Annotated in this window: 58 protein-coding genes and 3 pseudogenes (1 of these 61 only partly in view); 36 read left to right on the forward strand and 25 right to left on the reverse strand. The window is 67.7% G+C overall.

What is annotated here, in order from left to right; translation table 11 throughout:
• Positions 1-378: 378 nt before the first annotated feature.
• The gene (locus tag EJK15_RS31190; RefSeq protein WP_171074634.1) at positions 379-2,280 is read right to left on the reverse strand and encodes a LamG-like jellyroll fold domain-containing protein; all 1,902 of its coding nucleotides are present in this window, start codon (positions 2,278-2,280) and stop codon (positions 379-381) included.
• A gap of 351 nt (positions 2,281-2,631) precedes the next feature.
• On the opposite strand from EJK15_RS31190, the gene EJK15_RS31195 reads away from it, so the two are divergent.
• Positions 2,632-3,153: a hypothetical protein gene (locus EJK15_RS31195; RefSeq protein ID WP_138714068.1), complete on the forward strand. Its 522-nt coding sequence runs from the start codon at positions 2,632-2,634 to the stop codon at positions 3,151-3,153.
• Positions 3,154-3,585: 432 nt separating this feature from the next.
• Here EJK15_RS31195 and EJK15_RS31200 read toward each other — a convergent pair whose 3' ends face one another.
• Complete coding sequence (locus tag EJK15_RS31200) at positions 3,586-4,029, reverse strand: hypothetical protein (protein WP_138714069.1); 444 nt, start codon at positions 4,027-4,029, stop codon at positions 3,586-3,588.
• Positions 4,030-4,412: 383 nt separating this feature from the next.
• Positions 4,413-5,567, reverse strand: coding sequence for a hypothetical protein (locus tag EJK15_RS31210; RefSeq protein ID WP_138714070.1), 1,155 nt, complete (start codon positions 5,565-5,567; stop codon positions 4,413-4,415).
• A 385-nt stretch (positions 5,568-5,952) separates the two neighbouring features.
• On the opposite strand from EJK15_RS31210, the gene EJK15_RS31215 reads away from it, so the two are divergent.
• The 5 genes from EJK15_RS31215 (at position 5,953) to EJK15_RS77740 (ending at position 9,080) form a co-directional block, all read left to right on the forward strand.
• Positions 5,953-6,294 (forward strand): PadR family transcriptional regulator, encoded by a 342-nt coding sequence (locus tag EJK15_RS31215; protein ID WP_240777335.1) that lies wholly within the window; start codon positions 5,953-5,955, stop codon positions 6,292-6,294.
• The gene (locus tag EJK15_RS31220; RefSeq protein ID WP_138714071.1) at positions 6,291-7,289 is read left to right on the forward strand and encodes a hypothetical protein; all 999 of its coding nucleotides are present in this window, start codon (positions 6,291-6,293) and stop codon (positions 7,287-7,289) included. Before EJK15_RS31215 ends, EJK15_RS31220 begins: the two co-directional genes overlap by 4 nt.
• 156 nt (positions 7,290-7,445) lie before the next feature.
• A complete protein-coding gene (locus EJK15_RS31225; RefSeq protein ID WP_206061194.1) occupies positions 7,446-7,799 on the forward strand; it encodes a hypothetical protein in 354 nt (117 codons plus the stop codon).
• The gene (locus tag EJK15_RS31230; RefSeq protein WP_138714072.1) at positions 7,789-8,190 is read left to right on the forward strand and encodes a DUF6262 family protein; all 402 of its coding nucleotides are present in this window, start codon (positions 7,789-7,791) and stop codon (positions 8,188-8,190) included. The genes EJK15_RS31225 and EJK15_RS31230 overlap by 11 nt, the downstream gene beginning before the upstream one ends.
• Positions 8,191-8,618: 428 nt before the next feature.
• Positions 8,619-9,080, forward strand: coding sequence for a histidine phosphatase family protein (locus EJK15_RS77740; RefSeq protein WP_420847109.1), 462 nt, complete (start codon positions 8,619-8,621; stop codon positions 9,078-9,080).
• 194 nt (positions 9,081-9,274) lie between these two features.
• Here EJK15_RS77740 and EJK15_RS31240 read toward each other — a convergent pair whose 3' ends face one another.
• Positions 9,275-11,689 carry a site-specific integrase gene (locus tag EJK15_RS31240; RefSeq protein WP_138714073.1) on the reverse strand — a complete coding sequence of 805 codons (2,415 nt, stop codon included), beginning with the start codon at positions 11,687-11,689 and terminating at the stop codon, positions 9,275-9,277.
• On the reverse strand, positions 11,686-12,939 hold the full coding sequence (locus tag EJK15_RS31245) for a tyrosine-type recombinase/integrase (RefSeq protein WP_138714074.1): 1,254 nt from the start codon (positions 12,937-12,939) through the stop codon (positions 11,686-11,688). Before EJK15_RS31245 ends, EJK15_RS31240 begins: the two co-directional genes overlap by 4 nt.
• A gap of 461 nt (positions 12,940-13,400) precedes the next feature.
• Between EJK15_RS31245 and EJK15_RS31250 the strand changes: the two genes are divergently transcribed.
• The gene (locus EJK15_RS31250) at positions 13,401-14,294 is read left to right on the forward strand and encodes an IS982 family transposase (protein ID WP_138714075.1); all 894 of its coding nucleotides are present in this window, start codon (positions 13,401-13,403) and stop codon (positions 14,292-14,294) included.
• An 11-nt stretch (positions 14,295-14,305) separates the two neighbouring features.
• Here EJK15_RS31250 and EJK15_RS31255 read toward each other — a convergent pair whose 3' ends face one another.
• From EJK15_RS31255 to EJK15_RS31285, 8 genes are all read right to left on the reverse strand, one after another.
• Complete coding sequence (locus tag EJK15_RS31255) at positions 14,306-15,289, reverse strand: ornithine cyclodeaminase family protein (RefSeq protein WP_138714076.1); 984 nt, start codon at positions 15,287-15,289, stop codon at positions 14,306-14,308.
• A 264-nt stretch (positions 15,290-15,553) separates the two neighbouring features.
• Positions 15,554-15,808, reverse strand: a complete 255-nt coding sequence (locus EJK15_RS31260) for an RNA-binding protein (protein ID WP_138714077.1) — start codon at positions 15,806-15,808, stop codon at positions 15,554-15,556.
• The gene (locus EJK15_RS31265) at positions 15,706-16,182 is read right to left on the reverse strand and encodes a TetR/AcrR family transcriptional regulator (RefSeq protein ID WP_138714078.1); all 477 of its coding nucleotides are present in this window, start codon (positions 16,180-16,182) and stop codon (positions 15,706-15,708) included. The genes EJK15_RS31260 and EJK15_RS31265 overlap by 103 nt, the downstream gene beginning before the upstream one ends.
• A 33-nt stretch (positions 16,183-16,215) precedes the next feature.
• Positions 16,216-16,449 carry a hypothetical protein gene (locus EJK15_RS31270; protein ID WP_206061195.1) on the reverse strand — a complete coding sequence of 78 codons (234 nt, stop codon included), beginning with the start codon at positions 16,447-16,449 and terminating at the stop codon, positions 16,216-16,218.
• Between the two features lie 62 nt (positions 16,450-16,511).
• Positions 16,512-17,465: a hypothetical protein gene (locus tag EJK15_RS31275; RefSeq protein WP_138714079.1), complete on the reverse strand. Its 954-nt coding sequence runs from the start codon at positions 17,463-17,465 to the stop codon at positions 16,512-16,514.
• Entirely contained in the window at positions 17,455-17,628 is a 174-nt protein-coding gene (locus EJK15_RS74935) for an RNA polymerase sigma factor (protein WP_240777337.1), read from the reverse strand. Before EJK15_RS74935 ends, EJK15_RS31275 begins: the two co-directional genes overlap by 11 nt.
• Complete coding sequence (locus tag EJK15_RS31280) at positions 17,586-17,996, reverse strand: RNA polymerase sigma factor (protein ID WP_240777338.1); 411 nt, start codon at positions 17,994-17,996, stop codon at positions 17,586-17,588. The genes EJK15_RS74935 and EJK15_RS31280 overlap by 43 nt, the downstream gene beginning before the upstream one ends.
• A 234-nt stretch (positions 17,997-18,230) precedes the next feature.
• Complete coding sequence (locus EJK15_RS31285) at positions 18,231-19,205, reverse strand: LysR family transcriptional regulator (protein ID WP_138714080.1); 975 nt, start codon at positions 19,203-19,205, stop codon at positions 18,231-18,233.
• A 110-nt stretch (positions 19,206-19,315) separates the two neighbouring features.
• On the opposite strand from EJK15_RS31285, the gene EJK15_RS31290 reads away from it, so the two are divergent.
• The 6 genes from EJK15_RS31290 (at position 19,316) to EJK15_RS31315 (ending at position 23,489) form a co-directional block, all read left to right on the forward strand.
• Positions 19,316-19,936 (forward strand): LysE family translocator, encoded by a 621-nt coding sequence (locus EJK15_RS31290; protein WP_138714081.1) that lies wholly within the window; start codon positions 19,316-19,318, stop codon positions 19,934-19,936.
• Positions 19,937-20,128: 192 nt separating this feature from the next.
• On the forward strand, positions 20,129-20,917 hold the full coding sequence (locus tag EJK15_RS31295; protein ID WP_138714082.1) for an alpha/beta fold hydrolase: 789 nt from the start codon (positions 20,129-20,131) through the stop codon (positions 20,915-20,917).
• A 298-nt stretch (positions 20,918-21,215) separates the two neighbouring features.
• Positions 21,216-21,407 carry a hypothetical protein gene (locus tag EJK15_RS31300; protein ID WP_138714083.1) on the forward strand — a complete coding sequence of 64 codons (192 nt, stop codon included), beginning with the start codon at positions 21,216-21,218 and terminating at the stop codon, positions 21,405-21,407.
• Between the two features lie 348 nt (positions 21,408-21,755).
• On the forward strand, positions 21,756-22,199 hold the full coding sequence (locus EJK15_RS31305; RefSeq protein WP_138714084.1) for a hypothetical protein: 444 nt from the start codon (positions 21,756-21,758) through the stop codon (positions 22,197-22,199).
• Positions 22,196-22,501: a winged helix-turn-helix domain-containing protein gene (locus EJK15_RS31310; protein WP_138714085.1), complete on the forward strand. Its 306-nt coding sequence runs from the start codon at positions 22,196-22,198 to the stop codon at positions 22,499-22,501. The genes EJK15_RS31305 and EJK15_RS31310 overlap by 4 nt, the downstream gene beginning before the upstream one ends.
• 43 nt (positions 22,502-22,544) lie before the next feature.
• Entirely contained in the window at positions 22,545-23,489 is a 945-nt protein-coding gene (locus tag EJK15_RS31315; protein WP_138714086.1) for a serine hydrolase, read from the forward strand.
• Between the two features lie 255 nt (positions 23,490-23,744).
• Here EJK15_RS31315 and EJK15_RS31320 read toward each other — a convergent pair whose 3' ends face one another.
• On the reverse strand, positions 23,745-25,673 hold the full coding sequence (locus EJK15_RS31320) for a primary-amine oxidase (RefSeq protein ID WP_138714087.1): 1,929 nt from the start codon (positions 25,671-25,673) through the stop codon (positions 23,745-23,747).
• A 134-nt stretch (positions 25,674-25,807) separates the two neighbouring features.
• Positions 25,808-26,824 (reverse strand): helix-turn-helix transcriptional regulator, encoded by a 1,017-nt coding sequence (locus tag EJK15_RS31325; RefSeq protein WP_138714088.1) that lies wholly within the window; start codon positions 26,822-26,824, stop codon positions 25,808-25,810.
• Positions 26,825-27,053: 229 nt separating this feature from the next.
• Between EJK15_RS31325 and EJK15_RS31330 the strand changes: the two genes are divergently transcribed.
• The 7 genes from EJK15_RS31330 (at position 27,054) to EJK15_RS31360 (ending at position 33,403) form a co-directional block, all read left to right on the forward strand.
• Positions 27,054-28,166: a class II histone deacetylase gene (locus EJK15_RS31330; protein WP_138714089.1), complete on the forward strand. Its 1,113-nt coding sequence runs from the start codon at positions 27,054-27,056 to the stop codon at positions 28,164-28,166.
• 29 nt (positions 28,167-28,195) lie between these two features.
• Positions 28,196-29,197, forward strand: coding sequence for a sugar ABC transporter substrate-binding protein (locus EJK15_RS31335; protein ID WP_171074635.1), 1,002 nt, complete (start codon positions 28,196-28,198; stop codon positions 29,195-29,197).
• A complete protein-coding gene (locus EJK15_RS31340; protein WP_171074636.1) occupies positions 29,188-30,243 on the forward strand; it encodes an ABC transporter permease in 1,056 nt (351 codons plus the stop codon). The genes EJK15_RS31335 and EJK15_RS31340 overlap by 10 nt, the downstream gene beginning before the upstream one ends.
• Entirely contained in the window at positions 30,240-31,031 is a 792-nt protein-coding gene (locus EJK15_RS31345; protein ID WP_138714092.1) for an ATP-binding cassette domain-containing protein, read from the forward strand. Before EJK15_RS31340 ends, EJK15_RS31345 begins: the two co-directional genes overlap by 4 nt.
• A complete protein-coding gene (locus tag EJK15_RS31350) occupies positions 31,028-31,441 on the forward strand; it encodes a hypothetical protein (protein ID WP_138714093.1) in 414 nt (137 codons plus the stop codon). Before EJK15_RS31345 ends, EJK15_RS31350 begins: the two co-directional genes overlap by 4 nt.
• 117 nt (positions 31,442-31,558) lie before the next feature.
• Positions 31,559-31,792, forward strand: coding sequence for a hypothetical protein (locus EJK15_RS31355; protein WP_138714094.1), 234 nt, complete (start codon positions 31,559-31,561; stop codon positions 31,790-31,792).
• A gap of 390 nt (positions 31,793-32,182) precedes the next feature.
• Positions 32,183-33,403 carry a pentapeptide repeat-containing protein gene (locus EJK15_RS31360; RefSeq protein ID WP_138714095.1) on the forward strand — a complete coding sequence of 407 codons (1,221 nt, stop codon included), beginning with the start codon at positions 32,183-32,185 and terminating at the stop codon, positions 33,401-33,403.
• 116 nt (positions 33,404-33,519) lie between these two features.
• Here EJK15_RS31360 and EJK15_RS31365 read toward each other — a convergent pair whose 3' ends face one another.
• On the reverse strand, positions 33,520-33,747 hold the full coding sequence (locus EJK15_RS31365) for a three-helix bundle dimerization domain-containing protein (protein WP_138714096.1): 228 nt from the start codon (positions 33,745-33,747) through the stop codon (positions 33,520-33,522).
• A 203-nt stretch (positions 33,748-33,950) separates the two neighbouring features.
• On the opposite strand from EJK15_RS31365, the gene EJK15_RS73030 reads away from it, so the two are divergent.
• The 3 genes from EJK15_RS73030 to EJK15_RS31380 all read left to right on the forward strand — a co-directional run bounded on the left by EJK15_RS73030 (position 33,951) and on the right by EJK15_RS31380 (position 35,481).
• A complete protein-coding gene (locus tag EJK15_RS73030; RefSeq protein ID WP_206061196.1) occupies positions 33,951-34,109 on the forward strand; it encodes a hypothetical protein in 159 nt (52 codons plus the stop codon).
• A 301-nt stretch (positions 34,110-34,410) separates the two neighbouring features.
• Complete coding sequence (locus tag EJK15_RS31375; RefSeq protein ID WP_138714097.1) at positions 34,411-35,214, forward strand: hypothetical protein; 804 nt, start codon at positions 34,411-34,413, stop codon at positions 35,212-35,214.
• The gene (locus tag EJK15_RS31380) at positions 35,215-35,481 is read left to right on the forward strand and encodes a hypothetical protein (protein ID WP_138714098.1); all 267 of its coding nucleotides are present in this window, start codon (positions 35,215-35,217) and stop codon (positions 35,479-35,481) included. It begins immediately after the preceding gene.
• A gap of 282 nt (positions 35,482-35,763) precedes the next feature.
• On the opposite strand, the gene EJK15_RS31385 is transcribed toward EJK15_RS31380, so the two are convergent.
• Positions 35,764-36,345, reverse strand: coding sequence for a TetR/AcrR family transcriptional regulator (locus tag EJK15_RS31385; protein ID WP_138714099.1), 582 nt, complete (start codon positions 36,343-36,345; stop codon positions 35,764-35,766).
• Positions 36,346-36,595: 250 nt separating this feature from the next.
• On the opposite strand from EJK15_RS31385, the gene EJK15_RS31390 reads away from it, so the two are divergent.
• Positions 36,596-37,636, forward strand: coding sequence for an MFS transporter (locus EJK15_RS31390; RefSeq protein WP_276615444.1), 1,041 nt, complete (start codon positions 36,596-36,598; stop codon positions 37,634-37,636).
• A 109-nt stretch (positions 37,637-37,745) separates the two neighbouring features.
• Here EJK15_RS31390 and EJK15_RS31395 read toward each other — a convergent pair.
• Positions 37,746-38,039: pseudogene (locus tag EJK15_RS31395) on the reverse strand (helix-turn-helix domain-containing protein); the annotation flags it as partial.
• 96 nt (positions 38,040-38,135) lie between these two features.
• On the opposite strand from EJK15_RS31395, the gene EJK15_RS74940 reads away from it, so the two are divergent.
• The 3 genes from EJK15_RS74940 (at position 38,136) to EJK15_RS31405 (ending at position 40,908) form a co-directional block, all read left to right on the forward strand.
• Complete coding sequence (locus tag EJK15_RS74940; protein ID WP_240777339.1) at positions 38,136-38,489, forward strand: FAD-binding protein; 354 nt, start codon at positions 38,136-38,138, stop codon at positions 38,487-38,489.
• A complete protein-coding gene (locus tag EJK15_RS31400) occupies positions 38,486-39,145 on the forward strand; it encodes an FAD-dependent oxidoreductase (RefSeq protein ID WP_240777340.1) in 660 nt (219 codons plus the stop codon). Before EJK15_RS74940 ends, EJK15_RS31400 begins: the two co-directional genes overlap by 4 nt.
• Positions 39,146-39,303: 158 nt before the next feature.
• The gene (locus tag EJK15_RS31405) at positions 39,304-40,908 is read left to right on the forward strand and encodes an MFS transporter (RefSeq protein WP_138714100.1); all 1,605 of its coding nucleotides are present in this window, start codon (positions 39,304-39,306) and stop codon (positions 40,906-40,908) included.
• A gap of 295 nt (positions 40,909-41,203) precedes the next feature.
• Here EJK15_RS31405 and EJK15_RS31410 read toward each other — a convergent pair whose 3' ends face one another.
• Entirely contained in the window at positions 41,204-41,683 is a 480-nt protein-coding gene (locus tag EJK15_RS31410) for a hypothetical protein (RefSeq protein WP_138714101.1), read from the reverse strand.
• A 216-nt stretch (positions 41,684-41,899) separates the two neighbouring features.
• Between EJK15_RS31410 and EJK15_RS77745 the strand changes: the two are divergent.
• Together EJK15_RS77745 and EJK15_RS74945 are read left to right on the forward strand one after the other, a co-directional pair.
• A pseudogene (locus tag EJK15_RS77745) lies at positions 41,900-42,046 on the forward strand (pentapeptide repeat-containing protein); the annotation flags it as partial.
• A gap of 25 nt (positions 42,047-42,071) precedes the next feature.
• Positions 42,072-42,239, forward strand: a complete 168-nt coding sequence (locus EJK15_RS74945) for a hypothetical protein (protein WP_240777341.1) — start codon at positions 42,072-42,074, stop codon at positions 42,237-42,239.
• A 4-nt stretch (positions 42,240-42,243) separates the two neighbouring features.
• On the opposite strand, the gene EJK15_RS31420 is transcribed toward EJK15_RS74945, so the two are convergent.
• Positions 42,244-42,723 (reverse strand): peptidase inhibitor family I36 protein, encoded by a 480-nt coding sequence (locus tag EJK15_RS31420; protein ID WP_138714102.1) that lies wholly within the window; start codon positions 42,721-42,723, stop codon positions 42,244-42,246.
• A gap of 129 nt (positions 42,724-42,852) precedes the next feature.
• Between EJK15_RS31420 and EJK15_RS31425 the strand changes: the two genes are divergently transcribed.
• The 3 genes from EJK15_RS31425 to EJK15_RS31435 all read left to right on the forward strand — a co-directional run bounded on the left by EJK15_RS31425 (position 42,853) and on the right by EJK15_RS31435 (position 46,343).
• The gene (locus EJK15_RS31425) at positions 42,853-43,989 is read left to right on the forward strand and encodes a sensor histidine kinase (RefSeq protein WP_171074637.1); all 1,137 of its coding nucleotides are present in this window, start codon (positions 42,853-42,855) and stop codon (positions 43,987-43,989) included.
• The gene (locus EJK15_RS31430; RefSeq protein ID WP_138714104.1) at positions 43,986-44,657 is read left to right on the forward strand and encodes a response regulator; all 672 of its coding nucleotides are present in this window, start codon (positions 43,986-43,988) and stop codon (positions 44,655-44,657) included. The genes EJK15_RS31425 and EJK15_RS31430 overlap by 4 nt, the downstream gene beginning before the upstream one ends.
• 189 nt (positions 44,658-44,846) lie before the next feature.
• On the forward strand, positions 44,847-46,343 hold the full coding sequence (locus EJK15_RS31435) for a hypothetical protein (protein ID WP_138714105.1): 1,497 nt from the start codon (positions 44,847-44,849) through the stop codon (positions 46,341-46,343).
• Between the two features lie 44 nt (positions 46,344-46,387).
• Here the strand turns inward: EJK15_RS31435 and EJK15_RS31440 are convergent, their stop codons facing one another.
• The 4 genes from EJK15_RS31440 to EJK15_RS31455 are packed head-to-tail and all read right to left on the reverse strand — an operon-like array spanning position 46,388 to position 50,815.
• Positions 46,388-47,008, reverse strand: coding sequence for a response regulator (locus EJK15_RS31440; RefSeq protein WP_138714106.1), 621 nt, complete (start codon positions 47,006-47,008; stop codon positions 46,388-46,390).
• Positions 47,005-48,213 carry a sensor histidine kinase gene (locus EJK15_RS31445; RefSeq protein WP_138714107.1) on the reverse strand — a complete coding sequence of 403 codons (1,209 nt, stop codon included), beginning with the start codon at positions 48,211-48,213 and terminating at the stop codon, positions 47,005-47,007. The genes EJK15_RS31440 and EJK15_RS31445 overlap by 4 nt, the downstream gene beginning before the upstream one ends.
• A gap of 35 nt (positions 48,214-48,248) precedes the next feature.
• Positions 48,249-50,063, reverse strand: a complete 1,815-nt coding sequence (locus EJK15_RS31450; protein WP_138714108.1) for a hypothetical protein — start codon at positions 50,061-50,063, stop codon at positions 48,249-48,251.
• Positions 50,048-50,815, reverse strand: a complete 768-nt coding sequence (locus EJK15_RS31455) for an ABC transporter ATP-binding protein (RefSeq protein ID WP_138714109.1) — start codon at positions 50,813-50,815, stop codon at positions 50,048-50,050. Before EJK15_RS31455 ends, EJK15_RS31450 begins: the two co-directional genes overlap by 16 nt.
• 315 nt (positions 50,816-51,130) lie before the next feature.
• Here EJK15_RS31455 and EJK15_RS31460 point away from each other — a divergent pair, with 315 nt between their 5' ends.
• Positions 51,131-51,556 carry a DUF4158 domain-containing protein gene (locus tag EJK15_RS31460; protein ID WP_138714110.1) on the forward strand — a complete coding sequence of 142 codons (426 nt, stop codon included), beginning with the start codon at positions 51,131-51,133 and terminating at the stop codon, positions 51,554-51,556.
• On the opposite strand, the pseudogene EJK15_RS31470 reads toward EJK15_RS31460, so the two are convergent.
• Positions 51,540-52,042: pseudogene (locus tag EJK15_RS31470) on the reverse strand (transposase); the annotation flags it as partial. The gene EJK15_RS31460 and the pseudogene EJK15_RS31470 overlap by 17 nt on opposite strands.
• A 672-nt stretch (positions 52,043-52,714) precedes the next feature.
• Here EJK15_RS31470 and EJK15_RS31475 point away from each other — a divergent pair.
• The 3 genes from EJK15_RS31475 to EJK15_RS31485 all read left to right on the forward strand — a co-directional run.
• Positions 52,715-53,194, forward strand: a complete 480-nt coding sequence (locus EJK15_RS31475) for a hypothetical protein (RefSeq protein WP_138714113.1) — start codon at positions 52,715-52,717, stop codon at positions 53,192-53,194.
• Positions 53,195-53,249: 55 nt separating this feature from the next.
• Positions 53,250-54,251: a hypothetical protein gene (locus EJK15_RS31480; RefSeq protein ID WP_138714114.1), complete on the forward strand. Its 1,002-nt coding sequence runs from the start codon at positions 53,250-53,252 to the stop codon at positions 54,249-54,251.
• Positions 54,252-54,645: 394 nt separating this feature from the next.
• Positions 54,646-55,005: the 5' portion of a hypothetical protein gene (locus EJK15_RS31485; RefSeq protein WP_138714115.1), read on the forward strand. It continues 141 nt past the right edge of the window; only the first 360 of its 501 coding nucleotides appear in the window; the start codon lies at positions 54,646-54,648; its stop codon lies off the right edge, out of view.

Raw genomic sequence — 55,005 nt, forward strand, 5'->3', positions numbered from 1 at the left:
GCTCGTGGAACCGGCACCATCGGCGTGACCGCCGACGCGGGTGCCTGCCCGAAACCGCAGATGAAGATCAATAAATCACTCAGCCATCACGCTCGGCGAAGCCACCAGAACGCGTGAACTATCGAGGCAGAGAGTGGTCGTCACCTGGGGCATAGCGACTCCATGGGCTCCCCACTTCGGAAGCGACGCGGGTCAAGACGCGTCACAAGATCACCGGGATCGGGGCCTGCGTGGGCATGCGCCTGGTCAAGAGCGGAGGCCGGCCGACGGCGATCTCACGAGGTCGCAGGCCGGTCCAGGGAGCAGGCCGGTCCAGGGAACAGGCGGGCCGGGACTCACCCGAGTCCCGGCCACTGTCGATCGGCCTGTCCAAATCTGTCAGCCGATTGGGGTGTTCATGATGGTCTTGATCTGCGCGGGGGACAGGGCGGCGTCGTAGGAGCGCACCTCGTCGATCACCGTCCCCTGCAGGTCGTAGTCCATGGTGCCGATCTTGAGGTTGCCGGTATCGGCGAACTGGACCGTGTAGAACCCCTCCGCGACGAGCTCGCCGTTGACGAACAGACGCACCGTACCGTCGTCGTACGAGGCCGCGAGGTGACTCCACTCGCCGAGGGGGAGCGGTTTCTCCGCAATGGCGTACGTGGTCCACACCAGACGCCTGTCCAGCATCGCCGCCGGCGTCGGATAGCTGGAATTCAGCGACGTGAGGATGCCCAGCGTCTTCTCGCCACCGTTGAGCTGCCAGCTCAGCACGGGCAGACGGAGCCCGGCCACCGTCGGCTTCACCCACGCTGAGATCGTCCCCGCACCGGTGGCGGGGTGGGGCCAGACGTGGACGTGCGCACCCTGACCGCGGAAGGCCAGCGCCTTGCCGTGCTTCCCCTCGGCCCAGGTGATGTCGGGTCCCCATATCGAACCGTGCCGTTCCTTGCCCGAGGTGTCGGCGACCTCCTTGCCCGTGCCTTCGTTCATGGCGTACGCCCCGGCGATCGTGGTCTGCAGGTCTGGCGGCGCGGAGATGTCGGACTTGGTCACCGGCGAGGGCTCGCTGGGCTGGCCGGCGGTGTCGACGACCAGCGTCCGGTAGTAGAAGGTCCCGGCCGCAGGCACGGAATCGTAGACCTGGGATACCCAGCGGTCGAACCTGGCCACCAGCGTCTCCGCGCTCGGGGTGAAGTCCGGTCGCGTGGAGCGGTGCACCTGGAGGTCGCTGATGCCGTGTTCGTCGTAGCCACCTCCCAGCCGCAGCTCGGCCCAGCCCTTTCGCGGGTAGACCGTCACTTTGGGGGCCGTCGGCGGGCAATCGGGATCTTCGGCCTTGGCGGAGACGAGGTCGCTCGGCGGCCCGTACTGCGGGAGGGCGTCCACCGCCACCACCCGGTAGTAGTAGGTCCACCCGCGTTCGACGCAGGCGTCGGTGTAGGAGAGCCCGGTCACCTTGGCCACCTTCGTGCGGTCCGACGGCTCGAAGTCCGGCGAGGTGTCGCGGTGGATCTCGTAACCGGTCACGCCCTTGTCGTCCGTGGCCGCGCCCCAGGACAGCTGGGCCACGCCGGTGCTGACGTCGGCGGTGAGGTCCGCAGGGGCCGACGGGCGCGCGTCCTGCGCGATCGCCGTGACCATGTCCCGCGCGATCTCCTCGTTCGTCAGCGCCCGCGCGTACAGCCGCACTTCGTCCACGATGCCGGCGAAACAGGAGGTCAGATCGCCCTGCCCGCCGATCACCAGCAGGCCCGAGCCGCTGTCGATATTTCCCGACACCGGTGCGGAGAACTCCTCGTTGCCGTTGACGACCAGGCGCGTCCGCGCGCCGTCGGAGACCACCGCCAGATGGAACCATTCGCCGGCCGGGAGCGGGCCGTGATACGTCCCCTGGAACTCGCCGCCGATGCGGAAGCCCGAGTTGGTCATGCTGATGCCGGCGGAGAAGTCCGTCTGATCGATCATCTTGGCGGCGATCAGGCAGTCGGGCCGATCGTCGGCCGATTGCACCCAGGCTTCCAGCGTCATCGCCGACGACGGGCTCAGCTCGGGAGCGTCCGGGATGACCAGGACCCGGTCCAGGTCCTGGGCGTTGTCGAAGCGGAGCGCCTTTCCGATCTTTCCGTTGACCCGCAGCGGGTCCTTCACGTTGCCGTCGTGACCGTTGCCGGACATGTCGAGTACGGCGCCGCCCTGCTCCTCTTCCATCCCGTAGGCGGCCACCAGATTGTCGTCGGCCGCGTGAGCCGTGGCTGGGGAGACCGTCAGCACACCGGCTGTCACGATCAAACCCACGAGAACACGGGACAAACCCCGCGTGATGTTGTTCACACCGATCATCCTGCCTGAGCGCCCGCACAAACCGCCGTACATGGCCGCGCACGTGTTCATATAAGGCCTTTGACCTCGGATCCTGCTGGCCGCCACTCTTGAACTCTCGTGCCGACAGTAATTGATTCAGCTGTCAGGGGATAAGTTGTTTTACCGCCAAATAGCGCTGCATCTCTGCCACGGGTACGGCCACTGGCGACCAATTCCGGCCAAGATCGAATCCTCAAGGCCTTGAGCGGGGCGGACGCTGTCGGCGGCAAGTACATAGAGTAGTTGTTGGATACGCATAGTGATCGGGTGGAAAGGAGGCATCGGATGAAGCTCGACCCCACAGCGACGGCGACCCCTCTGGAGAACCTGGATGCGTGGACTTGGGGGTGGGACGCGGTGGTCGCGCTCGGCACTCTGAGCCTCGCCGGATTCACCGTCAGACTGGCTGCACGTACGCGCGAACTTGCGCAACAGAGCGCGGCGGACCTGCGGGCCCAGTGGCGTCCAGTGCTGCTGCCCGCCGTGCCCAGCACCACGACGCCGGACCCGCCTCTCAGCTACGACGGGCCGACCATCATCGTCCGCATCCGCAATGCTGGACGCGGACCCGCCATCCACGTGCGTGCGCAACTTGATGCGCCCCATGCGGAAGGCGCCCCTCGCCGCAACCCTGATCAAGGGCCGCTCGGCGCCCTGGCTGTCGGAGACGAACAGACGCTGAAGTTCCGCCAGATTGGGGGTTTGGCCCAGCGGCGCAGCTTCTGCTCGACTACCGGGACCTCGCCGGGCGCCATTACGCGACCGCCATTACGCTCACGAGCGACGCGGACAAGGACTCGATCCTGAGAATCCGTGATACCGAACGGTTTTACGACGTCCGCAGCTGGGAGGATCACGCCGTGACTGCTCTCGGCGACGCGATCTACCCACCGGGCGAGCTGCGCGACGTGTCTCCGCGGCTGCATTGAGCGAGTCTTCGACTCATCGATGTTGCTTCGTAATCTCGGAAGTGGAATGCGGCCCTTCCGAGGGCGTGAACAGCACAATCTCAGAAGTCCGTCCTGCAGGCCACTTCCGAGATTGGTGCATCTCGGAAGCCGAGGTCGTGTTCGGCTATCTCGGTGCTGCGCTCGTTCCCAGGTGAGAGTCCCCAAGATCAACCTATGGCCGGTATTGGTCGCCAGTGCTGGACCCGGGATGGGAAAGGCTCGCCGCGGCGACCGGCCACGCACGGATTCGGGTCCCGGGTTCCACAAATCCGACCGCGGATGAGGAAGATCACGAAAGGCAGGTCGTCAAGCCGGTTCCGCGGCCATCACGCCGCTCGGGCGGCCTCGCGGTCGGCGGCTGGAGCTGGCGGAGCTCCTGGGAGGGGATGCGCGCGACCCGGTCCAGCGCCCGGCGTGCGGAGGCGAGGATGTTGCCGGTGTGGGCGGTCGCCCGATCATTGATCTGCTGCGCGCTCCACGGTTGGACGTCCTTGTCGAGCACGGCTTGGGCGCGGTCGGCCGCGATGTGGTCGCGGGCCATCTTCCAGAGCTGCAGCTTGGCGTCGGCGGCGGCGGGATCGCCGGCGACTTCGAGGCGGGCGGCATGCAGACCGGTGAGGATCTCGCCCATGGACAGCTTGTGGGTGAAGCGGTGGCCGAGCTCGATCTCCGCCTGGTGGTAGTCGGCGGCCAGCTGCGGACGCAGGGCCGCGGCCAGCAGCAGGTCGTCCATGGACCCGAGGACGCACAGTGAGCACGAGAGCCTTTTCCGGACTAAGAGCTTGATCCTCCTCTGGAGGTTCGCCGAATCGGTGCAAGCTCGTAGGGTCAAGCCATGAGTGATCATGTTCGGCTAGCCAATGTGCGCGGCCGACGCCGATCAGGTGCTGGCCATCTACCAGGCCGGGCTGGACACCGGCCAGGCCAGCTTCGAGACACCGCCCCGAGCTGGAAGGGTTTCACCGCCGGCGCGACGCCTGTCCGCATTGCTGTCAGCTATGCCCGGGTGAAGATGTTGTCCCTATGCTGGTGCGCAACGCTCACGCAGATCACCGGCGATCGGTCCCGGACGATCCGCAAGTGCATCGGATGCCATACCGGCAAGGCCGGAACTGATCATCCAGTTCGCCATATGGCGGCACGCTGAGCGGGGAAATCTCGGCAGGTTTCCTTGCCACCGTCTGGGCTGTAAATGTTGCCCACCGCGTAGACCTCTTGAGAAGCGGGACGCTGAACGAGAGCAGTCACTTCTGCCTTGCAGCCGTCCGGGACGGGTAGCTGTTCGCGTGTCCAGCGGCCCTCCGACAGATGCAACAGTTCCGTTCTGGACATAAAGCACCAAGGGCATCTGAGCTGATGGTGGCCTGTTACCCACATGCCGCCGGCACCATCAGGTTCGGCATGTTCGAGATCAGGTTCGGCACCTTCGAGGGAAAGATCATTCTTCGGGCCCCAGTGACAGCTCCATGAGTCCCCATCCCAATGCAGGGCCAGCGAACGTATCGGTCCGTTCCCCTCATGCTCTTCGTTCGACATGCCCACCTCACCGACCGCCCATACGTCATCGGCATCCAGGGCTACCACATCCCGGATGTGCTCAAGGGTGTAGGTGATTTCGTAACCCGGAAATTCGCGGGGAGATGGCAGGCCGGGTGCGGGCAAGCCAATTTCCCGCCAGCCGGAACTCTCCCGGCGCAGCACTTTGGCCCACGACACAACAGCCCACGGTTCAGCCTCATCGTCGCTGAATACCGCCGTGCCATCAGTGGGAAAGTCCGGGTCGGGGGTCGTCAAGGTGTGCAACTGCCATGACGATCCATCCCAGCGCAGTACGCGCCCGAACAGCCTGACCCAGGACCCGTCGGCGGACACCGGATCGCCCCACGAGTCGTTGACATGGGTGGAGTGGGTGCCCGACAGGATGTCACTGCGCCAACGACCCGCGTTGAAGGTGTGGACGACTGTTCCAAGGGTGACCGTCAATGGGCTGTCCCGAGGGTACTCCACGACGTTGAAGACGTGTACCTGCTGCGCCGACGTTACAACCATCGCGATGTCGACCGGGGACTCACCGTAGAACTGTTCGGTCGACATGATGGGAGATGGGGGGACGTCGAACGTCTGCCAAGCCTCACCGTTCCAGCGGCGTAGACGGTCCACCGCGACACCATCGGATGAAAACTTGTCGTAGAGGGCCCAAAGCGTCCCGTCAGCGGCGACCGACACCTGTTTCGGGCTGCTGTAGGTGTCATCGTTGTCAACAGCGAGCATCTTCCAACTCGACCTCTTCATGGGAGCACGGAAGTGGTTAACGCGGCGCGGCGGCTGACGGCACAATGCGGGCTTAGCCGGGATGCGCTTAAGCGCTGAGACGTTGACCGCGCGCGGCGACAGCGTCGCGGCCGCTGTCGGTGAGGACGGGGCGGACACGTGGCTCGGGGCAGGTTGGCCACTCCTGCCAGATGGGAGTCCGCCGCCGGACAAGACCGAACATCCGCACAACCCGACCGTCAGCACGCCCACCGCCAGCCGTGACCCCGACAGGGGCTTTCTACCGTAAAACCGGGCGATCTTGTGATCTCTCAAATTTTTCGACATCGTTGCCACTATACATTGAGAGACATGATATATCAGACTTGTGAACATTACGGAACCCATGTTCTTGGCCCTAACCGCACTGGTGGACGAGCCACGTCACGGCTACGGAGTCGCCCAGGAGGTCAATAACCTGTCACAGGGACGCATCCAACTCAAGATCGGGACCTTGTACGGCGTGCTCGATCGACTCTCAGCCGAGGGGCTGATCGCGCTCGACCGCGAGGAGGTGCAGCAAGGGCGGCTGCGGCGTTACTACCGGCTGACCGACAAGGGCGCCCACACGCTCCAGGAAGAGACCGCCAGGCTGGCCGCCAATGTCAGCGCCGCTACAGCCCGCCTGCGCGCCAGGCGCTCTGGTGGAGCCGCCCCAACGAGCGCGTTCGCCGGAGGTGCCGCGTGAACCTGCTCGAACAGCGTTATCGCAACGTTCTGCGCCTATTGCCCGCCTCCTACCGCGCCGGACGCGAAGAGGAGATGGTGGCCGCGTTCATGGAGATGTCCGGCGACGCGCCCAGCGTGGGCTCGCGCCCAGGCTGGGGCGAGATCGCCAGCGTCCTAGCACTGTCGGTACGAGTGCGATTCGGCGCTGAGGGCGCCTCACCCCGCGCCTTCGCATGGGGCGAGACGGTCCGGCTCGTCGCGCTGCTGGGGTTGGCCTATCAGATGATGAACGCAGCCATCAACATGGTGATGCTGATCCGCGCACTCGCGTCGGCCGATGACCGGTACCCGGTCGGGCCCGGGCTCAGCATCGGCGAAACGGGGGCCGCCGCCTGCTCCGCCGTGGCCTTCATGGCGATCATGCGAGGCAGCCCACGCCTGGCGAAAACCGCGGCGCTGCTCAGCACGACACCCACACTGGTCTATTTCGCGATTCCGCTGCATATGCCCGGCCCCGCCGGGATGATGCGTCCGCTGGAGGAGGTGGCCAACGCGTTAATCTCGATAGTGCCGGTGATCGCGCTCCTGCTGGGCTTTCATCGCGACGTTGCACCACTGCGCCGATCATGGCGGCTCACTCTGTCGCCGCTCGCCGCGGCTCTGATGGTGCTGGGCTGGGTCGCGGTGGGGTGGTATTGGCTGCGGCTCGGCGAATCGAAATGGCTGTATCTATGGCTGGACGAGCTAGGGATGTTGATCGTCGCGCTGGTCGTGGGCGCGGCGGTTGCGATTGCCCGCAGGCGTGAGCCATCCTGGCCGCTCGCCTTGTCGGCCATCGCTCTGCTCCTGCTACTGGCCCGGCTGCCGATGATGATCGACCTTTTCGGGCGGCCCGGCTACGAGATCGTGAATACGGTGCTGTCCGGACAGGCCGCGTTGCTTGCCGTGCTGATCGGCACGCTGGGCACGATGGGGCTGCGCTCGCTACCCGATGCGCGCGCCACCCTGACCTGAAGCTCCACTGCGAAATCCGGTGAGATCCTCACCGGATACCGATCGGGTTCAGAGGACGGTCTGTGGGCCTATGCCCCTGATGTCATAGTGTGATCGAGTGAATCTGTAGCGTTATGCCTAGCTGGTGGCCGTGGACGTGTTGAGTTGGCCGGGTGAGTGAACGCAGGCCTGCACGCGGTCGCTGGCGGCTGGTGCGGCCGTCACATCGCCCGGCCCTGTCCCAAGACCGCAGCCGACGGCTGCTATGTCTGCGAAGACTTCCAAAGTGCTCCGCAGTTTCTGCCGATCCACCACGACACCCTCGCCCGGACCCGCGAATTGCAGGCCACCGCCGAGGCGGCGGGCCGAGCCCGCACCGCCGAGCTCAACGCCCGGATCGCCGTTGGCGTTGAGCACCTCATCGCCCGTCTCTCCGCCGACGAAAACGACGAACTACGGCCAAAAGCCGCACCGGACACCGCCCATCTCGATCACAAGGAACCGACAGAGGACATCTCCGATGCGGGCTGACAACTCTCCACACCTGAAAGAGGCCGCCCAACGCCGTCGGCTTGACTGCATCGCCCGTGTCGAAGCCGTCCTGAACGAACTGGAGAGCCAGGGCGGGCCTGTCTCCGTCGCCGCCGTCGCCGCCCAAGCTGGCGTATCCCGAACTTTCCTCTACGACGACACCCAGGCCCAGTTGCTGCAGCGGCTACGCAGCATCGCCACGGCGCAACCTGACTCGGGCCGCCTGGCCCTTCCTCAGTCACAACGGATCAGCACTCGTTCCCACGAAGCCATCGTGAGAACGCTCCGCGAGGCCAACCGCAAGCTCCGTCGGGACAACGACCAGCTCCGCAACGATCTCGCGGTTGCGCTCGGGCAGTTGCGCGATCTCCGTCGCGGGCTGCCTTCCTGACGTCGCGGGCTGCCTTCCTGACACTGTCAGCGACACAAGTCAGCAGGCCAAGCCCCTGATCGTCTCGACAAAGTCCAGATAACCGCTTCTGAGTCGCTCGGGAAGTCGACAGGCATGCACGCAACGTATGACTCATCAGACACAGCGTCATCTGAGCAACACAACCGTTACCAAGTGCTACCTATCGTGACAGTAGGTAGATCAATGTCGCGCTATGAAACCGAACGGAATCCGGCGCGGGCCGCATTCACAAGCAAGAGAAAGCTCGGCTCGCTGACCAGCGGGAACGCCGTTGGCGCCGGATTCCGTTCCGAATCTCGCTGACCCCCGAGTCCGAGAACGTCATAGCCGGTGCCGCTGGCGCGCTTCCCCTCGCGAGTCTGACTACAAAGGGACGTCTGCAGGCTGGTAAAGCGGCGAAGCGCCTGATCAACGAGGGAATAACGCGGATATATGCCAGCACCGCAGTTCGGGCTCGGCAAACCGCTGAGATCCTGGCGCGAACGCTCAGGGTCGATGTCGTGCAAATGCAAGATCTTGTCGAGGTTGGCGTTGGCAGTTCGGAAGGCGCCATTGATCCCGCGACTCGAGCACGCACGGCGGCCGTTCTCCGCTCGTGGATCGTGGACGGGGACCTCAGGGAAGCGGTGGCCGACGGAGAGGACGGGCATGCGGTCACCACGCGGATCGTGGCTGCGCTCACCTCGATCGCTGCTGAGCATCCAGGCGAGACGGTCGCCGTTATAGGACATGTGGCGAGCCTCACCACCGGCCTCAGCGCTCTGTGTGGGTTGGGTCAACGGGTGTGGGGCGCACCGCTTCCTCATGCGGTCCCGTTCGTCGTCGAGTACAACGGACGCTCGTGGCAGTGCTCGTCGTGGCCGTTCTGAACAACAGGTAAGGCGCGGGCGGGCAATTCCAGCGGCGATCATGATGCGGCCGTCTTCAGGACGCGGGGCAGGTGCGCGAAGGTGTTCGGTCTCGACCTCGCGGCCGCGAACGCGTCTGGCGGTGAGTTCCACCAGGCCAGCAGCACTTTTCCGAACTACGGAGATCAACTCGCGGGCTGCGCCGCTTTTGCAGGTCATCGGCGCTCTCCGGAAATGATCGGCATACCTAGAGACACGGGCGCGGACGGCTGCCTGCGGGCGAGCCGGTCGAGGGCGGCGAGCTTGCGGCCGGCGGCGTCGAGACTGATCTGTAGTCCTTGGACTTCGCCGAGCCAGCCGTTGATGCGGGCTTCCTCGATGCGGTCGCGCAGGTTCCGGGCGATCTGTTCGAGGCGTCGGCGTTGTGCTGGCTCAACGCGCAGCATGGGGCAGCGAACGCAGGCGTGTTCGTGGGCGCAGGGTGTGCCGTAGGGGCGGCCGCAGGTTCCGAGCTCGACCTTGCGCAGCTCGAAGTGCTGCTGGAACTCCTGCCACTCGTCTTCCGTGGGCTCGCGGTATTCCACGGCCGGGCGGACGGAACGGCGGGTGTCGAGGAAAGCGCGATAGCTGTTGATCAATTCGCCTTGGAAGACCGCGAGATACGCCTGCGTGGTGTTGATGTTGTGGTGGCCGAGGATCTTTGCGGCAATGTGGACCGGGAGTCCTCCAGTGACGGCGTCGGTAACGAACATCCGGCGGAAGTCATGCGGCGTGTAGCGCAGCGGCTGGCCAGCGCGGTCGGTGAGTCCCGCCCGCTGGATGGTGTCGTTGAGCAGGGTGTAGAGCACTTTGGTGCTGATGATTTCCCGGCGCCAGCCCACTTTGCGCTGGAACAGGTGAGGTAGCTGCGGGCCGGTGACCCGCTCGTGCGGGTCGTAGCGCGCGGCGAGCGGGACGCGGCCGGACTCGTCTCTGATCCGGCTGATCACCGAGGCGAGCACGCTGGCCAGTTCCGGGACGACGAGCAGGAGGCGTTCCTCGTTGCTCTTCGACGGCACGATTTGGAGCAGCGGGATGACTTCGCCGGTGTCGGGCAGCCGGTAGGAAATCAGCGCCAGGTGCGTCAGCTCCAGCAGTTCCTCGATCCGGACCCCGGTGTGCCGCAGGGTCTCGATGATCGCCCAAGCCCAGAAGGCGTTCTCTTCCTGGCGGAGGAGTTCGACACGCTCGCCGGTCGCGAGGTTCTCGACGAGCACCGCGTCGGGGCCGTGCTGGCTTTCGCTGCGAGTGTCCCACCGGTAGCGGCTCCGCCGGTAGGTGATCCCGTTGTGCACGAAGTCCTCGCCGACGGCGGTCTGCCGGGCGGTGGCGAGGAGGTCGGCTTGGTCGTCGCGGTGGCGTTCTGCGGCGTCGATGAGGGTGGGCAGGTGTGGCAGGCGTTCGCGGATGCGCTGGTGCATCTCGGCGGTCCGCTTGTGGTTGCGCTTGGAGACGCCTTCCAGTTCGCTGCGGCGAATCGGGCAGCGCACCGCCCATTGAGCCCAGGAGGGATCTTCGTGGGCCCACTCCTGCAGATCAAGGTAGAACGAGCGGACGCGGCTGAGGATCTCAAGTCGGCCCCTGCGCGGCTGGCTCTGCCCGCCCCTGCGGGTGGTGAACGCGATCCGGCTCTTCCACGCGTCGGCGACCTCGTCCGGCAGGTCGATGCTGTCGATGCCGGGGTGGTGGCGTTCGATGTCGGCCCAGAACGTCTCTACGAGGGTGCAGACGAGCTGGCGGAAGGAGCTGAAGTCCATGCTGGGGCGGCGCTCGTTGAGGTAGCGGATGAGCAGGTCTCGGACCGGCCGGGACCGGATGCGCCGCTGCGCGACCAGGTCCTCGGTGCTGAGCTGGCCGAGCCGGAGGGTCGCGCGCAGGCTCTGTGTGGCGTCGCTGACGCCGATGTCGCGCAGGACGTCCCACGCGCCGTGCAGTCCGGTCTGATGCCGGCCGTAGGCGCTGAGGTTCCATGAGCGGAAGGCGAGCAGATCAGCGGTGTCGAGCTGGTCAAGGTCCTTGCCGGTGTGCAGCACGACCTTCGACAGGACGGTGAGCACCTGGGCGACCTGGCGGCCGACCATCCCGCGGTTGCGAGCGGCAGCTTCGGCCTTGGCGAACGTGACGGCGGAGAACTCGCTGCGCACGTCAGCGAATAGGCGAACCGCGCCGTAGGCGACGAGGAAGTCGTAGCTCGGCGCGATGACGCGGCAGAGCAGGAGCCCGGCGACACCGAGCACGACCTCGCCACGAAGGGACTTCGGTGACCGCCCGAGGGCTGCGGCCTCCGCGGCGACCCAGCTCAGCACGCCGGGTTCCAGCTCGCAGGCATCCCAGCGCGCCTGCCAGCCATCGCCGGGCTGGCTCTGCAGCCAGCACAAGAGGCGTTCGGCGGCGGCGAGGCGGCTGCGCCGCTCGGCATCGGGCAGCCTGGACCAGAGGCGCAACTCGGACATCCGGCGAAGAACGACATCGCTGGGCTGGGCGTCGAGTGGGCCGGGGCGCCGCGAGGTCTGAGCCGGGCTCTGCGGGGCGACGAAACTCGGGAACGTGGTGATGGGAGTCGGGTTGGCGGCGCTGGTATTGGTGGTCATCGCGGTTGGTCTCCGAAAAGCACGGCCAGGTCTGCGGCGTTGTAGGCGCGGCCAGGCGGCGGGGCGGGGGCAGGTTGCTCGTTGAGAGCGGGCCGCAAGAGGTGCTCGTGGACGCGGCGGATGACTTCCTCGGGGTCCTCTTCGAGGTAGAGCTGTGTGGTCGAAAGGTGCGCGTGGCCGAGGATGATCTGGATGTCGCGCAGGGTCAGGTTCTTGTCGCGCAGCATCCGCAGGGCCGCCGTATGGCGCAGGTCGTGCATGGTCCAGTTCGTGCCGAGCAGGTCGTTGACCCGGCGCAGGACCGCGCGGAGCGCGTCGTAGTTCAGCGGCTGGCGGACGAGCTCACCGTCGGCGCGACGACGGTGGCGCAGGGTCCACCAGAGCGGGTCATCTGCGCGCAGCGTGTCGATGGTGTCGAGGTAGAGCCGGAGCCAGACGAACGACTCGGCGCTGGCGGGCAGCCACTGCTCGGCGCCGGAACCCTTGCGGTAGACGCGGACGAGCTGGTCGCCCCAGTCCACGTCGCCGTTGCGAAGACCGAGGATTTCGCCAGCACGAGCCGCGTTGCTGATCACCATCGCGACCAGCGCCCGGTCGCGGTCCGAGCCCAACGCCCCGAAGAAGTTCTTCCACTGCTGGTCGGACATTGCCCGCGGCCGGCGCTTGGGCACGGGCGGGTTGTAGCGCAGCCGCCCTTCGGGCCGAAACGGTTGCAGCGGATTGTGGTGCGCGTTTGGCCGTTGCCCGCTGCGGCGTTGCAAAGGTACCGGGTTGACCAGCGGCCCAGCGCCCCGCTCGATCCAGAACTCGTAGAAGGCACGCAGGACGGCGTTGCTATGCCGGATCGTCCGCGGCTGATACCGGTCGCCCGGGTGCAGCTTGCGCGTGATCGGGTTGATCGTCCCCGCTGTGGCGGCCGACGTCGTCCGCGCTGTCCGGCGCTGCTTGGTCGCCCGTTGCAGCCAGAGCACCAGGTCGCGAACCTCGGCCGAGGTCGCTCGGTCCCACTCGACGTCGACGGCACGCAGCCAGCGCCACCAGCGGAGTAAGTCGTAGGCGTAGCTGCGTACGCTGCCGGGCCGGCGTCCCTGCGCGACGAAGTCCCGGAGGTAGCGCCGGATCGGCTCGATCGGCTGGCCGTCGTCGTCGAGAACTTCGTACGGCACGACACCGCCGGTCGCGACGACGCGGCCCCAGCTCGGGAGCTCGATGATGCCGACGTCTCGGTCCGGCTCGTCCGGTAGCGCCACGCGAATCCCTCCTCTTGGGTCGCGTGACTTCCTATCGGCGCCTTCCCTATGGCTGTCCTCGACACGCGGAGGGGCAGCTCCGTAGTCCGGTCAACATGTCGGGACATGCCCCAGGAGTAGGCGGCGTGCGGGCGCAGTTTGGATCGCTTGATCTGGTCCCAGACCTGCTTGATCGTCCAGTCCCTCAGTAGGAGATATCGGGTGATCGTCCGGTTGCCGCTGGAGCGGCGGGCGTTGACCGCCAGGATGGGTTGCTGGCGAAGAGCAATATTCAGTCGGACCGAATGCCCCGAACGTTCGTGACCCACAGTGACACCAGGCGGGGTTTCGGTCAGACAGGAGCGCCCCCGCCTGGACACCTGGTCTATGACGGGAGCGCGGATTCAGGGTTGGTCGCCTAGACGAGTAAGTCCTAAGTCGTTGGGGGTGCGGGAACTGCAGCGGGTGTTGAGGATCGATGTGTGACGAACGACCTCAACACCCTTCTCACCGCACTCTATGTGGAGATCGATGACTGGCTCGGCACAACGATCCGGATCGGCCGTCCACCGAAATTGACCGACGCCGAACTGCTGACCCTGGCGGTGGCCCAGGCCCTGCTCGGGGTGCGCTCGGAGGCCCGCTGGCTGCGGTTTGTCCCCCGCCACCTGCCCGGCGCCTTCCCCTACCTGCCCGGCCAATCCGGTTACAACAAACGCCTACGCGCGGCACTACCTCTACTCAAACGTGCGATCCGGGCCCTGGCCCAAGACAGCGATCTGTGGGCTGATCCGCTCTGGGTCATCGACTCCACCCCGGTCGAATGCGGCCGGTCCCGTCCCACTACCCAACGCTCAAATCTGGCGGGCTGGGCCGGCTACGGCTACTGCCGCTCCCACTCGCGCTACTTCTGGGGCCTGCGCCTGCACCTGATCTGCACCCCAGCAGGACTGCCCATCACCTGGGCCCTGACTACCCCGAAGATCGACGAGCGGCAGGTGCTGATGGCCATCCTCGATCACGATCCCGACTTGATCACCGAGCGCCAACACCTGCTGATCATCGCCGACAAGGGATATATCTCCGCCGAACTGGACGCCTACCTGGCTCAACGAGGCGTCCGGCTGCTGCGCCCGTCCTACCGCAACTGCACACCTCGCCCGGGTGAGGAGCTCCTCAAACCGATCCGCCAGCTCATCGAATCGGTCAACGACACCCTCAAAGGCCAACTCGACCTCGAACTGCACGGAGGCCGCAGCCCACGCGGAGTCGGCGCCCGCATCGCCCAGCGCATCCTCGCGATGACCGCCGCGATCTGGCACAACCGCGCCACCGGCCAACCCATCACCCGATCACTGATCGCCTACGACCACTAACTCGACAGGACCTACCTTTGACTTTTCCCGGGCGACACTGACCTAGATGGGGAGCCGAGGAGGTCGACCTCAAGACCGAGACCGCGACGCTCGGCTTCTTGATAGGCGAGCCAGGCCAGGGCAAGGTCCTGCCACGGCAGCCCTACGGGGGCGTAGACGGTGCGCTGGCTGGAGTCGGTGCGGCCGGGGTGCTCGCCGCGCAGGATCTCGCCGAGGGTGGCGTGAGCCGCCTCCGGTGGCAGTCCGGTCGCGGCGAGCACGCCCATCGCGGCGGCGAGCGGCCGGTCGTCAACGGCGAGCAGAGCGGCCTCCAGCACGTCACCAGCGAGTTCCCGCTTACCTGGCTCATCGACGCCCAGGCTAGTGAGGTGCTGTCCGGGCCGGGTGTCGGCGAGGTGGAGCAGCGGGGCGCGCGACCACGTGGCCAGCAAGACGATGTCGGCGTGCGCGGCGACCTCGGCGGCCGAGCCGACGCTGTGGCCCCGGTGGCGGGTGGCGAAAGAAGCTGCGTGGGCCGGGTCGAGGTCGTGCACGACCAGCCCGTCCACGCGACGAAGCCGTCGCAGGCCGAGGACCATCAGCTCGGCCTGGGCGCCCGCGCCGATGACGCCGAGGACGGTCTTCTCCCCGGGATCGGGGGCCAGGACGTAGGTGCCGAGCGCCGCGGCCAGGCCGGTGCGCCAAGCGGTGATGGTCGCCGAATCGAGCAGCGCGAGCAGCTCGCCGTCCTGGCCGCTGTGCAGGCAGATGACCCCGCGCAGAGCGGGCCGGGCTCCGGGGAACTTGGCGTTGACCTTCACCGTGTAGGCGTCAATTTTGGGCAGCAGCCCCGGGATCAGCGCGGTGGCGGTGCCCGGGAACGGCAGGTCGGTGCGGATGCGCTGCCCCGGGACGGCCACAGCGTCGCTCTGGGTGAAACCGTCGCGCAAAGCCTCGATGCAGGCGTCCGGGTCGAGTAAGGCGATCAAGTCATGGTGGGCGAGGATCCGGGTCATGCGGATGATGCTTTCAGCTCAATGCGGATCAGCCCAATCCGAGTCTCATCGTTGATCTCTACGCAAAGCGCGGAGAAGGGTGTTGAGATCGTTCGTCACACATCGATCCTCAACACTCTTCGTCGTCCCCGCACCCCCAACGACTTAGGACTTACTCGTCTAGCCGGTCACGGCGGCGGTGATGGTTCCCGTGGCGGTTCGGGGTGTCATTAAGCGTCAATCGTCTCGGCTACGGCGCCATGCAACTCCCCGGGCCAGGGCGCTTCAGCGGGTGCTGTCTGTCGGGCTGAGGGCCTGGAGGACGTGGTCGGCGACGGTCCGGGCGTCGCGGTCCCGGTCGGCGCTGATGGCGGCCCGCTGGGCACCCGGGGTCAGCACGATGAGCCGGAGGACGCCGCCCATGACGGCGTCGACGATCAGATCGGGTGAGGTGTCCTCTGGGAGGTCACCGTTGTCGAGTGCGGCCTGGATGATCGACCGGCCGGTGCTGAAGCGGGCCCGGACGATGTTCTGCACCATTTCATCGAAGTGCGGGGGTACCGCGCCGCCTCGATCAGGATGCGGGGAAGGACCATGGCCTTGGGGCCGACGAACATGTCGACGACCTGTCCGGCGATGTTGATCAGGCATTCGCGCAGGCCGGCGGGCACCCCATCGGGTTCCGGCGGTTCGGCGAGGTGTTCGAAGGCGGCCAGGAGCAGCGCCTCCTTGGTGGGCCACCGACGGTAGAGGGCGGCCTTGCCGACCGGTGCGCGGCCGGCGACGGCGTCGAGGGCGAATCCGGCCCAGCCGACCTCTCCGTACACTGTGAGGGCGGCGGAGAGTACCCGCTGTTCGATGTCGGGGTCTGCCGGGCGCCCTCGGCCGGTCGTTCCCGTCGCCTCCGCTCGCATGGACCCGAGTCTGTCATGGAGCCATGGCCGGGCTCACGGGCCGGGGAGCAGCACGGGCTTGATCGCGGAGCCAGCGATGGTGGCGGCTTCGGCCTGGTTGATCTCGCTGAGGGGGAAGGTGGTGATGAGCTTGTCGAAGGGGAACCGGCCTTGTTTCCACAGGCTCGATCGGTTGCGGGATGAGCAGCTGGGGTACGGCGCCGCCTTCGAGGATGCCCATGATGTGCCCGCCGCCAGCCCCGGCCAGCGCCTGGCGGCGATGATCACTAAGAAGACGATGCGCCGCCGCCCCCTCTTCCGGCCCTCGCACGCGCGGATTTGTGAGCGACTCAGTTCCGATGCGTGGGCAGTTCTGGGCGGTCGTTGGTCCAGCCGATCGCCTGGAACGAGGTGGAGAGACGCAGCTCCGCCTGCCGCCCGTTCGCGAGCTTGGTGGTGTTCGTCCTCACCTCGGCAAGAAGCAGGCCGGTGCTGGGATCGACCACGAGCTGAACCTGGGTGAACAGGCCCGGCTCTATTTCCTCCTGATAGGTGAGCGCCTGCCCGCGCCGGCCCAGCGGATCTGTCATCTCCCCCTCGGCCCGTATGCCGGGCAGAGACGCAAGGATCCGGTACGCGGATGCCCGAACCTCGGGCGAGGCCGGCAGGCCACTGATGATGCCCACACAGTCTCGCAGAAGGATGTGCGCCCTCGCCTCCTCCACGTCCATCCCGGATCCGGCCAGCTCCAGCTGGCCGATGCGCTCTTCTAGGTATCGCTGGAGCTTGTCGGGCTCGCTCGGGATCGCGTGCACCTCCTTCCAGGTCATCGAGTCCCCCGCCATGTCACCGGCCGAGCCCTTCCACTTGCCGTGAAGCCGTTCGGCGGTTCGCTCACCTGCCGCCGCCTCCACCGGCCTGGAGGGGACGGAGAACAGGTTCTCCGTCTTCATGTTCTTGGGGTATCGCCAGCTGGTGGGCGCCCCCGCGGCCCGCCAGGCCGCCTCGTCTTGCGGGGTCGCGGGCTTGACGCCGAGATCCTGCCGGATGCGCCAGTACTGCAGATCCGGCCGCTTCGCCAGCCACGTCTCAAGGGACCGGCTGCCCTCGAGCACATAGCTGCGGGTGGGGTCGGTCAACATCCACTGGTTGACGGTCGCGGTGCGCCAGTAGTCGCCGCTCGCAGGGGCCCTCTCCATGGCGACGGCAGCAGCGAGCAGGATTTGCCGGGCGGTCGGTTCGGCCGTCGCGGACACCGACGTGCTGGGCTGAGGCGCGACAGAGATCGTGCTGTTAGACAGCATCGCAGGGCCGATAGCCGCTACCGAAGCGCTTGCGGGCCCGGTGCAGGCGGATCCGGGCGGCGTTGCGGGAACAGCCCAGCACTGTGGCGATCTCGCCGGGGTCGAGCCCCTCCCAAAGGGTCAGTGCCAGCAGTTCTCGATCGCTGTCGGCGAGCATGTCCATGGCTTCGCCCACGCCGTCCTGCTCACTGTGGTGGGAGGGGCGGCATAAAGGTGTTCGATCTCGTCGGTGAGTTCGGTGAGTTCGGTGAGTTCGGTGAGTTCGGTGAGTTCGGTGTGCCGGGTGAGCCTGCGCCGCTCGCTACGGCGGTGGTTGGCCAGGACCCGACGGGCCACGCCGTACAGCCAGAGCTTGCCGGCCTCGGCGTCAGGGAGCTCGGTTATCCGCCGCCAGGCGATCACATAGGTCTCGGCCACAACATCGGCGGCGTCCTCAGGAGAGGAACACCGCCGCATGGCATATCCGAGGATCTGCTCATAGGTTCGCCGGTACACCGCCTCAAATCGGGACCGATCGTCTTGTTCACTCACGCGTCATCCTCGTCAGGCCTTTCGAACGCTGCGGGCTTTCACTTCCTACGTGTCCGCGGCCGACGGCAGAATTTCAGGCCAGGCAGGAAAGCATCCGCCGCCAGTGTGCCGAGGCTCGATCTTGGCCTCGCCACGCCCATCCCCGGCCAGCGGACGGAGGAACCGCAGCCCGCAGCCGGCCGCTCCGGACCAGGCGGTGTCGATTCAGAACCAGGGGTCAGAACCAGGGGCTTTTCAGGCTCCGTGCGGTGAGTTCGATGAGCGTTGTTCTTCTTGCAGGGGAGCCTCCCAGGTGGCGGTGATGTCGCGGGCGACATCACGTAGGAGGTCGATGAGCATGTCTGCGAGTGGTGTGAGGCTGGCGTCGGTTTTGGTCACGGCGTAGAGCTGGCGGTAGGGCCTGGGGTGGGCCAGTTCGCGATGGGTGGTGCCAGGCGCATGGGTCAGGGCCAGACGCGAGACCAGGGCCACTGCGATGCCTGTGCCGACGAGGGCCTGGGCGACGTCGTAGGACTCGGTCTCGAACCGCACGGTGGGAGTGAAGCCGGCCTCGCGGGCAGCGTCGTGGAACTGTTCGCGGGCGGCATGGCCGGCCAGGATGGAAACCCACGATTCGTCGCGCAGTTGTTCCAGGTGAAGTTCGGTGTCCGCGGGCTGCCCGGTGGCCAGTGGATGGTCATCGGGGAGAACCACGACCATCGGGTCCAACAGGAGCGAGTGGGCCCGTACGTGTGGGGGCGGCGCGAGCGGCGTGCCCCAGGACGCGACGATGGCCACGTCCTGGCGCCCCGCGCTGATCTCGTCCGCTCCTCGTCCGGACACCACGTCTACGACCGAGACGTCGGCGTCCGGATGGCGGTGCCGCAGAGTCGTCAGGGCCGGTGGCAGCAGGTGCAGGGCAGCCGCCTGGAACGTCCCGATCCGCAGACGGAGCGAGAGGTGACCGAGCAGTGCGGCCAGTTCCGCCTCGGCCCTGTCCGATGCCTCCTCCACAGTTCGACCATGGGAGGCCAGCAGCGCACCGGCCGCGGTGAGCGTTGCTCCGCGAGGACCACGGATGACCAGCGGCACCTGCCAGTCGCGCTCGGCCTTGACCACCTGCTGGGTGACCGCCGCGGGCGTGAGTTGGAGTGCGTGAGCCGCCGCCGCCAAGGAGCCGTGCCGCTCGATCAACGCGAGAAGCCGCAGCTGTCCCGGATCCACCAGCATTCACTAATCCTAACGCTGCACCCTCCTAATTTAACTTCTCTTAGGGGCGCGAGACAGGAAGCCTGGTGGTACACACATCGGCCGCAATCCCCGGAAGGGGTTCTTTCCCCATGCCCACGCATGTGCCCGTTTTCATCGCCACCACCTTGCTGCTGGCCATGCTGCCAGGCGCGAGTCAAGCCCTGATGATCCGGCAGGTTCTGGAAGGCGGACGTACGCTCCGAGGCACGCTCGCGGGCAACGCCACCGGCTTCCTGCTGTGGTCCACGGCCGCCGCGGCCGGGCTGTCCGCCGTCCTGCTGGCCAGCCCCACCGCGTACGCGGTGCTCCGGATCGCAGGCGGCATCGTGCTGATGATCCTCGGGGTGAACACGCTACGGACCGCGCTCACCACCGTCTCCACCCGCCCGCCCCACGAGGGCGGGCGCCGCACCGGCTTCGCGGGCGGATATCTCACCGGCCTGATCACCAACCTCGGCAACCCCAAGGCGGGCGTGTTCGCCGTCTCGGTGCTGCCCCAGTTCGTGACCGCGAAAGGCCCGGTGTTCCTGTCAACCGTCGCCCTGGGAGCCCTGTGGGCGCTCGTCAGCGCCTCCTGGTACATGTTGCTCACCTGGGCCGTCAGCCGAGGGCGCGCCCTGGTATCGCAGCCGACCGTCCTGCGGGGACTCAGCGTGGCCACCGGCGTCGTCCTGCTGGGGCTGGGCGCCGCGGTGGCAGCAGGTTTCTGAGGGCCGGGCCGGTACTTCTTCCAGCGCCCGACCGTTCGAGGCATCTGCCGCCCTTTGTACTGGCAGCCATGAGGTTGCCCTGTATGACCGGTGGCGACGAAGCACACCGAAACGATCGCCCCGGCTTCGCCGTCCGCTCAGGCCCGGGGCCACGCGGGTACTCTGCCCGACGGCACGGGAGCGAGGAAGCCGATGACGTACGCCATGACACCGGACGGAACCCGCATCGCCTACCAGCTCCAAGGCCAGGGGGCGCCGCTGGTCCTGCTGGCGGGCCAGGCCAACAACCACCACTGGTGGGATGCGGTTCGTGCCGACTTCCATCCCGCTCGCAGCACCCTCACGCTCGACTACCGCGGCACCGGCGACAGCGACAAGCCCGACACCCCCTACAGCACCGAACTGTTCGCCCAGGACGTCATCGCCGTCCTCGACGAACTCGGCATCGACCGGGCCGACGTCTACGGCACGTCCATGGGCGGACGAGTGGCCCAGCAGATCGCGGCCCGCCACCCCCACCGGGTAGGCGCCCTGGTTCTCGGCTGCACCTCACCCGGCGGCCCGCACAGCGTCGAACGCGGCAACGACGTCCGCCAAGCCCTGACGCAACCTCAGCCTGGAGCCGCGCGACAGGCCCTGCTGGAGCTGATGTACACCCCTCGATGGCTCGCCTCCCATCCCGGCCCGCACCACACCCTCGGCGACCCTCGCATGCCTGCCCACGCCCGGCGCCACCACCTCGCGGCCAGCAACCAGCACAACGCCTGGGACCTCCTGCCGGACATCAGCGCCCCCACCCTGGTCGTCCACGGAAGCGACGACCTGCTCAACCCCACCGCCAACGCACCCCTGCTCGCCGACCGCATCCCCGACGCCCGACTGCACCTAGTCCCCAATGGCCGGCACGCCTACTTCAAGGAGTGCCGCACCCACGCCAGCCCCCTCGTCCTGGACTTCCTCACCACCGCGCACAGGCCGTAAGAACAGCGCAGCCAATACTCGGACACCCTGCTATCTACCGCGCGCCTGCCCGCGCTGCCTGGCCCAGCCCGGCTCGCCCTGCCGATCCCGCGGGGGTATCACTCTTCAGGTGACAAGCTCTCCGCGACGGCCGCCTCTACATTGACGACCAGGTCATCTTGTTGGCACCCCAGGTTGGAGTGCGACTATAGCCGCCTATCTCAAGCACCGGTCGTCGAGATGGCCACACACCGCCAACCCGCACGTATTCATCAATCACGCGATCGCCACGGGCGTTGCCCAGACGACCTACAAATGGGTGAACAAGGTCCTCGGCTTCCGCGCACAAGAACTGCGGGAAGATCGCATCCTTGACGAGGCTCGCGGCAGCGTAGGTGATCTCCGCCGTGTCTGCGACATGTTTGGCCTCATCGTCAACGGAGCGCTTCGCTACATCAAGACGCTCGGTCATCCCGACCTGCAGGAGCAAACCCAGGACACCAGTTCCTGAGGGCTCACCGGAACGGCGGCGGAGATCTCCGCCGCGAAAGGGGGATCCCGTAGGCCGCGCTTGACTGTGCGGTGCCGGAGATTCAAGCATGTCGGGGGCGAAGACCTGCTGGCGGCGTCGCCGAATCGCTCTCGGGCTGGGGCTCCCAGCCGGCAGATGTCACCCGTTCGACCAATCGCTGAAGGTCAGGCCCCCGGCCTAGCCGGCCTTCCGGCGACACCTCACTTTCCGCGCTGGCCAGCCCGCTCACTGATCATCCGGCCCATCTGGGGTGATCCATTCATCTCTGGATACTTGAACGGAAGTTGAGTACTCTCTTAAGAGTCAAGAATGTGAGCTGGAGGAAACATGCCGGAACATGACGACTTGTCAGCGGAAGCCGCCCTTCGCGAAGTGGACCGCGCGCAGGGCGCAGTGCGGAAGTCCAGCCGACGGGTCGCGCGCTTCTACCTGGGGATGTGGCTCGGAGTCACCGGCTACTGGCTGGTCACGCTGCTCGGCCCCGCAACGGTCAAGAATTACGCCACTCTGGCAATCGGCGCCCTTACCGTGGCCGGGTTCATTCACATCTCCCGCCAGCGCGTCTACGACCGGCGGCACTACCGGCTCTCGTTCTCCGTCACCGCGGCGTTCGTTGGGACGACCGTGATCGGGGCGCTCTACAACATGTTCCTGCACCCGCAGGAGCCAGGCCCTCTGTGGGCGGTGGCCGGTGTACTGATCGCCCTGATCGCGAGCGCCCCCCTGCTGTATGGCGCGGTGCGCATGTTCCGCTCCACGGATGACCGGTGAGCCATCCCCGGCACGCGCTCGACGAGATCATCCACGCCCCGGTGCGGCTGTCCATCATGGCCATGCTCGCGGCGGCGGAAACGGCTGAGTTCGGCTTCCTGAGAGACACGATCGAGGTCAGCGACTCGCTGCTGTCCAAGCACATCCAAACGCTGGAGAAGGCGGGCTACGTACGGGTGACGAAAGGCTTCGTCGGCAAACGCCCTCGAACCTGGCTGGCGCTGACCGACGAAGGGCGCGACGCCTTCCAGAGCTACACGTCCATACTCCGGCAGATCACCGAGGGCACCCCTCGCGGCTGAACGCGGTAACTGACCGATCATCTCGAAAGGTTGGACTGGATATATGCGAACCATCGTCGCCATGCTCCTGGCTCCCCTGCTGGCAGCCCCGATGCCCGCCGCCCCCGATGACCTCACGGACGCCGAGGCCGTACTCGCCTACATCCGCGCTCATCCCGACGACGTCGCGCTGGTGACGCAGGGCATCAGCCACCATGCCGACCGCCTCGCCCCCGTGGCGTCGGCCATCAAGATCATCCACCTCGCCGCCTACACCGACGCCGTCCGCCAGGGAAAGACCAAGCCGGACGAACACGTCTCCGTGGCCCTGTGGAACTCCTACCACCTGCCCGGCACCGATGGCGGCGCCCACGAAGCGGCGCTGCAACGACTCAAGCCCGGTACGAGCGTCACGCTCGACCAGCTCGTCTCCGCCATGATCGAAGAGAGTGACAACGCCGCCGCCGACCTGCTGCGCGACCGCCTCGGCCCCGGCGCGCTGCGCAAGATCGCGCAAACTCGCGTCAGCACCATCAACGGCGAGGTGCTCCGTGCTTTCGGTGGCTGCACGCTCCCCGCCGACGTCTGCATGAAGAACTACGTCAAGGCCGGAAAACCGGTGCGGCTCACGCTTCCCGGCTTTGCCCAGCAGGCTGCCTGGAGCGAAACCGTGACCCGCATCGAACCTGGCGTTCTGCGCAGAGTGCTCGCCGGACTCAGGACGGACAAGACGGCGAGCCGGCATCTGGAATGGCCGATGCGCCAGCCCGGCGCCGATCCCGACACGCTCCTCATCGGCACCAAGGGCGGCTCGCTGCCCGGCGCCATCAGCGAGGCCATGTACATCGTCCGGCCAGGTCAGAAGCCGCGCGAGACCGTCCTCGCACTGCGGCGACTACCTGAGACGACCTGGCTCTCCGGGATGGGTAGCTATGCTCACCAGCAGTTCCTTGTACGAATGGCGACGGATTCCGCCTTCTTCGCGAAAGTCCGCACAGCATTGAAGTGAACCCAAGTCCCCGAAGCGTTCTCTGTTGGTCTTTACCCTTCGGTTCGCGCTCAACGGCCCTTCAGAATTCACGAACTCACGGAGGATCAACAGCGGGCACGCCTCGATCGCGTACCGGGCGCAATCGGAGGGATGGAGCGCGGGCTCGGCGGAGTAGCCGCGGGTGAAGTCCGCGGGCCGCAGCAGTAGCGTGTACTTGCCGCCGGCTCTTCTCGACAGCGGCTGGCCGCAGCCGCCGCAGCCTCTGCCGGCAACTCATGCATCGCAGCATCCGTGCGAGCCGCCGGCATTCGCGGGAACGTCCAGCGTGGGATTGCGGTCAAAGAAGCCGACAGGCTTCAGCTTGAAGCCGGTGTAGTCGACGGGCATGATCGGCCAGTCCTCGAGACGGGGCGCGTGGGTGAGGCCGAACGTGTGCCAGACGACGAGCGAGCGGCCGTCGAGACTACGGCCGGCGGCAGCGTAGACGGGCAGGCCCGCGCCTCCGGGATGCTGGTTGACGAAGTCGCCGGCAGGGTAGCGCTCAGCGGGGTCGTACGCGGTGACCCACAGGTGCTTGGTCGCGAAGGCCGCGCGGGCAGCGATGGACGAGCCAGGGTCGGCCAGCAGCGTCGGCTTGCCCTCGGGGTGCAGGGTGTAGCCCACCGGCGTACCCAGGGAGTTGAGCGACTCGGGGTTCGAGACGTGCCAGACACGGTCGACGCTCATGTCAGCGGTGCGCTGGGCCTCGGATTCGGCCGTCAGTGGTGTGCGCTTATACGTGAACGCGTTTCCGCGTGGGTTGTCCGCGCCCACCGGTATCCGTACGACATCGACCTCCTCGACCCGGTTCGTCACCCCGTCGAGGGCCATGTCCAGGCGAGCACAGAACAGGTGCTGGTGATAGGGCGCGCCGAGCCCGGGAGCTATCTCGGTGGCATAGGGATAGTCGCCGCCCGGGTGGGCGGAGGTGAAGACGACGCCAGTGGCCTTGGCCTCGAATTCGATGGTCCCATCCAGGTACAGGTACCAGTAGAAGCCGTAGTCGTAGTTGCCGACGGTGGTGAAGAACGAGAGCACCATGCGGCGCTGACGCCGGGTCTCGGCGGATCCGGCCCACAGGTCAGTGTGCTTCCAGAGGATGCCGTAGTCCTCCTCGTGGAGGCAGATCGCATTCGTCAGGGTGCGCGGGGCACCTGACTCGTCGGCGACGACGGCATCGAGGTAGGTGATGTCGCCGACGCAGTCGCAGCCGAGCTGGAGGGCGTTGGCGAACCTGCCGATCAAGAATTCGCCGGTGTCGAAGTAGTTCTGCCAGGAGCGGGCCGGCGAGGGGTCGGCGTACGGGACGACCATCTCCGCGATCGAGGCGCGATGGATGACCGGACGCTCGCGTCCCTTGTCACGGTCGTGGAAGGCGATCTGGTGGAGGACCAGGCCCTCTCGGGCGTCGAAGCCGATGCGCAGGGACCAGTTCTCCCATCGGAGGAGGTTGCCGTCGAGGGTGAAGCTGGGCCCCTCGGGCTGGATGATCTCGAGGGGCTTCTGGGTGGTGCGCGGGGGACCGGTGACGGCGGGATCGTCGAAGTTGCCGGAGGCGGCGGGGACCGGGATGGGGCCGACGTCGATGACCTGGTCGACGGTCTTGTTCCGTACGTCCACATAGGCGACGAGGCCGTCGACGGGGTGGGCCCAGGCATGGTCCTGCTGGTGGTTCTGGACGAAGGCGAGGCCGCGCAGGATGCGGCGTCCGGACTCCTCCGGGTACTCGTCCGCGTATACGCCGGCGGAGAGCGGAGCGACGCGCACCTGCGCCACGTCCAGGCCGCGGCTCTCGAGCGCGGCCAGCCACCGCTCGTCGGTCGCCAGGATCTCTTCGACCACACCGAACTCCTCCTCGAGAATGGGGAGTTGGCCGTCCTTGGCGGCGTCCAGCGTCCGATCGGAGTCGATCGCTCGGCGGGTGAGGGAGACGACGACATCACGGGCGGGCGCGCCCGCGATGTCGTGCAGCAGCACCCGTACACGGCGGTCGACTGCGTTGCCTGGGATGTAGGCGATCAGGAGGTCCTTCTCCGGCTCTTCCAGGCCGAGGTAGACGAACCGGCTGGTGTCGGCCAGGAGGCCGGCTTCGGCCAGGACGGTGCGGGCGGCCGTTATCTCGTCCGGTGTCAGCGGTGCGAGGGGGTGTGCATGGGAGGTCATGGTGGTCCCTTCGGCGTTTTCCTCTACGTACGTAGAGGAAAACCGATCAGGTCATGCCGTGTCCAGACCTGGGCCGGTTTCCTTTCGCCTGACGACGAGATCCGCGATTCCCGTGCAACCGGCCAGGTACTGGTTCAGCTGCGCTGGACGAAGCGGCGGACGCCGACGTGCCGCGGCATGCCGGGGACAGGGCGCAGGACGCCTTCGCCGACGGCGAGCGCGGCGGCCTCGGCGCGGGTGGCCGTCATGGTCTTGCGGAGGATGTGCTCCACATGGGTGTGGATGGTCCGGAGGGAGAGGAAGAACTCCTCGGCGATGGCCTGGTTCGAGCGACCCAAGGCCAGGCGGGTGAGGACATCCAGCTCACGGCCGGTGAGCCTGTAGGGGATGTCGGTGGGACGGCAGTGAACGAGGGCCGTCTCGGGCCTGGGGACGGGAAGCTCGGGGGCCACCAGCGCCACCCGGTACCAAATGCGGCCTGCGGGCCAGAGCAGGTGCAGGCGCGCGCCGCCCGAGCGGACGAATTCCTCCACCACGTGACGGAAGGAATCGTCCTCCAACATCGGCGGGGTCTCGCGGCCGGGCAGGGCGACGATGGAGGTGCCGGAGACGAGCGCGGCACAGCCATCGGCCGGGACGGCCTCAGCCGCGCGGCCCTGGGCGTCTGCCATGGCCGCGAGCGCGGGCATGACCGAGGCGAGCACCTGCCGGACCTCGTGGTCGAATCTGTTGGCGTCCGTGCTGGACAGGTGTACCAGGCCCACATAGGCTCCCTGCCGGCGCAGCGCGCCGGTCATCCCATCGCGGAACCCGGCGGGGGCGATGTGCTCTTCGTAGAACCAGCCGCACCGGAAGCTCTGGGTCTCCTCTGTGGAGATGGACGGCGGCAACTCGCCTTCCAGAAGGATGGTGAACCAGGGGGTCCGGCTGAACTCCACCGCGAGGGATTGGGCCGTCGGGGCGGCGTAGCCGAGGCTGGCGAGCGGGCGGTGTGCGTCGTCGAAGGGATCCATCCAGACCAGCGAGGCGGCGTCGCAGTGCAACGCCGTCGTCAAAAGCCGCAGGGCCTCCTGTGCCGCCCCCGGCGCGGTGGGGCGGGTGGCGAACATGCCGATCTCCGCGGCCGCTGCGATCTGCTGGTGCGTGGGCATGGCGCCCTCCGGTCCTGCACAGCTCTATTTGAATACGTACGGTAGGCGGTGCCGCCTGCCACGACAAGCTGTGCAACAAGACCGTTTCAGCAGCTTAACGCCGTGCACCAACATCTCCGCATTTATACGGATGTTCTGCATGGTCCCGCTCCGGTTGCATTTCGTTACCGATAATCGGCCACTCCCGGCACCGGCCGAGAGCAGGTACGGCGGCATCAGGAGGGCGACCATGGCGACCGGCTACGTCTACCACGAGATGTTCGGCTGGCACGACACCGGGACGAGCGGCGGGCTCTTTCCTTCGGATCCGCGTACGGGGATCCAGCCGCTCGCGCACTTCGAGAACGCCGAGACCAAACGGCGCATGCATGAGCTGATCGTGGTATCCGGCCTGATCGACCAGCTGGAGCGGATCGTCCCCCGGCACGCCTCGGAAGAGGAGATCCTCCGGGTGCACACTCCTGAACACCTGGCGCGGATCAGGACCGAGAGCGAACTGCCCAAGGGTGGTGACGCCGGCGACGGATTCTCGCCCTTCGGCAGAGGCGGCTATGAGATCGCGACCCTGGCCGCCGGGGGTGTCATCGCCGCAGTCGACGCGGTCGTGAGCGGAGTGGTGGACAACGCCTACGCGCTCGTCCGGCCGCCGGGGCACCATGCCCTCGCCGACACGGGGATGGGCTTCTGCACATTCGGGAACATCGCGATCGCCGCCGAGCACGCGCGGGCCGCGCGGGGCGTCGAGCGCATCGCGATCGTCGACTGGGACGTGCACCACGGCAACGGCACCCAGGCGGCCTTCTACGACGATCCCGACGTACTGACGATCTCCCTGCACCAGGACAACGTCTTCCCGCCGGCCAGCGGCGCGATCAGCGAGCGCGGCAAGGGCGCCGGAGAAGGGTGCTCGATCAACGTACCGCTGCCCGCAGGTACCGGGGACGGCGGATACCTGCACGCCATGGACCAGGTAGTCGTCACCGCCGTGCACCGTTTCCACCCTGACCTGATCCTCGTCGCCTGTGGCTTCGACGCCAGCGTGATGGATCCGCTGGCCCGGCAGATGCTCACCTCCTCGGGATACCGGCAGCTCACCCAGAGGCTCATGGACGTCGCCCAGGAGGTGTGCGACGGGCGCATCGCGATGTCGCACGAGGGCGGCTACAGCCCGGTCTACGTGCCCTTCTGCGGACTGGCCGTGATCGAGACGCTCGCGGGCGAGAAGTCGTTCGCCGACCCGTTCCTGCCGATAGCCAGCGGTTACGCAGGGCACGACCTGCAGGCACACCAGAAGGCCGTCATCGACGCCGCCGCGCTTCTCGTGCCCGGTATCGGCGCGTGAGGGCGGCCATGGAACACCGGAAGGGTCCCATGCGACGCACCATTGCAGTGAGCGCCGCGCTGGCTTGCGCCCTCAATCTGGCCGCCTGCGGCGGCACAGGCGGCGAACCGGCGGCGACCGCCTCCGCCACCGGCAAGGGGTACAAGCTCGGCTTCAGCTTCGGCCTCGACGACACCCCGATCTACGGCCTGGTCGTCGGTCCGGCCAGGAAACGGGCCGGGCAACTCGGCGTGAGCCTCATCGAAGGCAGCGCCAAATCCAAGTGCGAAGCCCAGGTCGCCGACATGGAGAACATGATCGTGACCGGCGCGCGAGCGGTGACCTTCCTCGGTCTCTGCGGTGACGGCGCGGCGTACAACAAGGTGGTGCGGGACGGGAAGGCGAAGGGCGTCACGATGGTCAGCTACGCCTTCCAACACCCGGAGGCCGACGGCTCCATCACCTTCAACGACGAGGGAGCCGGGCAGGACCTCGCCGCCGACGCCCTCGCCTGGATCGATGAGAAATTCGGCACGACCTACGACAACTTCTCCTGGGGCCTGATCTCGTGCAGCTTCGCACCGCCCTCGATCCAGAAGCGCTCCACCATCCCCAAGAAGGAAATCACCGCCAAGACCGGGAAGGCTCCGCTGAAGAAGGACTGCGCCAACGACCCGAAAACAGCGCAGGAGACCGTCGAGACCTGGCTGGCCAAAGACCCCGGGCTGGACATGGTGCTGGCCCATGTGGATTCGGCCGCGCTCGGCGCCTACCAGGCGTTCAAGCAGAAGGGGGCGAAACCCGGCAGCGTGTACGTCGGCGGCGTCGACGGTCAACGCGAGGCCGTGGACCTGCTCGCGACCGGCGGTGACGGCATTTACCAGTTCTCCGCCGCGCTCCCGCTGACCGGCCCCATCATGGTCGACATCCCGAACAACATCATCACCGGCTCGGGCCCGGCCTCGGTCAGGCTCAACTACACGCCGCTCACCGCGGACCACCCGCAGGCCGCCAAGAACTGGGTCACCAAGGAGTTCGAGCCGTGGCGGTGACCACGCACCGGATCAGGCCGAAGGTGCCACGCCTCGATCGGAGGTACTCCGCTGAGTACGGCGTGGCGCTCCTGCTCATCGGGCTGGCCGCCACCGGGTCGGCCAGCTCGGCGACCTTTCGCGGCGTCACCAACCTGCTGCTCATCGTGGAACAGTCGGCGACGCTGCTCATCGTGGCGCTACCGTTCGGCCTGCTGCTCATGTGCCGCTACATCGACCTGTCGGTGGGCTCCCTGCTCGCGGTGCTCGGGGTGGTGACGGCCGAGTTGATGGCCACCTCTAGTGGCCTGGGCTGGAATCCCTGGCTCGTCGGCGCCCTGGTCCTGGCCATCGCCGCCGCCTACGGCATGGCACAGGGCTGGGCCGTGACCCGCTTCACGCTCAACCCCTTCGTCCTGAGCCTCGGCCTCCTGGCCGCCCTACGTGGCCTGGCCTTCATGATCCAAGGGTCGGAGTACGCCGAAGGCATGCCAAGGATCTTCCAATTCCTCGGCCAGGGCCGCGTCCGCGGCATCGACCTTCCGCTCTCCGTGGTGATCGCGGCCGTACTCGCCGTCGCATTCTTCCTGTACGCGCACAACAGCCGGCATGGCAGGCACACCCAGGCCCTGGCGGGCAACGCCAAGGCCGCCTTCCTCGCCGGCATCCCGGTGCGGGCCCACGTCATCACCCTCTATCTGATCCTCGGTCTGAGCGTCGGGATCGCGGCGCTGATCCAGACGAGCAAGCTCGACAGCGGTCCTGCCACCGTGGGCAACGGCTTCGAGCTGGCGGTCCTCACCGCGGTCCTGCTGGGAGGCGTCGCCTTCGACGGCGGGCGGGGCAGCGTGCCCGGCATCGTGCTGGGCTGCGTCTTCATCACCACCTTCACCAACGCGCTGCGGCAGTGGGGCGTGGGGGCGAACGAGTCGTACCTGGCCAACGGCGTCGTCCTGGCCCTGGCCGCAGGTCTGCCGGCCCTGGCCGCAGGTCTGCCGGCCCTGGCCGCGCAGATCGTGCGCAGGCGGCAGGAGGCCGCTGCGCGGGAAGCGGGAGAACGGGCATGAACGCGCATGACCACGCAGCCGCAGCGCCGGCGCTGGAGGTCAAGGACCTCGTCAAGAACTACGGAGCCGTCCGCGCACTCTCCGGGGTGTCCATGCGGGTAAGGCGCGGCGAGGTGGTCGGCTTGCTGGGGGACAACGGGGCGGGCAAGTCCACGCTGGTCAAGTGTATCTCCGGGTCCATTCCTCCCACCTCTGGACAGATTCTCGTGGACGCGAGGCATGTCCGTTTCGCCCGCCCCGAGGACGCCCGCGAGGCCGGCATCGAGACTGTTCACCAGGATCTCGCGGTCGTGGAATCCATGGACGTCACCGCCAACCTCTTCCTCAACCGCGAACTCGTCCGCCCGGGGCTGCTCGGCCGCCTCGGCTGGCTGGACAAGAAGGCCATGGAACGGGCAGCGCACGAGGCGCTGGACCGGCTCGGCATCCACATTCCTTCCTTTCACAGCGACGTCGGACTGCTGTCCGGCGGCCAGCGGCAGGCGGTGGCGGTGGGGCGCGCCGTCGCGTGGGGACGGCACATCGTCCTGCTGGACGAGCCGGCCGCGGCGCTGGGGGTGGAGCAATCCGCCCAGGTCCTCGCCTTGTGTGAGCGGCTCGCCGCACAGGACGTGGCGGTCATCCTCGTGAGCCACAACATGCAGCACGTCCTGGACGTCTGCACTCGTGCCGTCGTCCTGCGCCACGGGCACGTCATCGCCGACCAACCCATGGCCGGGTTGACAGGTCAGGGCCTCGTCGCCCTCATCACCGGGGCCGACGAGCCCTTGAAGGGGGTACGGCCATGAGGCACCACGGGTGGTGGGAATCAGGCACGGCCATCCGCCGCACCCGCACGCGACTCCTGGCGATGACGGCCGCATTGCTCGTCACGACGGGCTGCGGCCTGGCCTACCTGCCCGGCGAGGAGGCCGCCAAGGCCCAGGACGTGACCGACGAGTCGGCCCTGCGGCGGCAGCTCGTGCTCTCCATCGCCTCCTGCGACCGGACCGGGGCATCCGGCACGCTGCGCAACCGCTCCACCCGGGTCGCCAAGGTGGTGATCGAGGTGGCGTTCGTGGGCGCGAAGCGGCCCACGAACATGGGCGACGTCTCGGTGAGAGCCGACTCCACCGTCGACTGGACGATTCCCGCGCCGAACGACGCCGATCCCTCACTCGGTTGCGAACCGTCTCTGCGAACGGTCGCCTTCAGATGAGGAGTCAATTAACCGAGGTGGGCCCGCCAGCTGACCTGCCCAGTCCAGGGTGAGATCACGCGTGCGCCGCGCCCACCGCCAACACCGAGCCCGACAAGCCGAACCGCAGTACACCGCATGCGAACGAGCCCCACCCGGCAGAACCTACGCAGACGGCTCCGAGATCTCGGCATCACACACACCAGCCGAACCGCGGCCTTCAACCAACTCCTCCGCGAGATCCCCGCCCCCGTCCTCGCCGACCTCGTCGGCTGCCACCCCCGCTTCGCCGCCGAACGAGCCACCACCCTCGCCACCGACTGGGACAACTACGCCGCTATCCGAGCCACACGACCTCCTTCTCACCCGTGACATTGCCAGGAATACGAGCCCGCGGAATATGAGAGGGCACCGGTCGTAAGCACCGGCGCCAGCTCTCCGCCTTCTCCGCCTGGTGTCCGGTCTCATCCGACCCGAGGCATGTCTCACTGATCATGAGGCATTCGCTCGGATGCCTCAGCTGCATGAGACGGCAGGCCTCTGGCCAGGCTCAACTGACAGGGGGGCGCAGACCATCTGTGCCCTCCACTCAGGTTGGTTGGTGGGATGAGCCCCGCAGTAGACGTGTTACCGCAGGCCGCCGTGGGTCCGAGCCCAAGTTCATTGATGGCCCTCGGCAATCGGTGGAACGGCGGTATGGAATGGGTCATGGGTCTTCTCCGGCGATCTTCTAAGCCGTCTGCCCGTCCACCCGAACTTCGAGTGCCCCGGTCGATGTGGTGGTGGGCGCTCCCGGCCGCGCTGCTGATCGGGGCGGCGGTCTGGGGCACCACTGAGTGGCTGCTCCGGGATGTGGGCACGGTTCCGGTCGAGCAGATCTCGGTTCGCATCGAGGCAGCCCGTACCGCGCTGGCGGCCGCAGCCGGCGTCGGCGCCGCGGTGACGCTGCTGCTGGCCGTACGCCGCCAGCGGCACCAGGAACTGGCCACCGCGCACACCACGCACGACGCCGCCGAGCGCCGGACCACCGAGCTCTACACCAAGGCCGCCGACCAACTCGGCAGCGATCAGGCCCCGGTCCGCCTCGCCGGCCTGTACGCCCTGGAACGCCTCGCCGAGCACACCCCAGCGCTGCAGCAGCGCGTCGTGGACGTGATCTGCGCGTACTTGAGGATGCCGTTCACTCCGCTCGCCGAACAGGATCGGCACGAGAAGATCCGCGCCAGTCAGCGGGCCGCAGGCGCCCGTGCCCGCTCCGCTCAGCGGGCCGCCCGCGCCCGCCCCATCCACCCGGACGCAGACCGTGGCCGTGACCCGTACGAGGAGCGCCAGGTCCGCCTCACCGCCCAGCGCATCCTCGCCGACCACCTGCGCTACCAGGACCCGCCCGCCCGTCGCCGGTGGCAACTCCGCAGCGCCGACTCCAAGGACCGCCACTGGCGGGACATCCGCCTCGACCTCACCGGCGCCACCCTGATCGACTTCGACCTGGACGGCTGCCGCATGCGCGATGCCTTGTTCCGCGAGGCGACCTTCACCGGCCGTCACGCCGGGTTCCGCGCGACGACCTTCACCGGCGATGTCAGGTTCAGCGAGGCGACCTTCACCAACAACGCCTGGTTCCAAGCGGCAACCTTCACCGGCAATGCCGGGTTCCGCGCGACAGCCTTCACCGGCGACGCTGAGTTCAGCGAGGCAACCTTCACCGGTGATGTCAGGTTCAGCAAGGCGACCTTCATCGGCAGCGCCGAGTTCAGCGGCGCGACGGGGCTGGAGCTGGCGGAACTGGACAGCGTGCGCGTGGCGCCGCCAGCCGGCGATGTCGAACGGCGGTGGCCCCCGGCATGGCGAGTGGAACAGGCTGCGGACGGCTGGCAGACGCTGCGCCTGGCACCGCGCCCAGGTGAAGAGGGCGCCGGGGCGGCCGGGGTCGGGCCAGGCCCGGAGCCGAAGCCGGGAGCGAAACGAGGATCTGCCTCATGATCGACGAGACGCTCCACCTGGGTTCCCCGTCCATGCCAGAGGCGGACAGACCGGCCTTCACCTGAAGATCGGCGAAGGTCTGTGCGATCGCGGTCTGTGGGCTGCCACAGGCGGGATCACCCGCGGTGTCCGGCGATCAGGCCGCGCAGCTCCTCCCGGACGATCCTGGCCGCGAGCAACGGCACGAAATCCCTGACCGGCGCCTTCTCGAACATCTTCCAGGCGCGGTCGATCGCCTCGATGACCTGTTCAGGCTTGCAGTCGTCGGCGAAAGCGCTGGTGAGCTGATCCGTCAGCTGGGCACGCGCCTGTTCCTCGAAGACACCCGACGCTTCAACGGCCATGCTCGTATCCCTCCCCGGTCGAACGCCGTCCACACGGTCCACACTGTCCACTTTTGTGCATTAAAGGTGATTGGAGGAGGTGTGCCGCACGGAGGGCTGGACCGAGAGCATTGGGCGACCACGACGCCCTCAACCCCTTCCGTCCGCCTCCGCGACCTGGCCGACGCCCACGACCGCACCCGCATCACTCTCAAGGACGCCACATGAGCCCGACTTCAGACGAACGCGAACGCATCCGCGCCGGCATTCACCGCCTCCTCAACGACCAGGCCAAGTACTCCAACGGCGCCCTGACCATCGTCGCGCTCGCCCAGGAAGCGCAGGTCCCGCGCAATGCCCTACCCAGCGCCACACCGACCTGAAGAACGAGTTCTACGAACTGGTCAAGGCACGCGGCGCGACCCCAGACGTCGAGGTCCGGCTCCGCGCCGAGATCACGAAGCTGAAGAAGACGATCGCGAACAAGAACAAGGAACTCGCGCAGATCAAGGAAGACGTCCCCGCCCTGGTCCGAGTCGTCCACCAGCTCACCCTCGAGAACCAGCAACTGCGGGCGCAGCTGGAATTGCCCGAATCGAACGTCACGCCGCTGCACCATCGGCGCTGAGAGGCGTCCGGTCCGCTACTCTCTCATGTGATCGTCCGCCTGGCGAGAGGCTGCCGATGTTCCGTGCCCTGGCCATCCTGGCCGCCACCGCGCCGCAGTTCTTATCCATCCTGATGCTCGAAGACTGCGGCTATTTCGCCTATGAGGTGATGGAGCCGAGCCCGCTGGAGATCGTCGTCTGGCGGACCGCCGGATACGCCTCGACGCTGCTGCCCCTCGTGCTGGCGTTCCTCGCGCTCTGGGCGCCTCGGAAGTTCCCGAAAGTTGGTGCGATCTGCGCCGCGGTGACGTTGGTGCTCAACGCGCTGACCCTCCTCGTCCCCTACACCATCCCCTGCGGCCAGACGAGTGGCGAGTTGCTCGTGGTGGCCTGCCACGCGGTCGCCGTCATGGCCCTCCTGCGGACCCGGCCGGGACACCAACTGCCGAGACTGCGGGCGGCCGTCTGGAGCGCCGTCGTGCTTCTGGTGCTCGGGCGAGCCTTGGCCAGGAGCTACTCCTCCACCGGCATCGTCGGCTGCTGGGCGGACCTGAAGGGCACCTGGGCGCTGACCGCATACCACCTCGACACTGCCGAGGGCCTCTACATCTGGGTCGGCCTGGCTGCTATCGGGGCCGTGCTGGCCCCGCATCCGAGCGCGCCGTTCGTCGGCTTGGCGCTGCTGGTGCCCGCATTGTTCCACCCGGTCGCCTGGTTCGTGTCGTCCGCGCAGCATGGCTGCTCAAGCACGTTCGAACTGTTCGCCTGGCCCCATCTGATCGCGGGGGTGCTGGCCCTGCTCTCTCAGGCTCGCCTGGCCGGCCGAGCCGGTCCCGGCGCGCCCCCGGAGCGGGAGCCTGCCCAGCCACACTCTCCTTAAGTGACCCAGCGTCAGCTCGTCACCGAAGTCGCGCGGGATGGTTACCTGTGGTCTCGTCGCCAGAGTGCAGGGCTGGTCGCTGAGAAGCGACAGGCGCCGGCTGGCATTGCACGCTGGGGCTCCACGACGCCGGCGAAACAACCGCAAGAAGCTCAACACGCAGACTTGACAGGGAACATCATCGAGGCTGGCACCGAATCCTATCGGCTCGCCCAGACCCGCGCCCAGGCCGACGCCGCCGCCGTCGCCAGCAAGGCCGCCGGCTGACCTCTTTCCTGGCCCTTCCTCGGCAACGCCCTGGTCCCCCGCTGGGAGGAGCGGGTCAAGATGCAGCGCCCGCAGGCGAAGCCGAGGATGAACGATCTTGACGCGGGACGAGCAGCGGCGATCATCGCAGCGTCGAGGAAGGGCACGGCAATCGCACTCAGCCAGTGGCCGAATCCCGACTCCCTCCCCCGGAAAGGGCCCCGATGACGGCTGACGGCCCGGAACACGCTCCTGGCGTACCCGTCAAGCGTGACGAGCGGGCCGCCCAGATCCGGCAGCCAGTCAGGTCGCAGGTCCCGCGAGCATTTTGATCGTGAAGTCGATAGCCGTGGACAGCCGTTGGGCATCGTGTCCAGCGCGTTCGCGCACGCGCAGCCCAAGCACCGTCGTGAACAGCGACTCCACTGCAGCGTCGACGTCCAATGTGGTGGGCAGGTCGCCGTCGCGGATGCCACGGCGTAGGAGCGACGCGAGGGTCTTCCGGGTGCCTTCGAACGCAGCCTCGGTCCTTTGTCGGACTGCGGGGTCGGTGGTGCCAAGCTCGGTGGCCGTGTTGACCACGAAGCAGCCGCGGCCGGCCTCGTGGTTGACCATCCAGGTCAGCCACTCTCGCAGGGTCTGGAGGCTGGAGCCGGGGACGCTCAGTTGCTCTTCGGCTTGCGCGGACTCGGTCGCCCGATAGTGGTCCAGTGCCCGCAGGAACAGTGTGCGCTTGTCGTTGAAGGTCCGATACAGGCTGCTCTGCTTGAGGTTGAGCTCGGCGCCCAGGTCACGGACGGACGTGGCGTTGTAGCCGCGGCACCAGAACAGGTGGGTCGCCTTGGCGATCACGTCCTGCTCATCGAACTCCCGGGGCCGTGCCATGGCTGCCACCCTACCAAAGTTGTGGAGCGATCGCTCCCGTATTAGGGTATGCCGCCATATTGGGAGCGATCGCTCCCGAATTGAGAGGGGATTCAACGTGACGGCAACGGACCCAACCCTGAGCGAGCGAGACACGTCACCGAAAAGTCATTGGATCGCGGTGTCCGCCGTAGCCTTCGGCACATTCCTCCTGGTCACGGCAGAGCAGCTCCCCATCGGACTGCTCACCCCTGTCGGATCGGCACTGTAGGTGTCGGAGGGTGCAGGAGGGTTGATGGTCACGGTCCCCAGCATCGTCGCTGCCGTCGCGGCGCCAGCGGTCCCACTGCTCGTCGGCAGGATGGACCGCAGGCACTTGCTCGTCGCCCTGCTGGGACTCATGACGCTCGCCAACCTGGCGTCCGCCCTGGCCCCTAGCTATCCGCTCCTGATCGCTGCCCGTGCGCTGGTCGGGGTGGCCATCGGCGGGTTCTGGGCCATCGCCGGTGCCCTGGCCGTCCGGCTCGTCCCGGCCTCACACGTGCCGCGGGCCACTGCGATCATCTTCGGCGGCGTCGGGGCCGCGAACGTCTTCGGCGTCCCCATCGGCACGATGATCGGCGGGCTGGCGAACTGGCGGATCGCGTTCGGCGCGCTGAGCGCCCTCGCGCTTGCCGTGCTGGTCGCCTTGCTGGCCGTGCTGCCACCGTTGGCGGCGGCTCAGCCCGTCGGCCTGCGGCGACTGGCCAGCCAGTTCCGCAACCAGGGTGTCCGGATCGGCATCCTGGCGACCTTCCTGATCGTGACCGGCCACTTCTCGGCCTACACGTTCATCAGCCCTGTGCTGCGGGATTTGTCCGGCATCGACGAGCAATTCGTCGGGCCGCTGCTGTTCGGATTCGGCGTGGCAGGCATCGTGGGGAACTTCATCGCAGGTGCCGCCGTGGCCAAGAGGCTCCATCGCACCGTCCTGTCCATCGCCGCCGCCTTGGGGCTGACCGTACTGCTCTACCCCGTGGCAGGACTTACCGGCGCGGGCGGGGTGACGCTGCTCGTGGTCTGGGGCCTGGTGTACGGCGGGGTCTCCACGAGCCTCCAGACATGGATGATCAAGGCCGCGCCACAAGCGGTCGAGGAAGCCTCCGCTCTGTGGGTGGCGGTGTTCAACCTCTCGATTGGTCTCGGCGCGCTGGCCGGCGGCGCAGTCGTCGATGCCCTGCCACTCCAGGGCATCCTATGGCTCGCCGGCGGTCTTGTCTTGGCTGCTGGGCTGGCCGTGTGGAGTGCACGCCGAAACGAGAGTCTGCGATGACCTCAGGTGATCTCGATCGCCTGAGTGCTGCTACTTCTCACCTACATTGCAGCCCCGATCAGTGCCCGACCGCTATCCAAATTGACCGGCAAACGCTGCTGCTTCTCGCGTCGCCCTTGATGGGCCAGCGCATCAGGCCGTGGGCGCCGTCGATCATCGGGCTGGAGACGACGTCGTCGGTGGCGGTCTCGACCAGCTGGTCAAGGGAGGTGTCCAGGGTGCGGGCGAGGGTGACGAGCTGATCCAAAGCGAGGCGGCGCTGGCCGTTCTCGATGCGGCTCAGCGAGGACTGACTGAGCCGGGCACGGGTGGCCAGTTCCTCCAGCGACCAGCCCTGCGCGACCCGCAGGGCGCGGAGGCGTTTGCGTACGAGGCTGTCCAGGTCTCCATCTTCTTGCGTCATAGGCAACATCCTATGCTCTCGATGCAAGGCAGCGTTATCGTCGCACGTAGATGGCCCGGATCGGCTGGGGCCATGCACGGAAAAGAACGCGAGGACATGTCTGTGCAGACTTCCGCATATGCGACCGACACGCTGCCGGCTGACGTCGACGTGGTGGTCATCGGCGGCGGCGCCGCAGGCTTGAACGGTGCGCTGATGCTCGCCCGCTCCCGCCGCTCGGTCGTCGTGATCGATAGTGGCACCCTCCGGAACGCGCCTGGCGAGGCCATGCACGGCTTCATCGTGCTGGACGGCACGCCGCCCCCCGAGCTGCTCAGGCGGGGCCGGGAGCAGGTGCGCCAGTACGGCGGCCGGGTCGTCTTCGGCAAGGTGATCTCGGCCGAGCCTGCCGCCCCGTCGGCTGAGGGCGATCTGCGTTTCTCGGTCACCCTTCCGACGGCCAGACGGTGACGGCGCGCCGCCTGCTGGTGGCCACCGGTCTGCGGGACGTGCTGCCCGACGTACCCGGCCTTGCGGAGCACTGGGGGCACCGTGTGGTGCACTGCCCGTACTGCCATGGCTGGGAGGTGCGCGATGAGCCCATCGGCATCCTCGCCACCAGCCCCGCCTCGATCCACCACGCGCTGGTGTTCCGCCAGCTGACCGACGACCTGATCTACTTCACCCGCAGCACCGAACTCGACCCGGACGGCCGTGCGCGCTTCGCCGCCCGCAACATCCGCATCATCGACACCCCGGTGCAGGAAGTCGTGAACAGCGAGGACGGCGCTATCGCCGGGGTACGCCTGACCGACGGCACGCGCGTAGCCCGCCGCGTCCTCGCAGTCATCACCGAGATGCAGGCCCGCACCGAGGGCCTGGACGGCCTGAAACCGCCGATGGAGGACTTGCCCTACAACATGGGCCGCCGCTTCGCCTCCGGCATGGCCGGCACCACCGACGTGCCGGGGGTGTGGGTGGCCGGCAACGCCACCGACCTGACCGCCCAGGTGGGCGCCTCCGCCGCGGCCGGCGCTCTGGCCGGCTCCCACATCAACGCCCTGCTGGCCACCGCGGACACCGACGCGGCCCTCGCCGCGGCCGAGGGCGGCCCTGCCACCGCCTGACGTCCGCACCCCGATCGGCCGCCGTCGCCGGGGGCGCCATCCCCCTGGCGCCCCCGGCGACTGAGGCGCCTTCCCCAGGCTCATCACCGTGGCGCCCAGACTGCGCCACGGCACCGACCTCGCCTACCCCTTTGACCTGCCCTTTTCGAGAGGAACTCATGAACACGAACCAGCCCGCACAGGGGGCAGCCGCCGAAGCAAGCGGCAGGGGCGCGCCGGACGCGCGCCGACTGCGCACCATCCTGATCGCCGTCTGTGTCGCGCTGATGGCGGTCATCGCCTCGGTGACCGGGTTGAACGTCGCCCAGCCCGACATGGCCGTCGAATTCGGCGCCTCACAGACCACGATCCTATGGATCATCAACATCTACACCCTCACCCTGGCCGCGCTGCTGCTTCCGCTCGGCGCGATCGGTGACCGGCTGGGCCGCAAGTCCATGCTGATCACCGGCCTGATCATCTTCGGAGCCGCCAGCGCGTTGGCGGGCCTGGCCCCGTCATCCGAGGTCATGATTGCCGCCCGCGTGCTCAGCGGTGTGGGCGCGGCGATGATCATGCCGATCACCCTCGCTGTGATCACCTCGACCTTCCCCGACGAGCAGCGCGGAAAGGCGATCAGCGTGTGGACCGGCGTCGCCGGAGGCGGCGGCATCATCGGCATGTTCCTGTCCGCCTTGCTTGTGGACGTGGCGGACTGGCGGTGGCTGTTCGTGCTGCCCGTCATCCTGGTCGTCGTCTCGCTCGGCATGATGCGGTCCGTACCCAACTCCCGCGAGCACTCCGGGCACTCCTTCGACACCATGGGCGCTCTGGCCTCCGTCGTCGCCGTGGTAGGCCTCATCTTCGTCCTGCAGGAAGGCCCGGAGCGCGGCTGGAGCGACCCTGTCACCCTGACCAGTCTCGTCGTCGGTCTTGTGGCCCTGATCTTCTTCGTGGCCTGGGAGCTGCGCCGCAGCGACGCCTCCCTGCTGGATGTGCGCCTTTTCCGCGAGCGCGGCCTGGCCAGCGGCTCCATCACGCTGCTGGTGCTCTTCGGTGTCCAGGCGGGTGTCTTCGTGGTCCTCTTCCCGTTCCTCCAGGTCGTCCTCGGCTGGTCGGGACTGCTGTCCACCCTGGCGCTGATGCCCATGGCCGTGCTGATGATGATGACCTCCGGCCTGGCGCCCAAGCTGGCCGCGCGTATCGGCGCCCGCTCGACCATGGCGGCGGGAATTGCGCTGTTCGGCGCCGGTCTGGCCCTCATAGCCAGCATCGTCTCCGTCGACGGCGGCTACCTGTCCATCCTGCCCGGCATGCTCGCCATGGGCATCGGCATGGGCCTGTCGATGACCCCCTCCACCGAGGCCATCACCAGCTCCCTGCCGCGGGAGAAGCAGGGTGTCGCCTCCGCGCTCAACGACATCACCCGCGAGTTCGGCACCGCACTCGGCGTCGCCCTGCTCGGCGCACTCCTGGCGAGCGGCTACCGCAGTGCCGTCGACGACAAGCTCGATGGCATCCCCCAGGGCGCGGCGGACGCCGCACGCCAAGGCGTCGCCAACGCCATCGAGGCCGCGGGCACTGCCGGCTCCCGCGCGCAGGCGCTGGTTGATGCCGCCCGGCAGTCCTTCGTCGACGGCTGGCAGCAGGCCATGTGGGCAGGCGTCATCGTCATGGGCGTCTTGTTCGTCTACGCCGCCGTCCGCGGCCCGCAGAACAAACTCTCAGCGTCGGCGGACGAGGAGGAAAACCCCCGAGACCGTCACCCCCAGGTGACCGCGTAAGAGTTGAACCGGCTCGCGCAGGGCCGCACTCGCCTTCACACCACCGCTACCCGATCACCCGCGTGACTGTCCAAGTTTCATGCGATCGCTATCCGGCTCACCAGCGCGAATGTCATAGATGGCGGCTGGTGGGGCGAGCCTTACCGACAGGCCTGATTGCCGTGCTTCAGGGCCTCTCGCCCGAAGACCGACGAACCCTCGTCGAACTGATCACAGAATGCGCGGAAGGAGAACCCAACCCCGAACGGAGGCTGACGGCCTTGGAGATGCCCGAAACCCTGGGCCTTCTCGCCTACTAGAGCAGTTGCTGGAAAAGGACCGTCATCCTCGCCGCGAACTCCGGCGGAGATACCGCGCCTCTCTTGTGCAAGGCGTGCAGCTGCCAGATCTCGGCGAGCACGTCTTCCGGCGGCCGCTTACCGGCTCGCCGACGGCGCTGACCGGCCTGCCTCACCGCCTCCTTGAGCCGGTCGCGTGCTGCGGCGGGGTCGCGTATCGACGCCAGATGAATGGTCTCCATCCCGTCCGACCGGCACACCGAGATGACCACATCACCTGCAGCCTGCGTATTGGCTGAAGGGTCGAGTTGGACGTCGCGGATGAAGGTCAGTGGGATCGCCTCGTAATTCGCGAGGGAATCGCCTCGGCAGATGTACAAGTAATCAGGGCTCAGTCGATAGGTTCTGCCGAACAGCCCACCCGAGATCTTGGCGAGGAACGATTCCGAGACGCCTTCCCACACGATCTGGGCCTCGGATGGGGAAGGTATCGACACCGGCGCTCCTTTGAGAAGATCCGGAGAAGGTGGAGCGGCGGCTTACCTCGACGCTACTGCAAACCCGATCAGCTGAACAGCGCCCGGTATTGCGGGGGCGTGGCCGGCGAGCAGGACCACGAGGCGGCAGGCGGCCTTCTTCCCGATCGGCGCACGAGAGCATTGAACCAATGGCGGTATGACTGACTGGCGCTGCCGGTCAGTCATACCGTGTTCGTGGTCGCACCGTCGTTCGGCAAGACGATCTTCGCCGGTATAGTTCGATTCGACAAGGCGATCTTCATCTTCGACGCATGGTTCGAGGAGGCGACCTTTACCCACGAGGCTACGTTTGGCGAGGCCAATTTCAATTCCACCGCGTGGTTCGACAACGTTGACGGATGGCAACATGTGGACCTCGACGGGGCACGTGTTGCACAAGACTGGCACCCGGCTGCACGGGCTGCTCACCCAGCGGTTGCCGGCCGGCGGCGCGGCGACCCTGGGCTCCTCGCTGGTGGTGCTGGCCGGCGGGCTCCCGTTGCGGGCCGTCGTGCTGTTCAGCGTCCAGCTCTGACCGCTTAAAGGTAGCCGCGGGCGGCGTAGTCGTAGCTGTCGTTGAACCGGACCCAGGCCTTCTTGCCCTCGAAGGGCTCGAACTGATCCGGCTGCCACTTCTTCTTGTTCTTCAGGAAGTAGGTGGCGGCCTCGCAGCCGCCGCGCGCCCAGAACGAGGAGACCTTGTCCCGCCAGTAGGCGGTGAAGTTGAACTTCTTGCAGTTGGCCGCGGAGGCCCGCCACGCGCCCATCGCGCCGCGCCAGTACTGGTGCTCATAGACGCAGTAGTAGCCGGCCGGGCAGGACTTGGCGGTGGCCGCCAGCACCACGCGGACGTCGCCGCCCTGCCAGGAGATCTCGTTGTTGCCGACCTTCGTCCCGCCGGGGAACGCGGCCATGTAGGCGTCGACCCGGGCGCTGCTTGAGGCTGCCTGGGCCGGGAGCGCGCCGCCGGCGATGACACCGGCGCCGAGGACGATGGCGGCCACTCTCATGAAACTCATTTCGTCTCCCTCTTCGTGTGGTGAACAGGAAGATAGGCAGGCCGATGTTGAGCCCGTGTTGAGTGCGTGTTGACCCCGCTCGGGTCAGTCCGCGGACACGAACGCCAGCGCCTCGGCCCTCGGAGTGCGATGGAGCGGAAACGTACGCCATGTCGACGCACTGCGAGGGCCGTGTCCACGAAGGTCACCGCGTGCCCACGGCAGCCGCCCCCGATTGACCTGGATGGGTCCACCTGGGCAGTGCTGATGCTCCTGACAGTCGTGCCGTTGGTGTTCCGCCGCCGCCGGCCGCTGACGATGCTGTGGGTTGTGCTGGGCATGGCGCCGCTGCTGGCCGCTGACCCGATCGCGCTGCTGCTCTCCTTCATCACCTGCCTGATCGCCGGCTTCACCGCGGCGGTGCACAGCCCCCACCGGGTGCCAGCGCTGGCGAGCCTGCTGGTGGGAGCGCTGTTCTACGGCAACGTGGTGGCCGTCCGCGTTCCGGACGCCGTCATCCCGTTCCTTATCCTGTTCCCGATCCTGGTCGCGGCCAACGGGCTGCGCCGCTGGAAGGGCCGCGCCGACGAGGGCCGCGCGAAAATGTCCGCACTGGAACGGGACCAGATCGAGGCGCTGGTCCGCGCGGCCGAGCACGAACGGGCCAGGATCGCCCGCGAACTGCACGACGTGGTGACGCACAACGTCAGCGTGATGATCGTCCAGGCCGGCGCCGCCCGAAAGGTCATGGACACCGCTCCCGAGCGGGCCCAGGAGGCGCTGCTGGCGATCGAGGCCGGTGGCCGGGCCGCGATGACGGAGCTGCGCCACGTCATGGGCCTGCTCACCATCGACAGCGCCGGGGCGTACTCCGCCGGCGCGGCGGACCTGGCTCCCCAGCCGGGCCTGGACCGCCTCGACGCGCTCGTCGACCGGTTGTCGGACACCGGGGTGCCGGTCACGTTGACCAGATCCGGGCACCCGCGTCCGGTGCCGGCCGGCGTCGAACTGGCCGCCTACCGGGTGGTCCAGGAGGCGTTGACCAACACGGTCAAGCACGCGGCAGGCGCCACCGCGACGGTGCACGTCGAATACGGCGCCGGCCACCTGCGGGTGCAGGTCACTGACACCGGCGGCACACCTGGCGCGCCGGCCGCGACCGGCGGCGGGCACGGGCTGATCGGCCTACGGGAACGGCTCGCCGTCTACGGTGGAACCTTGCGTACCGGACCACCGCTCACCGGCGGCTACCGCGTCGACGCACACATACCGCTGGAGCGCACGTGACCAAATCCTTGCGAGTCGTGCTCGCCGACGACCAAGCGCTGATCCGCGCCGGCTTCCAGATGATCCTGACCGCCGACGGCATCGACATGGTCGCCGAGGCCACCAACGGCGCCGAGGCCGTCGACGCAGTCCAACGCACCCGGCCCGACGTGGTCCTGATGGACATCCGGATGCCGGAACTCGACGGCCTCGAAGCCACCCGGCGAATCCTCACCGGCGCCACCGACGAACCGCGCGTCATCATGCTGACGACGTTCGACCTCGACCACTACGTCTACACGGCGCTGACCGCAGGAGCCAGCGGCTTCCTCCTCAAGGACGTCACGCCCGAGCACCTCGTTGCCGCCGTCCGCATGGTCCGATCCGGCGACGCGCTGCTGGCCCCGGCCATCACCCGCCGCCTCGTCGAACGGTTCGTCCACCGCGGCCCCGAACCGCCCACCTCCGACCGCGACCTAGCCACGCTCACCCCTCGCGAACTCGACGTGCTGCGCCTGCTCGCCGAGGGCCTGAGCAACGCAGAACTCGCCAGCCGCCTGCACCTGTCCGAGGCGACCGTCAAATCCCACGTCGCCCGCATCCTCGCCAAGCTCGGACTCCGCGACCGGGTCCAGGCCGTCGTCCTCGCCTACCGGACCGGACTGGTCAACCCGACGACACCCACATAGGACCGGCACATCGTACTGCGCCCCGGCTTGCCGGGCAGCCGCGGCCCGCTGGCTCCGCCACTTCCTCGAGGCCCCCCGCTCGCCGGGTAGCCCCGGTGCATTGCTGCACCGAGGCCCCCTCAGAACCGTGCGTGCCACTCCTCGCGGCACACGGCTCAAGCAAGCCCCGAAGGGCGGTTCAGGTTCGCTGTGCTGGGCTCCTGCGACGCCGGGCGAGGTAGCTCCGGTGGCAGGAGGCGTGAACAAGGCGGGTCTGGTCACCGTCCGGCGAGCCGGGTCGCCCGTGATGCTCTCGGCAAGAACCCCGAAGGGCTCCGCCACGACAAGATCGGCAGCACCGGATGGGAACTGGCCCGCGCCTGGCTGACCGCCACCGGCATCACCGGCCTGCTCATCGACCGCGCCAACACCCTGCCCCTGGAGCGCATCGCGGACCTGATCGCCCTGGCCGACGACCTCGGCGCGTGGCTGTGGCTGATCTGGAGCGGAGACGAACCCCTCGGCCCGACGATGAAACTGATCGTCGAAACCGGCTATCCCGATCAGGTGATCCGCCCGCAGGATCTGCCCGACGTGCTGCCGCTGCCCGCACCCGGCCGACCCGAGCATCGCGAACCGTGGCCCGCCTTACCGGCCGCCGACTTCACCACCTTCCGCGCCGCCTGCCGCCGCCACCTAACCCCGCGCGCCCCTGCCAAGGCCCGATCCTCATCCCGCCGCACGCCCGGCACCTGCTCGCCGCCCACCAGGCCTTACGCCGCCGGCAGAACGCCGCCGACGACGAGCCGCTCTTCCTCAACGACCACGACCCCACCCGCAGCCCGGCCACCGTCTTGCTGCAGCGGACCATCCGCACCTGCGGCCGGCTCAACCTCAACGCGCCCTGGCTGCACCGCGACCCCTGCAAGTACGGCGCCGACGTCGGCCTCACCCCGCGCTCCCACGCTGTCGCTATGGGAACTGGGCGACCTCCTCGGCATCCACCCACATCACCTGCACACCGGCGACGTCCCTGACGGCCTGACCGTCCTCCCCGCCAAGGTCATCATCGAACTGGCCCGCCGCCTCGATCTGCACCCCGCCGACCTCATCGAGGCGCTCGACCCACCAACGCCCGCCCGAACAACCACCGCAGCCGACACCGAACAGCCCGACCTCAACACCGACGCCCTGACCGTGCTCACCGCGCTGGCCACCACCAGCATCCCGCTCACCGCCGACGAACTCGCCGCAGCGCTGGGCTGGACGCTCGAACGGGTGACCACGGCGCTGAGCCACGCGCACGCACATCCCGCTCTTGCCGGCCCCGTCGCGCTCCGCCGCGTTCCCCCGCACAGCTGTACCGTCTCCGCCCGGCTGGACGTCCTCACCGACGACCAGCGCCGCGCCCTTGCTGACAACGTCCGATACCGCGCCCCGCTCGCCGATGAGGAGGCCAATACGCTGCTGGCCGCCTACGTCTTCCACGGCCGCGGCGACTACGAGGTCTGGCGGCAAGACCACCTCGACGCTGAACAGGCGCTCAAGGACGGCGGCCTCCTCCACAGCCAAAACGGCCCCCACCGCGTCAGCCTGGACTCTGACGTCCGCTTCAGTCTCGACCACCGCCCCAACGCGCCAGGCGACATCCACGCAGCGCAGGATGACTCACCGACCGTCCGCCCGGGTTCATCAGAAGCGTGGTGACGGAGTGTCACCCTCGCTGATATCAAGGGCGGGCTGTTGGTCGACTATCTGAGCAAACCTCGTCGATAACCCTCGCCGACGGCGGCGGCGCGGTCGCGGACGCCGAGTTTGTCGTAGATGTGCAGCAGGTGGGTCTTGATGCTGGCCTCGCTGATGAAGAGTTTGGCGGCCGCCTGGCGATTCGAGGCGCCGTCGGCGACGAGGGCGAGGACTTGGAGTTCGCGGTCGGTAAGGGCAGCCTTGACCGGTCTGCGCACCTGGCCCATCAGGCGGCCGGCGACGGAGGGGGACAGGACCGGCTCGCCGGCGGCTGCGGCGCGGACGGCGCGCAGGAGTTCGTCGGTGGGGGCGTCTTTGAGGAGGTAGCCGGTGGCGCCGGCTTCGATGGCGGGCAGGACGTCGGAGTCGCCGTCGAAGGTGGTCAGGACGAGCGTCTTGATGTTGGGGTGGGAGTGGCGCAAGGCGGTGATGGCGGTGACGCCGTCCATTTCGGGCATGCGCAGGTCCATGAGGACGATGTCGACCTTGAGGGCTGCGGCGCGGTCGATGCCTTCGAGGCCGTTGGCGGCTTCGCCTGCGACGTGGATGTCGGGTTCGGCTTCGAAGGCGGCGCGCAGGCCGTCGCGGACGATGGGGTGGTCGTCGACGATGAGGAGGCGGATCACCGGGGGTTTCCTTGGAGCGCGGGGACGGTGGCGCTGACGGCGGTGCCCTCGCCGGGTCTGCTCTCGATTTCGAGGGAGCCGCCGACGCCGCGCAGGCGTTGTCTCATACTGCTGAGGCCGAATCCCTTGCCGTTGGGGTTGTGGATGCCGGTGCCGTCGTCGCGGATGTCGAGCAGGACGACGGCGCCGGTGTAGGAGAGGGTGAGGCCGGCGCGAGTGGCGCCCGCGTGTTTGGCGACGTTGGCGAGGGCTTCCTGGGCGACGCGGAAGAGGGTGACCTCGATGGCGGGGCTGAGGGGGACGCGGTCGCCGGTCACTTCGACGTGGAGGTCTACGCCGGTGGTCTGGCTCCAGTTGCGGGCCAGGGTAGTCATGGCTTCGGGGAGGTGGGCGTCTTCGAGCTGGTGGGGCTGCAGGGCGGCGACGGAGCGGCGGGCTTCGGTGAGGCTGTCCTGGGCGAGGTTGAGCGCGAGTTTGACGTGGGTGTCGGAGTCCTCGACGCGTTGGGCGGCACGTAGCTGGGTGATGATGCCGGTGAGACCTTGGGCGAGGGTGTCGTGGATCTCGCGGGCCATGCGCTGGCGTTCGTCGAGGATGCCGGCCTGGTGGGCTTGGGTGAGGAGCTGCGCGTGGAGGTCGGCGTTGCCCTCCAGCGCGGTCTGAAGGTCGCTGACTGCTTTCCGGTATTTGCGCTGCCGGTCCTCGATCTTGATGCCTGCGATGGAGCCGCCGCCGATGGCGACGGTCTGCACGGCGATGATCGTCAGATAGAAGGCGATGAGCTGGATGGTGGCCTGAGACCAGTCGAGCGTCGAGCCGTACAGGACGAAGGAGGTAGCGGCGACGGCGGCGAAGGTCCACTTGGAGGGAGCGAAGTGGGCGGCGAGGAAGAAGCCGGAGACGCAGTAGATGAGGAAGATGGGGTCGTGGAAGGCCAGCAACGCGGCGGTGGCCAGGATACCGGCGAAGTGGATGGTGACGACGACCCGGCGTCCGCGCACGGCGGCGGGCAGGAGGGTGTGAGTGCCGACAATCCAGGCGAGGGCCAGGGCGGTGAGCGCGAGAGTACGGAGGATCCCGTCCTCGGGCTGGTCGGGTGAGGCCAGGCTGATGACCAGGGAGACGGCGAGGGTGATGAAGGGGACGATCTCGACGACGCGCTCGAAGCGCCGCTCCCAGGCGGAAGGCGGGAAGGGGTCGTTCATCCGGGGCCTGCCCCTTCTCTCGGTATGGACGGGTTTTACCTGGTCGCGGCAGACGAGGATGAGTTTAGGCGCATGGGGATCAGGATGGCGTAGCCGTACATGAGCAGCCCTAGGGCGATCATGAAGATGATGGTGGGCCATTGCCAGATCGGTGGGAGATGAAGGGCGAGGAACCATGAGCGGTTCTCGATGCCGAAGATCTTCATGACCATGGGCACGAGACCTTGGGGGAACAAGGGAAGCCAGGCGATGGTGTAGCTGATCGTGACGCCGATGCGGTGCTGGATGGGCAGGTCCGCGGTGGTGGGTTTGCCGGCCTGGGGTGCCGGGCCATGCTTCATGAGGTTGAGCAGATCGATCCCGTGGCTCTCGAGCCTGCGGTAGGCGATCCTGCCGAGTCCCCAGGCGCTGAGGGCGCCGGTCAGCACACCGGTGACGATGCCGGCCCAGGGGTTGAGGAGAATGGCACCGGCCGCGGGCAGGGCGGTGGCGGGGACCGCGACGAGCACGAGCCAGGCGAGGCTGGTTTCGGCGGTTTCGTCAGCGCCGGTGCTGAGCGGGTTGCCGCCGCGTTTGTGGGGGTCGGTGCCGGGGACGAGCGAGGTGACGGCGAGCAGGACGATGAGTCCGGCGCCGCCGCCGAGGAGGGCGGGGAGCAGGCCGAGCACCCACGGCCAGGCCCACACCTGGCCGCTGACCAGAGTGCCGGCCAGGGACAGGAGCACTGCGGCCGGCCCGACGATGAGGAGCCACGCCAGCTGGCGTCCACGTACGTCGGCGCGTTCCGCACCGGGGGTCATGAGGGTGAGCCAGAGAGCGGTCCCGTCGGCGCCGTAGAGGTTGGCCGAGGACGCGGCGGCCATCACGATCGCGATGAGTCCCGTGAAGGGGACCATGATCCAAGCGTCGATGGTGACGAGCAGGAGAGGGGTGACGACGGCGTAGGAGAAGGCGGTGGCAAGGAGCTGGATGCGGACGAGATCGCGCCACCAGACACGCAATTCCTTGGCAGCGGCGACACGGGCGCCGCTGGTGGTGGGGAAGGGGCGGGGCGTGCCGCGGCGGGGCGGCACACCGCCGCGTGCGGCCGAGACGACGCGCCGCGACAGCAGGCCTGCCCAAGCAGCCAGGAGAAGGGCGATCACACCGGCGTTGGCCACGAGGATGGCCAGGGCGAGGAGCCAGGGGGCTTCGATGGCGGCCACACCCCATCCGGAGGGCAGGACACGGACCAGGACCTCAGACCAGGCGCCGGTGCCGCCCAGAGCTGCGACGGGCGCCCAGCCGTTGCTGCACAAGGCGATGGCGGTGCCGGTCACGATGCCGACGGCCGCCGCGGTGGCACGGGATCGGACGAACAGCCCGATGAGCGCCACGATGACGCGGGAGATCATCACCATGGTAATGAGCGTGGTGACGGCTGCAGCCAGGCCGATGAGCACCCCGGCCGGGCCGAAGCGCCAGCCGTACACGGGCAGGGACAGCAGGGCGATGAGATTCACCGCAGGCGCGGGACCCGCGAAAGCTCCAGCGAGCAGCGCCGCCGCTATCCGGCCCGGCGCGGCCGGGAGCATGGAAAAGTATTCGGGACGCAGGGCCTCGCTGCCGCCCCCGATGAAGATGGGGCCGAAGATCCAGCCGGAGAACCACACCGTCAGGGTGAGGGGCAGGTAGGCGGGCCACAAAACGGCGACGGCGATCGTTCCGAACGCCAGGATCAGTCCGGCCGCGACGCCGGTGTAGAGGTTGGAGGCGTTGTCGCCGCGCAGGGAGTTGCGCATGAGTGCCAGCCGCATGCGGATCATGTGCTGTGCCAAGGCACCTGGGCCGAGGGTCAGGAGGTGAGCCACGCCAGCCCCTCCGTTCCTCCGGCGCGGGCGCCGACGAGGTCGACGAAGGCCTCCTCCAGGGTTGCGGCGCCGCGTACGTCGGCCAGCGGCCCCGCGGCCGCGACGCGGCCGTCGGAGATCACGCCCACATGGTCACAGAGCTGCTCGACGAGGGCCATGACATGGCTGGAGATGATCACCGAACCGCCGTTGGCCGCGAACCTGCGCAGGATGGCCCTGATCGTGGCCGCGGAGACGGGGTCGACGGCCTCGAAGGGCTCGTCCAGAACGAGCAGGCGGGGCGCGTGCAGGAGGGCGACAGCCAAACCGATCTTCTTGCGCATGCCGGTGGAATATTCGATGACCAGCGTCCGCTCCGCGGAGTCGAGTTCGAGGATCTGCAGCAGCTCGTCGGTGCGTTCGGCGATGACGGCGGGCTGCAGCCCGCGCAGCAGGCCGAGGTAGGTGAGAACCTCGCGGCCGGTGAGCCGTTCCGGCATGGCGTTGCCGTCGGGCAGCACGCCGATCAGTGCCTTGGCCTGGACGGTGTCACGCCAGACGTCGACGCCGAAGATCTCGGCGCTGCCGGCGTCGGGGCGGAGCAGGCCGACGGCCATGGCCAGGGTGGTGGTCTTGCCAGCGCCGTTGGGGCCGACCAGACCGTAGAAGGATCCGGCGGGGACAGTGAGGTGGATGTCGTCGACGGCCAGGTGGTCGCCGAAGGCTTTGCGGAGTCCGGTGGTGCGGAGGGCGGGCTCCTGGTGTGTTTGCATGCCTTGAGAATCGCGCGGGGCGGGGGGTGGCGGATCGTCCGGCCGGAGAGCGGGATGGTGGATTCCGGCATCAACCGATCGGTTGATGCCGGAAGGGGGCGACCCGCCTACCGGAACCGAAGTGCCGACTTGCCAATCGGTATCGGCACTTCGCGGGTTCTTGGGATACCGCACAGCATGTATGTCCAGGATGGGATCCGATTCGGGGAAGGAAAGTGCCGCCTCCGCATGTTCTCGGCACTTTCCCTGCAGGCATGCCCGCGGCGGCCGCCAGGCCGCCATCTTCCTTGAGCGTAGAAGAGGGATCGGCACCCCGTGGCGCGCACCCTGGATGAAGGCGAGCTGATCGAGCACTGGCTGCTGATCGGCAAGGAGCCGGACCTGCTGACCGGCCGGACCGGCCCGTCCAAGCTGGCGTTGGCGTTATGGCTGAAGTTCTTCGCCCAGCACGGACGTTTTCCCGAGGGCCGCTCCGAACTGCCGGACGAGGCGGTCGCGTTCGTCGCCGGCCAGGTCAAGGTCTCCGCCGCCGAGTTGGGCCTGTTCGACTGGGAAGGCCGCACCGCCGAGCGCCACCGGGCGCAGATCCGCGCGTTCCTGGACTTCAGCGAATGCACCGTGGCCGATGCCGAGCGGCTGACGCATTGGCTGGCCACCCAGGTGTGCGAGCGGGAGCGCCAAGCCGATCGAGTGCGTCAGGCGCTGCTTCAGAGCTTCACCTCCCCATCACCTGCTCGGTGATCCGTGAGACGGTCTCGGCCGACAGCCGGGTGCCATAGATCTGCTCCAGGTGGTGCACGATGTCCCGGACGCTCATCCCGTGCGCGTACAGCGAGATGACCATGTCATCCAGGCCACCGGAGACCCGGCCCGCCCGCTTGGGCACCAGCACGGTTCGAAACTCCCGGCCCGATCCCGCAGCACCGCCAGCCGAACCGGCCCCACCCCGGTCTGCACCGTCTTGCCGATCTTCCCGTTGCGGGCGTTCCCGACCGCCGCACCGGCACCCTGTTCATGCCGGGTGTAGCCCAGATGCGCGGTCAGCTCGGCCTCCAAGGCCCGCTCCAGCACGACTTTGACCAGATCACCGAGCATGCTGCCCTCGCCGGTCAGCCGCAGCCCTCCCGCCTCATCCCGGGACCGGACCAGCAGCTCATCCAACAGCCGATCATCGATCAGCTCCCGGATCGGGCGACGTTCCCGCTGCTCACCGGCCACGCCCCTCACCGTAGACCGGACTTCACCCAGCGTGGTCGACATTTGGTCGCCGACACCCTCGATTGCCGACATGACTCTCCCCCGAAAGTGGGCCCCCCGCCCACAGATCACTTGCTTCCCAGCAAGATCACTTCCCACACCTAGAGGGATACCCCCGGGGAACCAGTCCACTTGATGGTGCCAGCAGCAGCCTCGGGGCGATTGCGGGGGAATGAGCCAAGGGGCGATGCGCCGGAGCCTTCGGCGCGCCCAGACCCAAGGGCCGATCATGCAGTCGGGACCTCGAAGGTCGATGGGCAGGGGAAGTCGGGTGCCAGTTCGCACCCCACTTGGAATACAGGTAACCCGGGGAGGCCGATGCCGCCTGAGGTGCGGCGAGAGCCGTAGTCGGTGGATCACGCCAGTGACCGAACCCTCGCGAGTAGACGGTGTCGTCGTCCTGAGGGAGCTGCGAAGCGGGGGGTCCGGCCGTTCGGCCGCCTTGCGCTCTCCAGGGGTGCGGCTGCGCCGTGGGGACTCCCAGTCGTCGTGGCCGGGTCTGTCCAGGGACACGGCCGGGTGGTGTGCGTGGCTGGTCGCCGTTACGGCCGAACGGGAACATACCGCGGATATACCGCACCTCCCTATATTTGCCCTTTGTTCGCAACCGAATCATCCTCGGCACGAGAGGGCACAGCGCAAATGGCAAGCATCCTGCGGAAGACCGCGATCTTCGGAACTCTGGGGCTGGCGTTGTCGATCATCCCGGCGGCCACCGTCTCGGCCTCGGCAACCAGCGGGCAGCGGGAGCTCTACGACAGCAAGTGCGCAGACGACGACACCGACTACGAGTACTACGGGATCCTCAGGGTTTTCTACACGCCGGACAGCAACTCTGACGTTGACCATGTCGACAACATCAAATACTTCCTGGGCACCGAGAACGGCCGGAAGCTCGGAAAGAAGAGCAACGTCAGATTGAGGATTCGCGAGTCCCTGCCCGATCGGCCCGACAAGACGCTGTGGGAGTGGGAATCCGGAGACGACATCAAGCCAGGCTGGCACTCCAAGCAGCCCTACAGGAACGTGGCCTACAAGAAGAGGTGGCACGTCGACGCCAAGTTCACCTTCGACGTTTCCGGCGTCGACCCACGGAGCGTCTGCACCACCAACAAGGCCTGACACCACGTGACGGGGGTGCCGCGGCACCCTCACTCGCCTAGGAGAGGCATCTGTGATGTCCCGAGCCGTGCTCGCCCTGCTGGTGTTCCTGACCGGCTGCAGCACCGCGACCGCTCAGCCCGACGCGCGGCCCCCGGCGATCGTGGCCGTGTCCGCGGAGGGCGCCGTGGTGGCCGACAACCGGGGCGAGGCGTTCTACGGGCTGGACCGGGCGGGCAGGGAGGTCTGGCGGGACACGGCGGCCTACTCCGAGGGTGCCGACGTGGTCTGCCAGGCGCGCTGCCCCGACCCGGTGTTCTCCGGTGCGGCAGAGGGCCCCGATCCTGAGCCGCGTTCCCTCTCCGGCGCGTTCGCGAAGTCCGATGCCCTGATCAAGCGGGTGTTGACGGCACGTGATGCCTCCGACGCGGTGATCGTCGAGAGCGACGGCTCGGAAAAGGGCAGGCTGCGGCTGATCCGGCCAAAGGGCAAGGAGAAGCGCATCCCGGTGGACAGCGGCTTCTCCTGGGCGGAGGACGCGTCCAGGACGATCGCGGTCGCGTCCACCGGGAAGCAGGTGCTGTGGTTCCGGCACGATCGGCGGGGCTGGCGCGAGACCTCCCGCAACACGATCGGTGAACCGGCCAGGGCGATCTGTACGTCGGGCACCACTGCGGTGGTCACGGGGGAACGCGCCTACCTGCTGACCCCCTCGGGCAAGCCAGTGCCGATCACCACCAGCCTCGAAGCCGTCGCCGGATGCGCCGCCGGGACGAAGGGCCTGGTCGTGTACGCCCACTGGAAGGACGGCAAGGACAGGCGGTTCACCGGCATCCGAGGTGTCGACCCCCTCGGCAAGCAGACGTGGACACGCGAGATCGCCGACGAGGCGCAGATCCGCGCCCATCCCTCCGGCGCAACCTTCGTGATCACCTACGGCGGGACGGCCGAGGTGGTCGACGGATCCGGCCGCTCGGTGGCCACGCACCCGGGCACCGCCTCTGCCGCCTACACCGCCGACGGCGCGCTGGCACTCCTGACCACCGCAGGAAAACTGCGCTGGGTACACGCCTCTTGACGACTTCTGTAATGCAGTTCTAATGTCATCGTCACATTCCTAGACGACGTCTACATATGTGACACTCTTCCGCTAAGGAAGACATGATCATTAAACTGCGTTCGTTTCTGCTGGCCGCAAGCGTGATCGTGGCCTGCAGCGCGTGCACGGTCGCAAACAGTGGCGGATCGGCCGCGGCCGGGCTGGTCCGGATCGCGCTGCCTGAAGCACCCCCCAACCCTGGAAGCCTGCGACTCCACACTGACCGCGACCGGCCGGGTAACCGGGCTCACGACGCGCCACCACGAACAGCGCCCTGCGATCGCTCTTCGGATTCGCGAAGAAGCGCGGCCTGGTCTTCTCCAACCCGACGACCGGGTTGAAGGGCCGCCCAGCGGACTTCGCCCTGCTCCCGATGACCGACGAGGAGATCCGGGCCACCGAGCAACAGGCCGATGACCTCGCCGGACGAGTCATCATCGCCCTGGCCGCCGAGAACGCCGCACGCACCGGCGCCATCCGGCACCTGACACTCGACGACCTCGACCTGGCCAACCGGCGCATCACCCTTGCTGGCCGCCGCCAACGAGTGGGCGATCTCAGCTATCGAGTACTCCGCCGCTGGCTGCGCCACCGCCGCACCACCTGGGCGCACACCCACAACCCCCACGTCCTCATCAGCGACAAGACCGCCCACGGCACCGCCCCGATCAGCCAACAATTCGTGACGCTGCGAATGAACCGCGCCGGATGCAGCGTCGACCGGATACGCAAG

The sequence above is a fragment of the Nonomuraea basaltis genome (genome assembly GCF_005893125.1).
Classification (GTDB): domain Bacteria; phylum Actinomycetota; class Actinomycetes; order Streptosporangiales; family Streptosporangiaceae; genus Nonomuraea; species Nonomuraea basaltis.

What these genes read in the sequence shown, in the direction of transcription:
- EJK15_RS31195 (WP_138714068.1), top strand. Translation starts at nt 2,632, where the DNA reads ATGAAGCTCGACCCCACAGCGACGGCGACCCCTCTGGAGAACCTGGAT.
- EJK15_RS31200 (WP_138714069.1), bottom strand. Translation starts at nt 4,029, where the DNA reads ATGGACGACCTGCTGCTGGCCGCGGCCCTGCGTCCGCAGCTGGCCGCC.
- EJK15_RS31210 (WP_138714070.1), bottom strand. Translation starts at nt 5,567, where the DNA reads ATGCTCGCTGTTGACAACGATGACACCTACAGCAGCCCGAAACAGGTG.
- EJK15_RS31215 (WP_240777335.1), top strand. Translation starts at nt 5,953, where the DNA reads ATGTTCTTGGCCCTAACCGCACTGGTGGACGAGCCACGTCACGGCTAC.
- EJK15_RS31230 (WP_138714072.1), top strand. Translation starts at nt 7,789, where the DNA reads ATGCGGGCTGACAACTCTCCACACCTGAAAGAGGCCGCCCAACGCCGT.
- EJK15_RS31240 (WP_138714073.1), bottom strand. Translation starts at nt 11,689, where the DNA reads ATGACCACCAATACCAGCGCCGCCAACCCGACTCCCATCACCACGTTC.
- EJK15_RS31255 (WP_138714076.1), bottom strand. Translation starts at nt 15,289, where the DNA reads ATGACCCGGATCCTCGCCCACCATGACTTGATCGCCTTACTCGACCCG.
- EJK15_RS31260 (WP_138714077.1), bottom strand. Translation starts at nt 15,808, where the DNA reads ATGGTGCAGAACATCGTCCGGGCCCGCTTCAGCACCGGCCGGTCGATC.
- EJK15_RS31265 (WP_138714078.1), bottom strand. Translation starts at nt 16,182, where the DNA reads ATGCGAGCGGAGGCGACGGGAACGACCGGCCGAGGGCGCCCGGCAGAC.
- EJK15_RS31275 (WP_138714079.1), bottom strand. Translation starts at nt 17,465, where the DNA reads ATGCTGTCTAACAGCACGATCTCTGTCGCGCCTCAGCCCAGCACGTCG.
- EJK15_RS74935 (WP_240777337.1), bottom strand. Translation starts at nt 17,628, where the DNA reads ATGGACATGCTCGCCGACAGCGATCGAGAACTGCTGGCACTGACCCTT.
- EJK15_RS31285 (WP_138714080.1), bottom strand. Translation starts at nt 19,205, where the DNA reads ATGCTGGTGGATCCGGGACAGCTGCGGCTTCTCGCGTTGATCGAGCGG.
- EJK15_RS31290 (WP_138714081.1), top strand. Translation starts at nt 19,316, where the DNA reads ATGCCCACGCATGTGCCCGTTTTCATCGCCACCACCTTGCTGCTGGCC.
- EJK15_RS31295 (WP_138714082.1), top strand. Translation starts at nt 20,129, where the DNA reads ATGACGTACGCCATGACACCGGACGGAACCCGCATCGCCTACCAGCTC.
- EJK15_RS31305 (WP_138714084.1), top strand. Translation starts at nt 21,756, where the DNA reads ATGCCGGAACATGACGACTTGTCAGCGGAAGCCGCCCTTCGCGAAGTG.
- EJK15_RS31315 (WP_138714086.1), top strand. Translation starts at nt 22,545, where the DNA reads ATGCGAACCATCGTCGCCATGCTCCTGGCTCCCCTGCTGGCAGCCCCG.
- EJK15_RS31320 (WP_138714087.1), bottom strand. Translation starts at nt 25,673, where the DNA reads ATGACCTCCCATGCACACCCCCTCGCACCGCTGACACCGGACGAGATA.
- EJK15_RS31325 (WP_138714088.1), bottom strand. Translation starts at nt 26,824, where the DNA reads ATGCCCACGCACCAGCAGATCGCAGCGGCCGCGGAGATCGGCATGTTC.
- EJK15_RS31330 (WP_138714089.1), top strand. Translation starts at nt 27,054, where the DNA reads ATGGCGACCGGCTACGTCTACCACGAGATGTTCGGCTGGCACGACACC.
- EJK15_RS31335 (WP_171074635.1), top strand. Translation starts at nt 28,196, where the DNA reads ATGCGACGCACCATTGCAGTGAGCGCCGCGCTGGCTTGCGCCCTCAAT.
- EJK15_RS31345 (WP_138714092.1), top strand. Translation starts at nt 30,240, where the DNA reads ATGAACGCGCATGACCACGCAGCCGCAGCGCCGGCGCTGGAGGTCAAG.
- EJK15_RS31350 (WP_138714093.1), top strand. Translation starts at nt 31,028, where the DNA reads ATGAGGCACCACGGGTGGTGGGAATCAGGCACGGCCATCCGCCGCACC.
- EJK15_RS31355 (WP_138714094.1), top strand. Translation starts at nt 31,559, where the DNA reads ATGCGAACGAGCCCCACCCGGCAGAACCTACGCAGACGGCTCCGAGAT.
- EJK15_RS31365 (WP_138714096.1), bottom strand. Translation starts at nt 33,747, where the DNA reads ATGGCCGTTGAAGCGTCGGGTGTCTTCGAGGAACAGGCGCGTGCCCAG.
- EJK15_RS73030 (WP_206061196.1), top strand. Translation starts at nt 33,951, where the DNA reads ATGAGCCCGACTTCAGACGAACGCGAACGCATCCGCGCCGGCATTCAC.
- EJK15_RS31375 (WP_138714097.1), top strand. Translation starts at nt 34,411, where the DNA reads ATGTTCCGTGCCCTGGCCATCCTGGCCGCCACCGCGCCGCAGTTCTTA.
- EJK15_RS31385 (WP_138714099.1), bottom strand. Translation starts at nt 36,345, where the DNA reads ATGGCACGGCCCCGGGAGTTCGATGAGCAGGACGTGATCGCCAAGGCG.
- EJK15_RS74940 (WP_240777339.1), top strand. Translation starts at nt 38,136, where the DNA reads ATGTCTGTGCAGACTTCCGCATATGCGACCGACACGCTGCCGGCTGAC.
- EJK15_RS31405 (WP_138714100.1), top strand. Translation starts at nt 39,304, where the DNA reads ATGAACACGAACCAGCCCGCACAGGGGGCAGCCGCCGAAGCAAGCGGC.
- EJK15_RS74945 (WP_240777341.1), top strand. Translation starts at nt 42,072, where the DNA reads ATGTGGACCTCGACGGGGCACGTGTTGCACAAGACTGGCACCCGGCTG.
- EJK15_RS31420 (WP_138714102.1), bottom strand. Translation starts at nt 42,723, where the DNA reads ATGAGTTTCATGAGAGTGGCCGCCATCGTCCTCGGCGCCGGTGTCATC.
- EJK15_RS31425 (WP_171074637.1), top strand. Translation starts at nt 42,853, where the DNA reads ATGGAGCGGAAACGTACGCCATGTCGACGCACTGCGAGGGCCGTGTCC.
- EJK15_RS31445 (WP_138714107.1), bottom strand. Translation starts at nt 48,213, where the DNA reads ATGAACGACCCCTTCCCGCCTTCCGCCTGGGAGCGGCGCTTCGAGCGC.
- EJK15_RS31455 (WP_138714109.1), bottom strand. Translation starts at nt 50,815, where the DNA reads ATGCAAACACACCAGGAGCCCGCCCTCCGCACCACCGGACTCCGCAAA.
- EJK15_RS31475 (WP_138714113.1), top strand. Translation starts at nt 52,715, where the DNA reads ATGGCAAGCATCCTGCGGAAGACCGCGATCTTCGGAACTCTGGGGCTG.
- EJK15_RS31480 (WP_138714114.1), top strand. Translation starts at nt 53,250, where the DNA reads ATGTCCCGAGCCGTGCTCGCCCTGCTGGTGTTCCTGACCGGCTGCAGC.